Raw genomic sequence first — 55,418 nt, 5'->3', positions numbered from 1 at the left:
CCGGGTCCCACGGCTCGACGTTCGGCGGCAACCCGCTGGCGACCGCTGTCGCGAACGCCGTCCTCGCGGAGATCGAGCGCAGCGACCTCGTCGGCAACGCCGCCGCGCGCGGCGTGCAGCTGCGTGAGGCCATCGCGAAGATCGACTCGCACCTCGTAGGCGGAGTACGCGGGCGCGGCCTGCTCATCGGCATCGCCCTGTCCGCTCCCGTGGCCGGCGACCTCGTCGCCGCCGCCCAGCGCCGCGGGCTGATCGTCAACGCAGCCAATCCCGAGACCATCCGCATCGCACCGGCCCTGACCATCGGCGACGCGGAGATCGAAGAGTTCCTCACGCTGTTCACCGCCGCCCTCGCCGACGTGCAGGGCGACCGGACGGCGACCGAAAGAGAAAGCACAGAGAGCATGCCCGCAATGAGCGACCAGGGGGACTCGAAGTGACCCGCCACCTCCTCCGCGACGACGACCTCAGCCCTGCCGAGCAGGCCGAGATCCTCGACCTCGCCGTCGAACTGAAGAAGGACCGCTGGGCCGACAAGTCCCTCGCCGGCCCCCAGACCGTCGCGGTGATCTTCGACAAGTCGTCGACCCGCACCCGCGTCTCCTTCGCCGTCGGCATCGCCGACCTCGGTGGTTCGCCGCTGATCATCTCCACGGCCAACAGCCAGCTCGGCGGCAAGGAGACGCCCTCCGACACCGCCCGTGTGCTGGAGCGCCAGGTCGCCGCGATCGTGTGGCGCACCTACGCGCAGTCCGGACTCGAGGAGATGGCGAAGGGGACCCGCGTCCCCGTCATCAACGCGCTGTCGGACGATTTCCACCCCTGCCAGCTGCTCGCCGACCTGCTCACCATTCGCGAGCACAAGGGTGACCTGAAGGGGCTGACGCTGACGTTCTTCGGAGACGCGCAGAGCAACATGGCGCACTCCTACGCCCTGGCCGGTGTCACGGCCGGAATGCACGTGCGCATGGCGTCGCCGGAGTCGTACGCCCCGCGTGCCGACGTCGTCGAGGCCGCTGAGCGGCGCGCCGCCGAGACGGGCGGCTCCATCACGCTGTACACCGACCCGGCCGAGGCCGCGGCGGGTGCGGACGTGATCGTCACCGACACCTGGGTGTCGATGGGCAAGGAGGAGGAGAAGATCGCGCGCATCCGCGATCTCGGCGGCTACAAGGTCACCGCGGAGACGATGCAGCTCGCCGACCCCGGCGCGATCTTCATCCACTGCCTTCCCGCCGACCGCGGCTACGAGGTCGACCCCGAGGTCATCGACGGCCCGCAGAGCGTGGTCTGGGACGAGGCGGAGAACCGCCTGCACGCGCAGAAGGCGCTGCTGGTCTGGCTGCTGCGGCAGAACTGACGCGATGGGCGGCCGCCTGAGCGAGAACGTCACGAGACTCGACGGTCCCCAGCGGATCGCCGGTGTCGACCTCGCGCGAGGGCTGGCCGTCATCGGCATGTTCTCCGCCCACCTCCTGGTGACGGGCGACGGCTTCGCTTGGACGGACGCATCGACGTGGACGGCGGTCGTCGACGGACGATCCTCCATCCTGTTCGCGGCCCTCGCCGGCGTCTCGATCGGGCTCGTCACGGGTGGGCGCAGGCCCCTCTCGGGAGAGGCGATGACGATCGCCCGGTGGCGCATCGCGCTGCGGGCTGCGATCCTGCTCGTGCTCGGCATCCTGCTGATCGTCACCGGCGTCCCCGTCTACGTCATCCTGCCCGCGTACGCCGTGCTGTTCCTGCTCGCCCTGCCGTTCACCGTGCTCCCCGCCAGGACGGTGCTGATCACGGCGGGCGCACTCGCCGTGGTGATGCCGTTCGTGCAGCCGATGCTGAACGACCTTCCCATCTGGCGCTCGCCGTACGCGGCAGAGCTCGACGCCATCATCGGCTGGCACTACCCGTTCGCGGTGTGGATCGCGTTCGTCCTCGCAGGACTGGGTCTCGCTCGCGCAGGGATCACGCACGCCGCCACACAGATCAGGATGCTGGGGATCGGCGCTGCGCTCGCGGCGCTGGGGTACGGCGTCGCCCAGCTCCCCGCCCCTGCACTCGACAGGTACTGGTGGTCGGTGTGGACGGCGCAACCGCACTCGTCCGGTCTCTGGGAGGTGATCGGATCCGGCGGATTCGTCATCGCCGTGCTCGCCGCCTGCCTCCTGCTGTGCCGCCTGCGTGTACTGAAGGCGATCACGCTGCCGCTTCGTGCCACCGGAGCGATGCCGTTGACGGCCTACACCACGCAGATCGTCGTCTGGGCGATCATCGCGGGGATCGCCCTCGGGGACACGGGTGATCTCGGCGGGTTCCGGGCGATGGATCCGTTCTGGCCGCTGACGCTCGGCGTGATCGTCGCGTGCACGGCCTGGGCGCTTCTCGTCGGCCGCGGGCCGCTGGAATGGGCCCTTGACCGCATAGTAAAGCGCGTCGTGACCGCACAGCCGCCGAGATAGTCTGGTGGGATGAGCGAGGCGAAGCACGACGGCACGAATGAAGGCGCCCTCTGGGGGGCACGATTCGCATCGGGGCCGTCCCCTGAGCTCGCGGACCTCAGCCGCTCGACGCACTTCGACTGGATCCTCGCGCCCTATGACATCGCGGGTTCGCACGCCCACGCGAAGGCGCTCGCCGCCGCCGGATACCTGGAGGCGGACGAAGAGCAGCGCATGCACGAAGGACTCGACGCCGTCGCGAAGAAGGTCGCCGACGGTGTCATCCGCCCCGCGCCGAGCGACGAGGACGTGCACGGGGCTCTCGAGCAGGCGCTCATCGCCGAGCTCGGCCCTGAGCTCGGCGGCCGCCTGCGCGCCGGTCGCAGTCGGAACGACCAGATCGCCACGCTGGTGCGGATGTACCTCATCGATCACGCCAAGGTGATCGCCCGCGACATCCTCCGCGTCATCGACGCGCTCGTCGCGCAGTCCGAGGCGCATCCGGACGCGATCCTGCCCGGGCGCACGCACCTGCAGCATGCCCAGCCCGTCCTGCTCGCCCACCACCTCCAGGCGCACGCCTGGCCGCTGGTGCGCGAGCTGGAACGTCTCGTCGACTGGCGGGTGCGTGCCGGAGTGTCACCGTACGGCGGGGGAGCGCTCGCCGGATCCACCCTCGGCCTCGACCCCGCGCTCGTCGCGCGTGAACTCGGCCTGGATCGGCCGGCGGAGAACTCCCTGGACGGCACGGCCGCCCGCGACGTGGTGGCCGAGTTCGCCTTCATCACCGCGATGATCGGGGTCGACCTCTCGCGCCTGTCGGAGGAGATCATCCTCTGGAACACCCGGGAGTTCGGTTTCGTGACGCTGCACGACAGCTTCTCGACCGGTTCGAGCATCATGCCGCAGAAGAAGAACCCGGACATCGCCGAGCTCGCTCGCGGCAAGTCGGGTCGACTGATCGGCAACCTCACGGGGCTGATGGCGACATTGAAGGGTCTTCCGCTGGCCTACAACCGCGACCTCCAGGAGGACAAGGAGCCGGTGTTCGACTCGGTCAACACCCTCGAGGTGGTTCTTCCGGCGTTCGCCGGCATGGTCGCCACGCTGCGGTTCGACACGGCGCGCATGGCGGAGCTCGCGCCGCAGGGCTTCTCGCTCGCGACGGACGTGGCCGAGTGGCTCGTCAAGCGCCGCGTGCCGTTCCGCGACGCGCACGAGATCTCCGGTGCGCTGGTGCGCGCGTGCGAGGAACGGGCGATCGGGCTCGAGGACGCCGACGACGAACTGCTCGCTGAGGTCTCGCCGCACCTGACGCCCGATGTGCGCGAAGTGTTGAGCATCGAGGGGTCCGTCGCGTCGCGTGAGGGCACCGGCGGCACCGCCCCGGTGCGTGTCGCGGAGCAGCGTGCCGAACTCATCGCGCGGGCGCAGGGCGCCGCGCACGCGCTCGGTCTCTGAGGCTCGACCCTCGTCTCAGTGCAGCGCCGTGTCCGCGGCGGAGCGCTCCCATCGCAGGAACTCCACCTGGAGACCCGCGCGCGTCGGCGCGGCGAGGAACGGCCCGGCTGATGCGGTCGCCGACCCGTCGAACGGGGCGACGCGGACGAGGCGCCAGTCTTCCTCGCCCGCACGCGCGCGCACGATGAGGGCGTCCGGCCAGCGGCTCACCCGCATGGTGATGGGAAGCTCGCGCCAGTGGTCGACATGCCCGACGGACCAGTCCGAGAAGCGGTCGGTCACGACGGCACCGAGACCGAGGTGGTCGTCCGCGAACTCCACGCCGGTCTTCACCCATCGCTCGTCATCGATCTGCACGAAGATGCCGGCCTGATCGAACTGTCCGTCCCACGGGGCGCGGAAGGTGACCTCCATCGCCTCGCCGACGGACAGCGGCGCGAGCAGCGCGTGGGCGGAGTCGTGCACGAAGCCGTACGCCGTGCGCAGCCACGCGTCGCTGCCTTCCTTGGCCGTGACGGTGAGTGTGCCGTCCCGGTGCGAGGCCGTCTCCGGTGCATGCGTCCAGGTGCCGTCTTTCCAAGCGATCATGCGCCCACGATATCGGTCGCCCACATAAGTGAATAACTGATATTCACGAGATATCAGTGTTACGCTTATCTCATGCCTGTCGCCGTCATCGCCGACATCGTCGGCTCTCGAAAACTCGCGGACCGTACTGCGGCCCAGCGGATCCTCGATGACCGCATCGCCGCGGTCGATGATCTCGAGCCTGCGCTCGCTCGTCTCACTCCGACGGTAGGGGATGAGCAGCAGGGAGTCTACGAGGGCCTCGAAGGTGCCCTGACGGCTCTGCTCCTGCTGCAACTCGCGCTGCCCGACGACGTGGCGTGCCGGTTCGGCATCGGCGTGGGGGAGATTCGTCGTATCTCGGCTCCGGGCGGCGACATCCCGGAGGGGCCAGGATGGTGGGCGGCACGAGAGGCGATCGACCACGTGCATGCCATGCAGGTGCGCGCCGCGCCCTCGGCGCGCACCTGGATCGTCGCTGCCCCGGGGCATGATGACAGCATGCGCACCACCGTCGACGCCGCGAACGCCTATCTGCTCGTGCGCGACCAGCTCGTGGGGTCCATGAGCGAACGCGACCGACGTCTCACCTACGGCCGCTACCTGGGGCGCACGCAACGTCAGCTCGCCGAAGAGGAGCAGGTCAGCCAGTCCGCGGTGTCTCAGGCGCTCAGCGGTGCGGGCGCCGCCGCGGTACTGCAGAGTCTGGTCGCGCTCCGAGGTGCGGCCGCACCGGCGAGAAAGGGCCGCGAATGATCCTCGCGGGGCTCGTGCTGCTGGCGGTCGGTGCGAGCGACCTGGTGCGTCAGTTCGTCCCGCGGCGCTGGATCGGATTCCTCATCGCGGCGATCACGCTCGTCGTCATCGGCACGATCGGCGACGCGCTCGTGTGGGCGTTCGTGGCCATCGTGGCCGGTGTCCTGTGGGTGTGGGCGATGCCGGAATCACGGCGCTCGGCGGCGGGCTTCTGGCCCGCTGTCGCACTCGCCGTGGTCTGCATCGCCGCGGTGCTGTGGCTCGGAGAGCGTACCGGCGCCGGACTGCTCACCCCGGTGTGGCGGGTCGACTCGCCGATCGGTCCCGTCTCTTTCGACCTCGTGGTGCTCACCTTCGGCGCGGCCGTCTTCCTGCTCGAGTCGGGCAACCGCATCGTCCGATCCGCGCTGAGCGCCGAGAGCGCGTGGCGCCCCGTCGAGCGGGCGTCCGTGCACACGGCATCCGACGGCGAGGACGGCACGCAGCCGGCCGCTCGTCCCTCCGACGGCTTCCAGGGCGGACGCCTGATCGGTCCACTCGAACGGATCCTCGTCCTCGTCCTCACACTCGTCGGCGCCTACGCCCTGCTCGCGGCGATGCTCGCCGCCAAGGGCATCGTGCGGTTCCCCGAGATCTCGCGAGACGGCGAGACCGGCGCCCGTGCGGAGTACTTCCTCGTGGGGAGCCTGGTCAGCTGGGTGGTCGCGTTGGGTGCGGCGTTCCTCGTGTGGTGGTGCGCGCTGAGCTGAGCCGGTCATTTCCCGCTCGTCGGGGAATGAGGTCGGCGCGCTGATAACCTGGAGCGCGTGTCAACTCCGCCTCTGACGACTGCTCCGCAGGCGATCGATCCCTCGTTCGAGAACGTGTGGGATGAGATCGTCTGGCGCGGCCTCGTCCACGTGTCCACCGATCAGGAGGCGCTGCGCGCCCTTCTCGCCGGGGACCCGATCACGTACTACTGCGGGTTCGACCCGACGGCGCCGAGCCTGCATCTCGGGAACCTCGTCCAGCTCCTCCTGCTTCGGCGCCTGCAGCTCGCGGGGCACAAGCCGCTCGGACTGGTCGGAGGCTCCACGGGGCTGATCGGAGACCCGCGCCCGACGGCTGAGCGCACGCTCAACACCCGCGAGACGGTCGAGGAGTGGGTCGGCCGACTGCGCGCACAGGTCGAGCGCTTCCTCAGTTTCGAGGGCGACAACGCCGCGCGCATGGTGAACAACCTCGACTGGACCGCGCCGATGAGCGCGATCGACTTCCTCCGCGAGATCGGCAAGCACTACCGCGTCGGCACGATGCTGAAGAAGGACGCGGTCGCCGCGCGCCTCAACTCGGACGCCGGCATCAGCTACACCGAGTTCAGCTACCAGATCCTGCAGGGTATGGACTTCCTCGAGCTGTACCGGCAGTACGACTGCGTCCTGCAGACCGGCGGGTCGGACCAGTGGGGCAACCTCACCAGCGGCACCGACCTGATCCGTCGCGTGGAGGGCACGTCCGCGCACGCCATCGGAACGCCGCTGATCACGAACAGCGACGGGACGAAGTTCGGCAAGAGCGAGGGCAACGCCATCTGGCTCGATGCCGAGATGTGCAGCCCCTACCGGATGTACCAGTTCTGGCTGAGCACCGCGGATGCCGACGTCATCGAGCGGATGAAGATCTTCACGTTCCTCACCCGCGCCGAGATCGAGGAGTACGAGAAGCTCGTCGAGACGGAACCGTTCCGGCGCGCTGCGCAGAAGCGACTCGCCCTCGAGGTCGTCGCGACGGTGCACGGGGTGGATGCGACGGCTGCGGTCATCGCGGCATCCGAGGCGCTGTTCGGGCAAGGCGACCTGCGCGCACTCGACGCCGACACGCTGCGCTCGGCGCTCGAGGAGTTGCCGAACGCGACCGTCGCCTCCGGTACCGCCGTGGTCGATGCGCTCGTGGCGGCCGGGCTCGTGGCGAGTCTGTCCGAGGCGCGACGTGCCATCTCGCAGGGTGGTGTCTCGCTGGACGGGGTCCGCGTGGAAGACGATTCGGCCGTGGTCGAGGCGACTCTTCCCGGTGGGGTCTCCGTGCTCCGCCGGGGCAAGAAGACCCTCGCCGGGATCTTCATCGGCTGATCGAGGGGATCTCGGATCCGCTCTGACAAGACGAGACCGCAGGAGGCCTGATGCCGTTCACGCCGAGCCATGCTGTCGTCGCTCTGCCGTTCCTGCGCACCCCGCTGGTCCCCGCCGCGATCGCGATCGGAGCGATGACCCCGGACCTTCCGCTGTTCATCCGGGGCTTCGGCGTCGACTACTCGTTCACGCACACGTACGCGAACGTCGTCTTCACCGCCGTCATCGCGCTCGGGCTGTTCCTGTTGTGGCGCGTCGTCCTCCGCCCGGCAGCCGCGGAACTGTCACCCGCGTGGCTCGCGAGCAGGCTCCCGATCGGCTGGAACACGCCGGCGGGGGAGGCGCTGAACGAGGCGTTGGGGATCGGGCAGCGCTGGACGCGACCGCTGTGGCTGGCCGTGTCGCTGCTGCTCGGCGTGACATCGCACATCGTCTGGGACGCCTTCACCCACGAAGGCCGAGCGGGGGTGGGGTTCCTACCCGTGCTCGCCGAGCAGTGGGGGCCGTTGCCGGTGTACCGATGGCTGCAGCACGGCTCCAGCATCCTCGGGCTTGTCATCCTCGCGGTCTGGGCGCTTGCCTGGCTTCGTCGGACACCGGCGCGAACGTCGATCGTCGAGCGAACGACCCGGCCGTGGGTGCGCGTGACATGGTGGGTGTCGCTTCCGGTGATCCTCATCGTCGCCTGGGTCGCCGGATACGTGTTGCTCGGCCCGTTCGACGCGGGATTCACGGCGCAGCACCTCGCCTATCGGGCGTTGCCACTGGCGTGTGGGGTGTGGGGGATGCTCACGCTCGCGCTGTGCGTGTCGCTGCCCATCCTGGGGCGTCGGCACCCCAGGGGTGCGGCGCCGCGAGGCTGAACCCCGGAAGCACCGATCGGGCCGTGGTGACGACGCGCCCGTCGACGAGGAAGTCCTCCCCATACGCGCGTAGGTCGATCTCCCGCTCCGCCGGCGGCTCGGCTCGCCGGGGCATACCGAGGAGTTCCGCTGCGATGCGTCGCAGAGACGTGCGCACGTGCCAGCTTCCGCCCTCCGTCCTTCGCCGAGCGATGGCGGCGCAGATGCCGGCGGCGAGCAGATAACCGGCGCTGTGGTCGAGCGCCTGAGCGGGCAGGACCCCTGGACGGACACCGTCGGGTGACTCCACCATCGCGATGCCGGATGCCGCCTGTACGAGGCTGTCGAAACCGGCGCGGTCAGGGTGCTCGTCGCCCCATGCACTCAGTTGTGCGACGACGAGTCCGGGATGGCTGTCGGTGAGTATGTCGGGGGAGAGGCCGAGACGAGCGAGCGACGCCGGGCGATACCCGAGGACGACGACGTCGGCGTCCCTGAGCAGCGCCGCGAACTCGGGCGAGCGCGCATCCAGCACGGTCGTGCGCTTGCCGTGGCCGGTGTCGAGGTGCTGCCATTCCGGCTCCGGCAGGTGCGGCGGGTCGACGCGGAGCACATCGGCGCCCAGCAGTGCGAGGGTGCGCGTGCACACGGGCCCGGCGACCATTCGTGTGAGGTCGAGCACGCGGATGCCGCGCAGCGGAGCTGCGGCCTCGAAAACACCGTCGGTCCGGGGCAGCGCGGCACCGCCGGAGGGGCGGAGCTCGATGAGCGGGTGAGTGCGAAGCCGCGCGTCCTGCCCCGGCTCCTCCGTGCCGACCGTCACGGCCAGACCGCCGGCGGCGGTGATCCGATGCGCCGCCTCACGCGCGGTCAGCGCTTCGATCGCGACGCCGACGTCCGCTGCGATCGCCGCCGGTGGCAGCCGAAGCCCGTGCAGCAGGGCGCGCGCATGATGCGCATAGTTGCCGTGGGTCCGGACCCAGCCGTCGGCGGCGCGCCAGAACCCGGAGTACGGGGACCACACGTCGGGCGCTTCCCCGTCGATCCGGAGGCGGTCGCTCCGATAGGCACAGGCGATGCGATCGGGGTCGAGAGGGGCGGACCGTGCGATACCGGACGCGAGCACGACCGCCGCGACGCTCGCCCATGCGAGTTCCTCCGTCGCCAGCCGCGAGGGGAGGGGCACTGCATGCACAGGCCGCGGCGGCGGAACGACGGGGGTCAGCCCCAGCTCCCGCGACACCCGATCCAACAGTCCGGTCATGCCGGAATCGTACGCGACACGCCCGGGATCAGAGCTGGATTTGCCGAGATCCGGAAACGCCGCGTAAGTTATTACTTGTTCGCCCCACAGGGTTGAGAAAGGGCCAAGGCTCAGCTCCCCTCAAGTGGCGGACCACTTCCCACAAACAGAAGCTCACTTCGGTGAGATGCTGCGTGTGGGTTGCTCTGTGGTTCCGCAGATCGCACCGAGTTCGCTCGGATCGCCGATTTGACAAACGGACGCCACGGGGTAAGATAGAGAAGTTGCCCTGCGGGCCTGGTTGTGAGACTGGGTCGTGGGTGCGTCCGATCCTTGAGAACTCAACAGCGTGCACTTGTCAAATGCCAAATAACCTCGATTCAGCTTCGGCTGGATGAGATTCCTTTGGATCAAAAGTCCAACGTCCCTTTTGGGGGTGTTGGCGACGGATAAGTCAGTAATGACATCCATTTTGGTCAGTTCAAACTCGCTGTCCCGACCTTATTCCGGTTGGTTCAGTTTTTTTCTTTTACGGAGAGTTTGATCCTGGCTCAGGATGAACGCTGGCGGCGTGCTTAACACATGCAAGTCGAACGGTGAACACGGAGCTTGCTCTGTGGGATCAGTGGCGAACGGGTGAGTAACACGTGAGCAACCTGCCCCTGACTCTGGGATAAGCGCTGGAAACGGCGTCTAATACTGGATACGAACAAGAATCGCATGGTTACTTGTTGGAAAGATTTTTCGGTTGGGGATGGGCTCGCGGCCTATCAGCTTGTTGGTGAGGTAATGGCTCACCAAGGCGTCGACGGGTAGCCGGCCTGAGAGGGTGACCGGCCACACTGGGACTGAGACACGGCCCAGACTCCTACGGGAGGCAGCAGTGGGGAATATTGCACAATGGGCGAAAGCCTGATGCAGCAACGCCGCGTGAGGGATGACGGCCTTCGGGTTGTAAACCTCTTTTAGCAGGGAAGAAGCGAAAGTGACGGTACCTGCAGAAAAAGCGCCGGCTAACTACGTGCCAGCAGCCGCGGTAATACGTAGGGCGCAAGCGTTATCCGGAATTATTGGGCGTAAAGAGCTCGTAGGCGGTTTGTCGCGTCTGCTGTGAAATCCCGAGGCTCAACCTCGGGCCTGCAGTGGGTACGGGCAGACTAGAGTGCGGTAGGGGAGATTGGAATTCCTGGTGTAGCGGTGGAATGCGCAGATATCAGGAGGAACACCGATGGCGAAGGCAGATCTCTGGGCCGTAACTGACGCTGAGGAGCGAAAGGGTGGGGAGCAAACAGGCTTAGATACCCTGGTAGTCCACCCCGTAAACGTTGGGAACTAGTTGTGGGGTCCATTCCACGGATTCCGTGACGCAGCTAACGCATTAAGTTCCCCGCCTGGGGAGTACGGCCGCAAGGCTAAAACTCAAAGGAATTGACGGGGACCCGCACAAGCGGCGGAGCATGCGGATTAATTCGATGCAACGCGAAGAACCTTACCAAGGCTTGACATATACGAGAACGGGCCAGAAATGGTCAACTCTTTGGACACTCGTAAACAGGTGGTGCATGGTTGTCGTCAGCTCGTGTCGTGAGATGTTGGGTTAAGTCCCGCAACGAGCGCAACCCTCGTTCTATGTTGCCAGCACGTAATGGTGGGAACTCATGGGATACTGCCGGGGTCAACTCGGAGGAAGGTGGGGATGACGTCAAATCATCATGCCCCTTATGTCTTGGGCTTCACGCATGCTACAATGGCCGGTACAATGGGCAGCAATACCGTGAGGTGGAGCGAATCCCAAAAAGCCGGTCCCAGTTCGGATTGAGGTCTGCAACTCGACCTCATGAAGTCGGAGTCGCTAGTAATCGCAGATCAGCAACGCTGCGGTGAATACGTTCCCGGGTCTTGTACACACCGCCCGTCAAGTCATGAAAGTCGGTAACACCTGAAGCCGGTGGCCTAACCCCTTGTGGGAGGGAGCTGTCGAAGGTGGGATCGGTAATTAGGACTAAGTCGTAACAAGGTAGCCGTACCGGAAGGTGCGGCTGGATCACCTCCTTTCTAAGGAGCATCTGGCAGCTTCGGCTGTCCAGGCCCCAGATCAGAGCGAATGTCTCTGCTGGGAGCTCATGGGTGGAACATTTGACATGGTGTCAGCGCAGCTGACTTCTGCTAGTACGCCGGCCTTCGGGTTGGTGGGAACGTGGGGTTGGTGAGCGAGTCACCTGCACGCTGTTGGGTCCTGAGGGACCGGATGCGCTTTGACCTCTTTGGGGGTTGGAAGCATTTGGTTACTCTGGGCCTTTTGTTGTCTGTCCTTTTGGGCAGGCGCGGAAGGTACCGCCCGTACTTTGAGAACTACACAGTGGACGCGAGCATCTTCAACATGACCTTTCGGGGTTGTGTTGTGTAGATGATCTTAAAGATCATTAGTCAATTTCAATTTTGACGATTCGAACTCATGTTGTTTCAAGTCTTTAAGAGCAAACGGTGGATGCCTTGGCATCTGGAGCCGAAGAAGGACGTAGCAATCTGCGATAAGCCTCGGGGAGTGGATAAGCACACTGTGATCCGAGGGTGTCCGAATGGGGAAACCCCGCTGGGCGGCGTGCCGACCTAGTGACTCCCGCCTGAATATATAGGGCGGGTAGAGGGAACGTGGGGAAGTGAAACATCTCAGTACCCACAGGAAGAGAAAGCAACCGCGATTCCGTTAGTAGTGGCGAGCGAAACCGGATCAGGCTAAACCGAGTGTGTGTGATATCCGGCAGGAGTTGCATATTCGGGGTTGTGGGACTTTTCAGTCAGTTCTGCCGAGCTGGCGGCGTTACAAGCTGGTATAGACGAACGGTCTTGAAAGGCCGGTCATAGAGGGTGCCAACCCCGTAGTCGAAATGCCATCCTTGGCGCGAAGAGTATCCCAAGTAGCACGGGGCCCGAGAAATCCCGTGTGAATCTGTCAGGACCACCTGATAAGCCTAAATACTCCCAGATGACCGATAGCGGACAAGTACCGTGAGGGAAAGGTGAAAAGTACCCCGGGAGGGGAGTGAAATAGTACCTGAAACCGTTTGCTTACAAACCGTTGGAGCCTCCTTAGTAGGGGTGACAGCGTGCCTTTTGAAGAATGAGCCTGCGAGTTAGCGATATGTGGCGAGGTTAACCCGTGTGGGGTAGCCGTAGCGAAAGCGAGTCTGAATAGGGCGATTCAGTCGCATGTCCTAGACCCGAAGCGAAGTGATCTATCCATGGCCAGGTTGAAGCGCGTGTAAGAGCGCGTGGAGGACCGAACCCACTTAGGTTGAAAACTGAGGGGATGAGCTGTGGATAGGGGTGAAAGGCCAATCAAACTTCGTGATAGCTGGTTCTCTCCGAAATGCATTTAGGTGCAGCGTTGCGTGTTTCTTGCCGGAGGTAGAGCTACTGGATGGCCGATGGGCCCTACAAGGTTACTGACGTCAGCCAAACTCCGAATGCCGGTAAGTGAGAGCGCAGCAGTGAGACTGTGGGGGATAAGCTTCATAGTCGAGAGGGAAACAACCCAGACCACCATCTAAGGTCCCTAAGCGCGTGCTAAGTGGAAAAGGATGTGGAGTTGCTTAGACAACCAGGAGGTTGGCTTAGAAGCAGCCACCCTTGAAAGAGTGCGTAATAGCTCACTGGTCAAGTGATTCCGCGCCGACAATGTAACGGGGCTCAAGCACGCCACCGAAGTTGTGGCATTGACATTATTGGTAGGCCTTCGTGGTCCAGCCGTGTTGATGGGTAGGAGAGCGTCGTGTGGCCAGCGAAGCGGCGGTGTGAACCAGCCGTGGAGGCTACACGAGTGAGAATGCAGGCATGAGTAGCGAAAGACGTGTGAGAAACATGTCCTCCGAAAGACCAAGGGTTCCAGGGTCAAGCTAATCTTCCCTGGGTAAGTCGGGACCTAAGGCGAGGCCGACAGGCGTAGTCGATGGACAACGGGTTGATATTCCCGTACCGGCGAAGAACCGCCCAAGCTAATCCAGTGGTGCTAAGTATCTGAATCCCACGTGACCGGATCCTTCGGGTGATGGCGTGTGGGCCTAGCGTACGACCCCATGCTGGTGCGGTTAGCGTATTAACAGGTGTGACGCAGGAAGGTAGTCCAAGCCAGGCGATGGTTGTCCTGGTGCAAGTGCGTAGGCCGAGTCGTAGGCAAATCCGCGACTCACATAGGCTGAGACACGATGCGGATAAAAAGTGGATGATCCTATGCTGCCAAGAAAAGCATCGACGCGAGGTTCTAGCCGCCCGTACCCCAAACCGACTCAGGTGGTCAGGTAGAGAATACCAAGGAGATCGAGAGAATCGTGGTTAAGGAACTCGGCAAAATGCCCCCGTAACTTCGGGAGAAGGGGGGCCACCCGCTTATTAGGATTTACTCCGAAAGGGTGTGGTGGCCGCAGAGACTAGTGGGTAGCGACTGTTTATTAAAAACACAGGTCCGTGCCAAGTCGCAAGACGATGTATACGGACTGACGCCTGCCCGGTGCTGGAAGGTTAAGAGGACCGGTTAGCCGCAAGGCGAAGCTGAGAATTTAAGCCCCAGTAAACGGCGGTGGTAACTATAACCATCCTAAGGTAGCGAAATTCCTTGTCGGGTAAGTTCCGACCTGCACGAATGGCGTAACGACTTCCCAACTGTCTCAACCGCGAACTCGGCGAAATTGCATTACGAGTAAAGATGCTCGTTACGCGCAGCAGGACGGAAAGACCCCGTGACCTTTACTACAGCTTGGTATTGGTGTTCGGTGTGGCTTGTGTAGGATAGGTGGGAGACTGTGAAGCGGATACGCCAGTATTCGTGGAGTCAATGTTGAAATACCACTCTGGTCACTCTGGATATCTAACTTCGAACCGTGATCCGGTTCAGGGACAGTGCCTGGTGGGTAGTTTAACTGGGGCGGTTGCCTCCCAAAAAGTAACGGAGGCGCCCAAAGGTTCCCTCAACCTGGTTGGCAATCAGGTGGCGAGTGTAAGTGCACAAGGGAGCTTGACTGTGAGACTGACAGGTCGAGCAGGGACGAAAGTCGGGACTAGTGATCCGGCAGTGGCTTGTGGAAGCGCTGTCGCTCAACGGATAAAAGGTACCTCGGGGATAACAGGCTGATCTTGCCCAAGAGTCCATATCGACGGCATGGTTTGGCACCTCGATGTCGGCTCGTCGCATCCTGGGGCTGGAGTAGGTCCCAAGGGTTGGGCTGTTCGCCCATTAAAGCGGTACGCGAGCTGGGTTTAGAACGTCGTGAGACAGTTCGGTCCCTATCCGCTGCGCGCGTAGGAAGTTTGAGAGGATCTGACCCTAGTACGAGAGGACCGGGTTGGACGAACCTCTGGTGTGTCAGTTGTTCCGCCAGGAGCACCGCTGATTAGCTACGTTCGGGATGGATAACCGCTGAAAGCATCTAAGCGGGAAGCCGGCCTCAAGATGAGACTTCCATGCCCCTTGTGGGTGAGAGGCTCCCAGTAGACGACTGGGTTGATAGGCCAGATGTGGAAGCACGGCAACGTGTGGAGCTGACTGGTACTAATAAGCCGACGACTTGATAACACTTTTCATCAGTTCGAAACTACTGATGCTCCGCGTCCACTGAGTGGTTCTCGATGTACGGTCGAGAACCGCATAACAACAATTCTTGTTATGTGTTTGATTGAAACATCAATAGTGTTTCGGCGGCCATAGCGTGAGGGAAACGCCCGGTCACATTCCGAACCCGGAAGCTAAGCCTCACAGCGCCGATGGTACTGCAGGGGGGACCCTGTGGGAGAGTAGGACACCGCCGGACTCCTTTTAGTCAAAATGGCCACCCAACGCAGGGTGGCCATTTTGCGTTAACCGGGAAGTTGAGAGAATCGGAATCATGTCGAACGAGGATGAGCGTCGACCACGACGCGATGACGACTCCAACGAGCGCCGACGCGAGGACAGCCCTCGGCGCCCCCGTTCCGAAGGCTCGACTTCCGCAGGACGATCGCACGCACCACGTCGCGATGGCGACCGCCGTGAAGGTGGCTACCAGCGCCGCGATGGTGCTGCTCCGCGACGCGATGGCGAACGCCGTGATGGCGGCTATCAGAAGCGCGAAGGCGGATACCAGCCCCGTGAGGGTGGTTACCAGCGTCGTGATGGTGCTGCGCCGCGTCGCGATGGCGACCGCCGCGAGGGTGGCTACCAGCCCCGCGAGGGTGGTTACCAGCGTCGTGATGGTGCTGCTCCGCGTCGTGATGGTGCGGCTCCGCGTCGTGACGGCGACCGGCGCGAGGGCGGTTACCAGAAGCGTGAAGGTGGCTACCAGCCGCGTGAGGGTGGTTACCAACGTCGTGATGGTGCTGCTCCGCGTCGTGATGGCGACCGCCGTGAAGGTGGTTACCAGCGTCGCGATGGTGCTGCTCCGCGTCGTGATGGCGACCGCCGCGAAGGTGGCTACCAGAAGCGCGAAGGTGGCTACCAGAAGCGCGAAGGTGGCTACCAGTCCCGTGAGGGTGGATACCAGCGCCGCGATGGCGACGGACCCCGTCGCGATGACCGACGCTCGGATGCTCGTCACTCCGGTGGCGGTCGCGGATTCCCTCAGCGGGGTGGAGCGGGACGAGAGCGTCCCGACCGCCAGGCCGATGATCGGCCCCGCCACGATGACCCGATCGTGCCCGAGGAGATCACAGCCAAGGACTTGCACGCCTCGGCGCGCAACGAGCTCAAGACCCTCAGCAAGGAGAACGCCGACCAGGTCGCACGTCACCTCGCGATGGCCGCGCAGCTGATCGATGAAGACCCGGAACTCGCGCACAAGCATGCCCTCGCGGCATCCCGTCGCGCCGGCCGGATCGCGATCGTGCGTGAGACTCTCGGGATCACCGCGTACGCTCTCGGCGACTTCGCACTCGCACTGCGGGAGCTGCGCACGTACCGACGCATCTCCGGCAAGGACGACCAGATCGCGCTGATGGTGGACAGCGAGCGCGGCGTCGGACGCCCCGACCGGGCTCTCGAGACGGGCCGTGCGGTCGACCGTGATGCGCTGCCCACTCCCGTTCGGGTCGCTCTCGCGATCGCGATGTCCGGCGCGCGCCTCGACCAGAGCGAAGCGGAGCTGGCACTCGGCGAACTGCAGATTCCCGAACTGGACCCCGATCGCGCCTTCGAGTGGAGTCCTGCTCTCTTCAGCGCACACGCTGCGGTCCTGGAGGATCTCGGCCGCGATGAGGAGGCTGCCTTCTGGAGCGCTCGCGCCGAGGTCGCAGCAGAGGCACTCGGCATGAACGAGGACGACGAGGACGAGATCTTCGTCGAAGACGGGCTGATCGAGGGCGAGTTCGATGAGACTCCCGCCGAAGCCGAAGCCGAAGCCGAAGCCGAAGCCGAAGCCGAAGCCGAAGCCGAAGCCGAAGCCGAAGCCGTGACCACGGATGAGCCCGATGCTCCGGCATCCGCTCCCGATGACAGTGAAGCAGAGGCGCCGAAGGAGGATTCCTGAGTGGGTCTGTTCTCGAAGAAGCTCCCGACCCCGCTGGATGGCGTCGACGTCGTCCTCGCTGACCTCGACGGAGTCGTCTACGCAGGCCCGGGTGCGCTGCCGCATGCGGTGGAGAGCCTGAACGCTGTCGCGGAGACGCGGCGCGTCGGCTACATCACCAACAACGCCTCACGCACCGACGCATCCGTCGCCGAACATCTCACCGAGCTGGGACTCAGTGTCGCGGCGAACGACGTCGTCACGAGCCCGCAGGCGGCCATGCGTCTGCTCGCGTCCATCGTGCCCGCGCCCGCGACCCTGTTGATCGTCGGGGGAGAGGGGCTCGTCGTCGAAGCGGAGAAGGCCGGCTACCGCGTCACCCGCAGCGCCGATGACGCGCCGGATGCCGTCGTGCAGGGGTTCGCCCCCGACGTCGCCTGGACCGACCTCGCCGAAGCGGCCTTCGCCCTCAAGGTTCCCGAGGAGGAGGGGGGCATCCCCTGGATCGCGACGAACAGCGACTGGACGATTCCGCGTGAACGCGGTGTCGCGCCGGGGAACGGCACGCTGGTCTCTGCCGTGCACACCGCCGTGGGACGCCTCGCCACGGTCGCCGGCAAGCCGGAGGTCCCGATCTTCGAGGAGGCCATCGCGCGCTTCGAGGCGACGAAGACGCTGTTCATCGGCGACCGGCTCGACACCGACATCATGGGCGCCGCCCGAGTCGGCATCGACTCCGTGCTCGTGCTCACCGGCATCGACCGCCCGAAGCACGTGCTCGCGGCGCCGGAGGGATCCCGCCCGACCTACATCCTCAGCGACCTGCGGGAACTGCATGAGCCGTACCCGCAGACCTCGCGCCGCGGTGGCGTGGTGACTGTCAACGGGGCATCGGTGCGTGTCGTCGGCGGAGACGTCGAGATCCTCTCCGAGGGTGAAAGTCAGATCGACCTCGTCCGTGCCGGGGCGACGGCGATCTGGGAGTCCGGCACGCCGATCTTCGTGCTGAATGTGCCCGAGAAGCTGTACGCCGACCCGTTCCACCGCCCCTGAGTGCGTCCTGCGGAGCGACAGCGCGCGGCCACGTAGAGTGGAAACGTGAGTGACGACAACGCGCAACCGACCGATGGTCTGTGGAGCCGTCTGCGTCTGATCGAAGGCCAACCGCTGGCCGCCAGGGCAGATGCCTACACCGCGGTCCACGACGAGCTCTTCCGGCGCCTCGAGAGCGGCGCGAAGCTCGACAGCCACGAGAAGTCCGCGTCAGGAGACCGGTGACGCGGCTCGACGCGGCACTCGCCTCCCGCGGACTCGCGCGTTCGCGCACCCACGCGGCGACTCTCATCGCCGCCGGTCTGGTGAGCGTCGACGGACGGCAGATCGTCAAGGCCTCGACGGCCGTGTCGGATGACGCGGAGATCGTCGTCGCCGAGACCGATCACTACGTCAGCCGCGGCGCGCACAAGCTCGTCGCCGCACTCGACGCGTTCGACGTCCGGGTCGACGGCCGCCTCGCGTTGGACATGGGCGCGTCGACCGGTGGATTCACCCAGGTGCTCCGCGAACGCGGTGCACGGAAGGTGCTGGCCGTCGATGTCGGACACGACCAGCTGTCGCCGACGATCGCCGCCGACCCCGGCGTCATCCCCGTCGAGGGATTCAACGTGCGGTACATGACCCGCGAGAGCCTCGCCGACGCCACACGGGAGTCCGACGCGCCGGAGGTCATCGTCGGCGACCTCTCGTTCATCTCGCTCGAACTGGTCCTTCCTGCCGTCGCCGCTGTCGCCGCACCTGGCTCCGACATCGTCGTGCTCGTCAAACCGCAGTTCGAAGTGGGCCGCACGGCCGTTCGCGGTGGACTGGTGACCGACCCCGCCACCCGCGCCGATGCCGTCGGCCGCGTCGTCTGGCACGGATGGGATGCGGGACTGGGAATGCTGGGGATCATCGCGTCACCGATCCTCGGCACGCATGGGAACGCGGAGTTCCTCGTCCACATGGCGCCCGGACGGGGGAGCAATCCGACAGAATTCTTGCATGACATCGAAAGGCTTTCATTATCTAGAAAATGACAAGCCTCCCGCGTGATCTTGCGGTGAGACGTGTCCAGGCATTGGACACAGACTGGACACGAGAATCAGATGTTGTTCTCGTAGTAGTGGTCGACGACCCGAAGCTTGCTGGCGCAGTCGTCTACCTTCGCCTGTACCGTAGGGGAGACAGCCTCGCCTCTCGCGGCGGCTCCGGCGAGTTCCACAAGGAGCTGGACCAGCCCTCGCGCGTTGTAGCCCGCGATCAGATTCTGGCCGTTGATGCCCGAATAATCAGCAAAGTTCCCGAGCGCGTTCAGGACAGTCAGCATCCCCTCTCGTACGTTGCGATCTGAAATGCTCTCGACTGTCCGCCGGGCCTCGGCTTCAAGACGGGTTCTCCATCGGTGCGCCACGACGAGCGGGGTGACGTCGTCCGCAAGGCCCGAGATTTCCTTGAGCATGCTGGAGAACGTGGTCAACGCGACTAACCCCGCCTCCTTGCCTCTCTGACGGTCCTCGCGTTCTACTTGTTTTTCCTGTTGTTCGATAGCTATCTTCTGCTCATGCTCCCGTGATCTGGCATCAGCCTCGATCTTCTCGCGCTCAATCTTCGCGTCACTCCTGCCCTTCAACCAGACGCTCCCAGCGGACACGAGACCACCGATGAGAAACGCGAAGGCGGTGGTGAGTATTGACCAGTCCATAGAGTCATCATGGCGGAAGGCTCAGACGGTAGGCCGCGGAGACCACGGTGGAGGGGGGGCGACCCGCTCGGACCACGTTCCCGGAACAGCCGCGACGCGCCGGTCTTGGGGTCCGTTTGAAAGCGCCAGGTCCTTTGCGTTCAAGGAGTGTGGCGAACCGCCGCACGCACAGAAGTCGCCTACCACCGTCGACCTTTGTCATCATGGGCTGATGGGCACCGAGGAACGGTTCGAATGGCTTGCCAAGCAGATGAGCGAGCGTGTCCGCATGGCGCAGGAGAGGTCAGACGCGCTCGTTGGTGACATCAGTCGGTGGCGTAAGCCAGAGCCACTACACGCGACCCTTCACACCAAAGTGGCTCCGGAGTGCGGCTGGTATATCGAAGTGGATTCCGTAGATCCTCCACCAGCGTTGGATCGTTGGGGGGTCCAGCTCGGTGAGATCGCTCACCATCTACGGAGCATCCTCAACACGACGCTCACACGGATCGTTGCGGCGGAAGGTGACACTCCCGGTAAACGTCTTCAGTACCCGGTGACATACACCGCGGCGAAATGGAGGGAAGCACTCAAAGGCCGCATGCTTGCTGGTGTCCCGGAGCGCGTGGTACGAGCAATCTACGCCAATCAGCCGTTTGTATGGGCAAATGCCTCAGGCACGAAGCCCGCGGACCACGTGCTGGCGGTACTCGCGTGGCTCAACAATGAGGACAAGCACCGCATCGAAATTGGCGGGTCGTTCGCGGGGAGGTGGGTGGCATACGAGGGTCGGATCATCACGCCGGACGGAACATCCTTGTCTGTGCGACCGAAGCTTACCCACGACTGGTCGCTGAAACCAGGGAGCCGCATCGTGGACGCCGATACCTCACCCCATGTTGTGGCTGATGTCGGACGAACCACGGTCGATTTACAGATTGACGTTCTCGTGCGGGACGAAACAGGGAACGTGACGATCCTGGAACAGCTCGTCGAGGAAATCTGGGGAGGATTTCAGGAAGCGCAACTCAGCATGATGTTCGCTTGGGCGAACGAGGAGGTCGATTACGACGACTTCGCTGGTGCGTCTAATTTCAAGGCGGGTAGCGCCTTTGGCCGAGCCGCGGTGGACGCAGTTAATGGCAAAGGAACGTGGGACAACGACGGTACACGGCGCACTAAGGCGAGTGCCTTGTCAGAGCTTGACGCGGAGACGACGGGAGATGAGGAACCATCAGATTCTTCGCCGACTCTGATCCTCTCGCCCGCGGAAAGTCACGCTTCAAACCTAGATTCAGAACGCGTCGACTGGGAACGACTGCGCGGTCTGCGGGACGCACACGATCCCCCCCGAACTTGGCGCGGGAACACCGCTGGTCGCCGTGGCTTCCTTGTTTCAGACTCACCGGATCCGAGCCCATAGGGCGTAGCTCGTAAACTCGAGCCGTTAACTTCGTACCCGGGGCGCGTGCTGATCCGGACTGGGGTCATAACCGCGGTGCGATCTGTTAGCGAACGGGCGTGGAGTAGCCGAGCCTATCCGGTCGTCATAGAGCAGACGGCTGACCGCATATCAGGCAGTACAGGGGCGGGGGAGCCTGCTCGGGAACCTTGATCGGTTCCCACCCATGGCATGGAGACGCGACAATCATCATGTCGTCGGCCTCGGTCAGTGGGTCAGGTCGGTGGCTCTCAACTGACCAACGGCTCCACACTCTTGACACTCCCAGCGCTCGCCGCGGAGCGTCGCACGGGTGCCCATGGGTACTAGGCAACCCTCTCAGTTGGGCGCGGAGCCGTCGAGATCGTCATCCGTGGATTCGGGGGTGTTGGGATCGACCAGCGGCAAGATCATACGGGAGTGATGATCTTCCGCGCGGCTTCATCGAATGTGTTGTAGGCGTTGGGATGCCCGACCCAATAAAACGCATGATCTTTCCGCGCGACCTTGCCATACGCGGCGGTTATCCCACCGACCGTCCGCCTCACAGCCCAGAGGGCGTCGAATTCTAGGCGGGTGCACTCAACTTCCGCATCGACCCACGCAACGGTGAAGTTCGCGCAGACCACCGCCGCTTCCATGTCCACCACCTCGTTGTTGTGGTTCCTGTACTCAACCATGAACACAGGGTACTAAGAAGCCCATTCGGGTGTCCGAGGTCGGTCGTACAGTGTTAATCGGAGGTTCCCTTCATCGCAGATCAGTCCGCCGATGAAAGGACGCACGGATGATCGGGTTCCTTCACGAAATCGAGTCGGAAATAGCCTGCGTGAACAACGAGGAGCATCGCGCAGTGGCCGGAGTCGGGTGCCATGAATGCGGCACACGCACGTGGGAATCGCAGGGAGATGGGAGCCGGGACGCGGTGCGGTCGCGAACAACCGCCATGTAGTTCATCTTTCTTCAGGCGGGTACTGGTTCCCTTCCCAGTACCCGCCTTTCGTTGCTCCGACGAGTCCGCAAATCACATCTATGGTGTGGGATATGCAAATCGAACAGTTGACAGCAGAATCCATCCGTCAGGCTGAACTCCGACACTCAACGGGCTTGGAGTTTCAGGCCGGAGTCGAAGAGTGGCACACGCGCGAGGTGCGTGCTTCCTTCCGTGGAAACCCCATCCGCGTGCAGTACACCGAGACTGAGGGTAATCCTGACTACCGTCTCAACGTCTCGATCTACGACGCGGAAACAGGGGAGCACATCGCAACCGGCAACGGCGACCGTGACTGGGAGGGAGCGCTGAGCATCGTCCACTGGCAGAACCTCAACATGCGGTGGCCCGAATAGTCTTCACCCGTGCAATGCAGAACCACCGGCGTTTGACCGGAGGTTCTCCGTGGCCGATCAGCCGTGTGCTTCAGGATGCTCGCGGTACTTCAGCACCCTCTTGCGGCGACCAAGCGGCCTTCAACTGAGCCGAACTGCTCCACACTCTTGACACTCCCAGCGCTCGCCGCGTCGTGTCTCTCGGTCTTCCATGGGCAATAGGCATCGCTCACAATTAGGCGCGGCCCCGTCGATGTCGTCGCCTTCAGAGAAGGGGGTCGAGCTATCGAGTGGCGGCAGGATCACATGGGAGAGGCTACCCCTAGGCTGTGCGCATGCGTCGAAATATTCAGGTACTGCTCGGCGGAGTACTGCTGCTCGTCATCGCCTCGGGTGCCCTCGCTGTCGTGTGGGGACTGGTTTCTTGGTTCCTGTCGCTACCTGCAAGCAGTCAGACACCGATCGCCGCGCTCGTCGGAGTTGTATCCGTCCCGCTAATCACTTACTTCACCAGTCGGTCACTCGAACGGCGCCGTTCGCGGGAGAACGCGATCCGCGAGAAAAAGACCGAGATATATGACGATCTCATTCGAGGCCTCATGCAGATGCTGAACCTCAGCAAGTCGGAAGACCCGATGACCGAGACTGAGATGGTCAAGCTTTTTTCGGAAGCGGTACCCAACCTCATCGCTTACGGCTCCCGCCGCGTAATCCTGGCCTGGAACAACTTCCGCAAGGTCGCCGCACACTCTGCTGGCGATGCAAATGCCACCGGCCATGCGTTCGAGGACCTGCTGAAAGCAATGCGCAACGACCTTGGGCATCCCACCGCGACGACTGGGCGGGGCGAGCTTCTTCGGATGTTCATCACCGACTACGACGAATCCGCGCTCGCGAAGAAGGGTCGCTAGGCGCTCGCCTTTGCCTTCGTAATCCGGTACACCGTGGCGATGCTCACCCCGAGCGTGCGGGCGATGTCAGGCACAGGTTCTCCCGCGTCCCGGAGGGACTGCGCCTGTCGAACTTGCTTTCTGTCGGTCGCCTTCGGACGGCCACCTGTGCGCCCCTGAGCTTTCGCGGCGGCGAGCCCTGCTCTAGTGCGCTCTTGGATGAAGCTCCGCTCCATCTCTGCAAAGATCGCGAGCATCTGGAGCATTGCGCGCCCGGTCGGCGTGCTGGAGTTGAGTCCATCGCTGATCGACTCGATGAACACGCCACGCTCGGTGAGATCGGCGATCAGAGAGGCTACGTGAGCCGTGGAGCGCCCCAAGCGATCGAGCTTATAGACGACGACGGTATCCCCGGCTTCGGCGTCTGAGAGAAGCGCTGAGAGCGCAGGGCGCTCGGTCGTCGACCCGGAGATTCCGTGATCGACGTAGCGATTCCTCTTCAGCACCTTCGCGCCGTCGAGCGCGTCGTGCTGGAGGGATTCGTCTTGCTTGCCGGTCGAGACGCGAATGTAGCCAAGCCGGCTTCCCGTCGAGGTTGCCATAGCTTCATTGTGTCACTACAGCGTACCTTTTCGCAACTCAATAAGGTTTGAGTTCTGCGGAGAGGAATGAGCCCGAGCTTGCGTGGATTCTCGGCTCTGGCTCGCGCTCGTCACGGCTCTCATCTGAGCATCGTTTTTGAGACGGTGATCCCCCTCCACATGGACAGATGGAGGGGGATCATGTGCCCGCGCCTCAGGAACGGCGGGCGTTCCTCCCGCGCCTGACCGGGAGGAGTCTAGAGAATCAGGATCGGCGTGCCCATTCGTTCTGCTCCGCGATGAGCTTGTCTATGCGCTCTGCCTCGCTCCCGTGAAGCTTCTGCACTAGCGCGGCTTCCATTTCAGGAGTCCACTCACTCGGCCGATACTGCACATCAGCCTGTAGAGCTTCGTTCGTGCGTGCGTTCCGCATGCTCTCGGCGATGATCGCGTGGAGCCTGTCGTCGTCATTACTCATCGTCGTGGTCCTCCCACCGAATCCAATTCACGAGTACCTGAAGAACCACCTGAAAACACGCTCTTTGGTCGCGTGTGGCCCAGAACCTCTCATTGATCATGCCGAACGCCTCCCTCAGATCGCGCTCGGCCCGACGCAGGTCGGCGCGCTGTCGTGGCGTAGCCATCAGTAGGTCCTCAACGTGCGTTGGCTATTGCGGTTCTGTTCGGGGAAGTCCGCCTTGATCTTGCGGAACGCGACGGCGCGCTCGTCAGGATCAGAAATCCGCTGGGCCTCTTCAGTAGCTCGCATCCATTGCCTATGACGTGCACCATGGATGTCGTCTCGTCCGATGCCCATGCCTTCGGGTGCGGGACCGCTTGCGAACATCTGGTGGCCCCATCGCTCGACCTGCTGGTCGACCGTCATATCGAGCCATGAGACGCCGAACTTGTTCCTCGTTTCCTCGTACTGCTCTTCCGTGACAGTGAACTCGTGGCCTCGGAGGCCGACGAAGCCGTCGACGCCGAGGGAGACGGTCAAACCGCTTACGAGTACGTGGAACGTCCTGGGAAAGTTGTTCGTCGGGTTCATGATTCTGCGTCCGTCTCCGTGACCTGCGTCACTGGTTTCTTTTTCTGAGCCTGAAGGCTCTGTCGTAGTTCGTGCAGTTCTTCGTGCTCCGCGAGCGCACTGAGCACTTCGGAGGGGAACCTCCGATAGAGGGTCTGAACGGTGCGAACCAACGGCCCCAGCGCCTGGTTCAGGCGCGTCGTCGACGTGTCATCGACCCCGAGCTTGGCAAGGCGGTCGAGCACGCTTAGCTCTGCCGCGATGGCTCGGGCCCTCACCTGCGGTGAGCTGGATGCGTCAGCCAGCTTCCGGGTAACCCTGGCGGAGTCTGCGAGATCGGCCAGACGACCCATGATCTCCGTGGGGTCAGTGCCGTCGTCGGTGATGATCTGGTTCAGCACCTGCATGCGGCTGGAACGCCATCTACTTATGGCGCTTTCCGACACCGAGTATCTTCGTGCGATCTCAGCGCCCGGCATTCCCGACGCGATGAGTTCGACGATGCGCTCCCGGTCGGGATGCCTGTCGATACTGCTCTGCGCGGCCATGATTACTTCCCTGTGTCGACGTGAGTTGGGAGGGCGACCGGACCTCGATCAAAACGCTCGGCCACCCTCCCAGTAGGAGTCCACCGGACGAGGAGCCCCCATTCCCATCCGGCTTCAGGGATTACTATCGCGCGCAACGATGCGGCAGAAGTGACAGTCCCCGGGACCATCACCCCCGACGCTTCGCCCACTCATCCACGCGACGGTGGGACTCCACGACGCTGTCCTCTGGTCTAGCCAGAGGCTCGTCGTCCTTGAAGAGCTCGATCAGCTCAGCAACCGTCTCATCCGACCAGTTGATCGCTGGTTCGCTTTCTTCTGCCGCGCCGTCGCGAGCCGAAGGTGGAGCGACGACAGGCGCGGGCGAGGGGTTACCCGAGCGATTCTTTACATTCATTTCATTACTGTCATTCCTATTGTCTTCTGGGCTAGCGGTTGCTGGCTCGGTACCTGCATTTGCTGGCTCTGGAGTAGCACTTGCTGGTGCGGGGATAGGACTTGCCTGTTGAGGCCAGTCGTGGGCGTCACGCTTCTCGAGGATCTCCTTCACGAGGTCGTTGCGACGGAAGCGGAACACCTCGTACGGCTGTCCGCCATTCCGCCCCTGATGCTTGTCAGTGACCTCGAGCACGCCCTGCCGCTTCAGGTACTCGAGCATCTTCGTGATGGTGGTGTGGTGAGCACCGGTGAGGTGGTGGAGGAGCTTCTTGCTCGGGTTCACCCGCGTGCCTGTCGCGTAGTCACCGAACTGGGCGAGTGTCAGTCCGATTGCGACCCAAGAGGTGCGGCGGATCCCGCCTTGGATAAGGAAGGCGGGGTAGTGGAGGATGAACCATCTGAAGTCGGCGTGGTTCAGCTGGTTAGCGTCGACATCAGGTTGGGGTCTGCGGGGCTTGGTAGTCATGGGTTTCTCGTCTCTTACTCGTAGATCGCGCCAGGCCGGCGCCTGGCAATGGACGGTCGTGTTCAGGCCGGATCGGTATGGGTACGAAGGGGCGTGCGCTTAGTGCTCGGGGGTGGTGTTGCCACCTCCTTCCCGCTTCCGGTCGCGATCCGCGCGCGCCGCTGATGTCGCCGCATGCTTGCAGTCATCGCACCTACAGCCGCGGGCGTACCGCGACCGCGTGCCATGCTCACTGCTCTTGGCGCGGCCTGCGGGGTTCTCTTTCAGGCGGCGACGAAACGTCTTCCGAGCCTCGCCGCATGGGTCACACCGGCACCGGTAGTTGACGTACCCGTTATTCGTGCCGTGCCTCGGGTCGTCCGGGGCCAGTGGTTCTGGCTTCCACTTCCGCAGGCGCTTACTGCGGGTGACTGGCTTCGGCGCGGGCGTGTTACTCGTCGACGACTTGTTCACCGTAGGAAATGCGCCGCCCGGCCTCGCAGGGGCGTCCTTGAGTACCTCCGCGACCGATTCACGGCTCGCGTGCACGACCCGCTGGATCTCGCCGAGGCCAGCCCCCTGCGCATGCAGACGGAGGACGTCCGTTCGGAGCTGATCAGGATCGTCGCGATTCTCTTGCCTCGTCTTCATCGCACTCGCGTCTTCGGCGAGTGCGATGGCGTAAGCAGTGTCTTCCAGGAAGGCCCGGTGGGCCTCTTCGAGCAGGTCCGCGTAGCGGGAGGCATCAAATGTCATACCTACTCTTACGGCTCTGACACGACGATGTTCAGCCGCCGACGAAAAAAGTTCTGCGAGTTCAATGACGGCGCAGTGGAACCCGAATCGGGGCGGAGGGCGTGTCCCTGACAGGTCCCGGACCGAAGCTGGACGGCTCGTGGATAGCCCTCGAGAATGGTCTGTGCTGGGCAGTCGTTCGCGTTGCTTTATGCACGCAGAAGCCCCACCCTCGACTACCGATTACGAATGGTAGGAGGATGGGGCAAGGTAGCCCAGAGGAGAGGAGCCTAGGGGGATTTCCTACGCCTTCTCGCATAAATGGGCTACGAGGTCACCCCGCGACCACGACCTCGAATACGTCGAGTTCGTGGTTCCACTCGATGCTGTGGTCGATTGCGTGCTTTTCGTCGACGAAGTGCACTCTGATAATCTCGCCGGACGCATCCCGCGTGATCGACTCGACGTCGGCAAGGCGGAGCTTAACTCCCCGCGGCGCCGTGATTTCCTCGACGAGGTCCCACACTTCGATGATTGTCTCGACGCTGTCCAGCTGGAGCAAGAGGTCGCGTACGGCCCCCGCCTTCTTCATGCGCTCCAGTGACTCAGCGGTTGTCCGGGCCTCATACGAAATCGTCTCGTACTTGGCAATAGCGGTGTCGATCCATGTCATTTGTTCTTCTCTTTTCTCTAGACCATTTGCCGAGCGTTCTGCGGTGGTTACTGCGGGGTAGCGACGGCTCAGATAGCGAGTTGCTTCACGATTTGCTTCTGCCGGTCGAAGCTTGGCCTCTGGTACACAAGCGCGCTACGAATGTCTGTGTGACCACCGCGCTCCATCAGCTCAGCCAAAGTTGCGTGGGCGGCGAACTCTGTCAGGTGGACAGCGCGGATATCGTGCGTGTGAACGTGCTCGAGGCCGAACTCTTTACGGAGTTCCAGCCACCTGTCGTGCCAGGCGTTGTAAGAAAGGCGCTGTGAGGCGCTGTTGAGCCAGACCGGGCCTCGACCGCCGCCGCGTTGCTTCCAGGCTGTCAGCGCGCTCACAGCGGCTTCTGAGATTGGTTGCAGGATGTCCGCTTCCGGGTGTCTCTTCCGACCGGGCTTCAATCCGTACTTCGTCAGGTGCCGGTGCACGTGAAGCGTGCCTTGCTCGAGGTCGACATCCTCCCAGTCGAGTGCGAGTACCTCTCCGATCCTTAAGCCGGATGACAGGAGCACTTGGAGGAGCGTGGCCACCTGTGGGTCCGCTGTCGCCAGCTTGAGCATCTGTACGTTGAAGGCATCGACGGACGCTCTCTGCGTCGAAACGTTGCGAGATGCCCCTTTGATAGGGACCCACTTCAGGATCTCCCCGTCTTCGCTCGCCTGTTTCATGATGTTCGACAAGAGCATGTAGCTCGACCGCCGCGGGATCTTCTTGTCCTCCATGCTCGTCCACCAACGACGGACCATGTTGGGCGTGATATCGGTGAGCTTCTTCTCGCCGAACGTTGGCTGGAGGTGATTCCGGTAGTCCCGGATGTAGTTGTCCCACGTTCCCGGGGCCAGGTCGTGCTTCCGCGCCATCAGGTGTGCTTCTGCGTACCGCCAGAACTTGATACTCCCTCTCTTCTCGTCCTGATGGATGATGGCGTGAGCCTGAGCCGCTACGGCCTCCTGCTTGGTGTCGAAGACGCCCAGCGATACCCGCTTACCGTCCCTGTAGATGCGCGCTCTCCAGCGACCACTGGCAAGCTTCTGTGGTTTTTCCATGTCTAACCTCCTGCTTTCTCATACGCTTGAGATCGACGGATGACGAAGGTCTGTCGGAGAAAGTTGGAGGAGATTGGACTCGCCCCTGGACACGGCCGCCTCCCGTCCCCGTGTTTTCCGCGTAATCTCAAGGAAGTTGGAGGTTCGGGTGAACCTCCCGACAGAATGGACGGGACGCATCGACGAGCTGGCAGGAGGACGATGAACGAGCGCAACATCCTGGTCGTCGCCCACGCCGGCCGGGACGACACGGTCGCCGCAGCCCGTCGCGTCATCCAGCTGCTCCGCAGCGCCGGCGCACGCCCCGTCCTGTCCGCCGACGACCGCGACGAACTGTCCGCCGTCGACGGCGACTTCTCCGATGTCGTCACGCTCGGTGCGGACGTCGCGGTGGACGACCTCGAACTCGCCATCGTCCTCGGCGGTGATGGGACGATCCTCCGCGCGGCGGAGCTCGTCCGCAGCATCCACAGCGCCCCTGTCCTCGGCATCAACATGGGGCACGTCGGCTTCCTGGCCGAGATCGAACGCGATGCGATGGACGACGCCGTCGAACGCGTCATCGCCAGGGACTACGTCGTCGAGGAGCGTCTCGCCCTCGCCGTCCGTGTGAAGGATTCCGCCGGAGACGTCGTCTACGAGACGTGGGCGCTCAACGAGGCCACCGTCGAGAAGGCCAGCCGCGAACGCATGATCGAGGTCGTCGTCGAGATCGACGGCCGTCCGCTGTCGAGCTACGGCTGCGACGGCATGGTGATCTCCACGCCGACCGGGTCGACGGCATACAACTTCTCCGCCGGGGGACCGGTGATCTGGCCGGCCGTCGAGGCGATCTCCGTCATCCCGCTCTCCGCGCACGCGCTCTTCGCGCGCCCCCTCGTCGTCAGCCCTGATGCCGCCGTCGCGATCGAGATGCTCGAGCGCACCTCGGGCACCGGCATCCTCTGGTGCGACGGACGACGCTCGCACGAACTGCCGCCCGGTGCCCGCGTGGTCGTGCGTCGGTCGTCCCGTCCTGTCCGGCTCGCCCGACTGCACCCGTCGGCGTTCACCGATCGCCTCGTGCGCAAGTTCCAACTGCCCGTGGCCGGCTGGCGAGGAGCGGCATCGTGATCGAGGAGATGCGGATGCAGGGCCTTGGGGTCATCGATGACGCCGTGCTGCCCCTCGGGCCCGGATTCACCGCGATCACGGGCGAGACCGGCGCGGGCAAGACCATGGTCGTCACCGGCCTCGGACTGCTGCTCGGCCAACGAGCGGACTCTGGTGCGGTGCGCGCAGGGGCGACGCAGGCCTCCGTCGCCGGCGTCTGGGTCGTCCCTGACTCCGGGCCGGTGGCTGACATCGTCACCGATGCCGGCGGAGAGCTGGAGCCGTTCGGCGACGCGCAGGGCGAGCTCTACGTGTCGAGGACGCTGAGTGCGGAGGGCCGCAGCAGGGCGAGCGTCGGCGGACGCGCAGCGCCGGCCGCCGTGCTCTCGGCCCTTGCGGACGAGCTCGTCGTCGTGCACGGTCAGTCGGAGCAGCTCCGGCTGCGCTCCGCCGCGGCGCAGCGCGATGCCCTCGACCGGTTCGGCGGGCATCCGGTGACGGAGGCGAGAGAGCGGTACGCGGCCGCGTATGCGCACTGGCGCGAGCTGGACGCCGAGATCGCAGACATCTCCGAGAACCGGGACCGCCGCGCTGCCGAGGCCGACAGTCTCCGTGAGGCGCTCGCGCTGATCGAGGCGACCGCGCCGGAAGAAGGGGAGGACGTCGTCCTCGCCGAGCGCGCCGAGCGGCTGGCCAATGCGGAGGAGCTGCGGCTCGCGGCATCCCTCGCACGCAACGCGATCTCGAGTGAAGAGGGCGAGACGGACGCCTCCGCGCTCGTCGCCGAAGCACGCCGTCAGCTCGAGCGCGCCACCGACCCTGCGCTGTCCGGCATCGCCGACGGCGTTGCGGACGTCGGCTACCGCCTGTCGGATCTCGCTCTGCAGCTCTCGGCGTATCTCGCCGATCTCGATGAGAGCGGTCCCCACGAACTCGCGGCGGTGGAGGAGCGACGGGCGGCTCTCACCGCCCTGATCCGTGCGCACGGATCCCTGGACGACGCCCTCGAGGTCTGGCGCACCGGATCCACTCGTCTCGCGGAACTCGACGACGATGACGACCGGATCGAGCGCCTGCAGGCCGAGCGCGACACGGCGCGGGCCGCACTCGACGACGCGGCGACGGCGTTGACGGCCGCGCGCACAGAGGCCGCAGAGCGGTTGGGGCGCGCAGTCACGGAGGAGCTGCACGCGCTGGCGATGCCGGACGCACGGTTGGAGGTCGCCGTCCGCGAGGGCGTGGAGAGCACGCACGGCCGCGATGACGTCGCCATCCTGCTCGCCCCGCATCCCGGCGCGGAACCGCGCTCCGTGGCCAAGAGCGCCTCGGGCGGCGAGCTCTCGCGCGTCATGCTGGCGATCGAGGTCGTCATCGCCGGCACCGACCCGGTCCCGACCTTCGTCTTCGACGAGGTGGACGCCGGCATCGGCGGTGCCGCCGCGATCGAGGTCGGGCGGCGACTCGCCCGACTCGCCGAGACGTCGCAGGTCATCGCCGTCACACATCTGGCGCAGGTCGCCGCTTTCGCCACCAACCATCTCTCCGTCGTGAAATCCCACGACGGCAGCGTCACCGCCTCCAGCGTCCGGCGTCTGGAGGGTGCCGACCGCGAAGCGGAGATGGCACGCCTCCTCTCCGGACTCACCGATTCGGATGCCGCACTCACCCATGCCCGAGAGCTACTCAGCCTCGGGGTCCCCGCCAACTGTTAGGATTGAAGCCCGTGATGAACTCTTCTTCTGCGGGGCCCGAAAACGACACGACCAAGCACATCTTCGTGACAGGTGGTGTCGTTTCTTCGTTGGGCAAGGGCCTGACGGCCGCAAGCCTCGGCAACCTGCTCACGGCGCGTGGTCTGCGCGTGGTCATGCAGAAGCTCGACCCCTATCTGAACGTCGACCCGGGGACGATGAACCCGTTCCAGCACGGCGAGGTGTTCGTCACGGACGACGGTGCCGAGACCGACCTCGACATCGGTCACTACGAGCGATTCCTCGACATCAACCTGTCGCAGGCGGCCAACGTCACCACCGGTCAGATCTACTCGCAGGTCATCGCCAAGGAGCGCCGGGGCGAGTACCTCGGCGACACCGTGCAGGTCATCCCGCACATCACCGACGAGATCAAGCGCCGCATGCGTCTCCAGGCGACGGAAGAGCCCCGGCCCGACGTCATCATCACCGAGGTCGGCGGCACGGTGGGTGACATCGAGTCGCAGCCGTTCCTCGAGTCCGCTCGTCAGCTGCGCCACGAGCTCGGTCGCGACAACGTGTTCTTCGTGCACGTCTCGCTCGTTCCGTTCATGGGGGCGTCGGGGGAGCAAAAGACCAAGCCCACCCAGCACTCGGTCGCAGCCCTCCGCCAGGTCGGCATCCAGCCCGACGCCCTCGTGCTCCGCAGTGACCGCCCGGTCAGCGAGTCGAACCGCAACAAGATCGCGCTGATGTGCGACGTCGACGCCGAGGGCGTCATCAACACCGTCGACCTGCCGAGCATCTACGACATCCCGTCCACGCTGAACGATCAGGGCCTGGACTCCTACATCGTCCGCCGCCTCGGGCTCGACGCCAAGGCGGCCCCCGAGGTCGACTGGTCGCGGTGGCAGAAGGTGCTCCAGGCGGTGCACAACCCGAAGCACGAGGTGACCATCGGCCTGGTCGGCAAGTACATCGACCTCCCAGACGCCTACCTCTCCGTCACCGAGGCGCTTCGTGCCGGTGGCTTCGCCCACGAGGCCCACGTGCAGATCCGCTGGATCCCCTCGGACTCCTGCGAGACCCCGGAGGGCGCCGCCAAGGCGCTTGCGGATCTGGACGGCATCTGCGTGCCCGGCGGCTTCGGCATCCGTGGCATCGAGGGCAAGCTCGGCGCGCTGCGCTTCGCTCGCGAGCAGGGCATCCCCACGCTCGGCCTGTGCCTCGGACTGCAGTGCATGGTCATCGAATACGGGCGCCACGTCGCCGGCATCGAGGGTGCGTCTTCCAGCGAGTTCGACCCCGACACCGCTGAGCCGGTCATCGCGACCATGGCCGAGCAGGTCGAGATCATCGACGGCGGCGACCTTGGTGGCACCATGCGTCTCGGTCTCTACGAGGCGAGCCTCGCTGAGGGCTCCCTCGCCGCGGAGGTCTACGGCTCGACCACGATCTCCGAGCGTCACCGTCACCGCTACGAGGTCAACAACGCCTACCGCGGCCGTCTGGCGGACGCCGGTCTGGTGTTCTCCGGACTGAACCCGGAGCTCGACCTCGTCGAGTTCGTCGAGCTTCCGCGCGACGTGCACCCGTACTACATCGCCACCCAGGCGCACCCCGAGCTGCGTTCGCGTCCGACCGACCCGCACCCGCTGTTCCGCGGTCTCATCGGTGCGGCCATCGAGCGGCACCGCGCGAGCGAGCTCTTCGACGTCTCCGCCGATGACTGAGGGGCTGCTGCGCGACGAGGAGCTGAATCCGGAGATCGTCTCGAGTGAGGTTCCGTTCCGCGGGGCGGTGTGGGACATCCGGTCCGACCGGTTCCGGTACGGCGATGCCGAGATCACCCGGCACTACGTCGACCACACCGGTGCGGTGGCGATCGTCGCCCTGGACGACCGGGATCGTGTGCTGCTCATCCAGCAGTACCGTCACCCCATCCGCCACCGGGACTGGGAGCTTCCGGCGGGCCTCCTCGACATCGAGGGGGAGGACCCCCTCGTGGCGGCACAGCGTGAGCTGGCGGAGGAGACCGACCTCGTCGCAGAGCACTGGCAGCCGTTGCTCTCGACGTACACCACCCCCGGCGGCAGCGACGAGATCGTGCACTTCTACCTCGCGACGGGTCTGAGCGACGCTCCTGACGCGCACGCACGCGTGGACGAGGAGGCGGACATCCGCGTCGAATGGGTGCCGCTGGCGGATGCCGTGACCGCCGTGCTCGACGGCCGGATGCGCAACGCGCTGCTGGCGAACGGAGTCATGGCGGCGACCCTGAGGCGTTCACAGGACTGACCATGCGCCTGGATCGTGCCGTCGACGCGTATCTTCGTCACATCACGATCGAGCGCGGCCTCTCGGAGCACACCGTCGGCGCCTACCGTCGCGACCTCGCGGTGTACCTCGACTGGCTCTCCGCGGCCGGCATCGAGGACACCGCAGCGGTCAGCGGTGCCGTGATCGCCCGGTTCGTCGGCGAGCGCGCGTCCCAGGACCCGCCGCCGGCGGCCACGAGCCTGGCGCGGCTGCAGTCCTCCGTACGGGGTCTGCACCGCTTCCTGGTGCGGGAGGGCATCGAGCCGGAGGACCCCTCCGGCCGCCTGCGCCCGCCCAAGACGCCGCAGCGGTTGCCGAAGGCGCTGACCATCGACCAGGTCGAGCGCCTGCTCGCGGCACCGTCCGGTGAGGATCCGCTCGGCATCCGCGACCGTGCGCTGCTGGAATTCCTCTACGCGACCGGAGCGCGCGTGTCCGAGGCGGTCGGTCTCGACGTCGACGACCTCGCGCACGGGGACGTGCTGCGTCTGCGCGGCAAGGGCTCCAAGGAGCGCATCGTGCCGGTCGGTTCGTTCGCGCGCGACGCGGTCGATGCATACCTCACGCGCGTCCGGCCGGGGCTCGCCGCCAAGGGCAGGGCATCGGCGCGACTGTTCCTCGGGGCGCGGGGTGCGCCGCTGTCGCGCCAGAGCGCGTGGCTGATCATCCGCGCGGCAGCCGAGGCCGCGCAGATCACCGCGGAGGTCTCGCCGCACACCCTTCGACACTCGTTCGCGACGCACCTGCTGCAGGGAGGGGCGGACGTCCGGGTCGTACAGGAACTCCTCGGGCACGCCTCGGTCGCGACCACCCAGATCTACACGCACGTCTCCGTCGACACGTTGCGCGACATCTACGCCACGTCCCACCCGCGGGCGCGCTGAGAGAACGACTCCGGCGGGGTCGATTCCCCCGGATCGCCGGGCCGGAACAGGAACATGACCAGGGGCCCGGCTACAATCGAGCAAGCATGAATGAGGCGGGAGATTCGGTGGCTCAGAACGTGGCGAAGACCAAGGGCAAGACGTCGAAAGCCGACGACACCCCCATGGGCCCCACGGGTCGTCCGTACCACGGCTTCCCGATCCCCGCCCCACTGGACTCGCACGGTCCTGCGCGCATCATCGCGCTGTGCAACCAGAAGGGCGGCGTCGGCAAGACGACGACCTCCATCAACCTCGCCGCATCCTTGGCCGAGTACGGGCGCAAGGTGCTCGCGGTCGACTTCGACCCGCAGGGTGCGCTGTCGGCGGGCCTGGGAATCCAGACGCATGACGTCGCGACCATCTACGACCTGCTGCTGGACACCAAGCGCGACGCGCACGAGGTGATCGTGAAGTCGTCGGTCGAAGGTCTCGACGTCATCCCGGCGAACATCGACCTCTCCGCGGCCGAGGTGCACCTGGTCAACGAGGTGGCCCGCGAGACGATCCTCGCCCGCGTCCTGCGTCAGGTCGCGGGGGAGTACGACGTCATCCTCATCGACTGCCAGCCGTCGCTCGGACTGCTGACCGTGAACGCGCTCACCGCGAGCCACGGCGTGTTGATCCCCCTGGAGTGCGAGTTCTTCGCGCTGCGGGGTGTCGCCCTGCTCATCGAGACGATCGAGAAGGTCCGCGACCGGCTCAACCCGGCCATCCAGCTCGACGGTCTGCTCGCGACGATGTACGACGCGCGGACGCTGCACTCGCGCGAGGTGCTGGAGCGCGTCGTCGAGGCCTTCGGGGACGACGTGCTCGAGACCGTGATCGGCCGCACCGTGAAGTTCCCCGACGCATCGGTGTCGGGGGTTCCCATCACCGAGTTCGCACCGGAGCATGCCGCCGCACAGGCGTACCTGCGGCTGGCCCGGGAGCTGGTCGCCCGTGGCGCTGTCGCCTGAGCCCGCCGCGGACGTCACGACCGACACTGCCGCTGCTGAGGCGGCGGAATCCGGAGCCTCCGCCGCCGAGACGGGAGACCCGATCACACCCGCAGTCGACGAGTCGGCGGAGACCGGCGATGGTTTCCGCGTCTCGTTGACGAACTTCGACGGTCCGTTCGATCTGCTGCTGAACCTCATCTCCAAGCACGAGATGGACATCACCGAGGTGTCGCTCAGCGCCGTCACGAACGAGTTCATCGCCTACCTCGCGGAGCTCGACTCGAACGAGGAGTTGGATCAGGCATCCGAGTTCCTCGTCGTGGCCGCGACCCTGCTCGACATGAAGGTCGCCGGTCTCCTCCCGCAGGGGGAGCTCGTCGATGCCGAGGCCGTCGCCCTGCTCGAGGCGCGCGACCTGCTGTTCGCCCGCCTGCTGCAGTACCGCGCGTTCAAAGAGGTGTCCGCGTGGTTCGCTCGGTGCCTCCAGCGCGAAGATCGACGGCACACCAGGGCCGTCCGTCTCGACGAGAAGCATCGGCGCCAGACGCCGGAGCTGGTGTGGACGCTCAGCCCTACCGACTTCGCGGCGATCGCGCTTCTCGCGTTCGCCCCGAAGGAGATCCCGCACGTCGGCCTCGACCACCTGCACGCGCCGCTGGTCAGCATCCGCGAGCAGGCGGCGATCGTCGTGACGCTGCTGCGCAACACCGAATCGCTCACCTTCCGTGAACTCGTCGCCGGTGCGACCGAACCCGGCATCGTCGTGGCACGCTTCATCTCCGTGCTCGAGCTGTACCGCCACGCCGCCCTCTCCTTCGAGCAGCTGGAACCGCTCGGTGAACTGACGCTGCGCTGGGCCGCCGACTCCTGGTCGGACGAGACACTTGCCACCCTGGGAGCCGACTATGACCGATGAGACCACCGTGCCGGAGACGCCGCTGACCGAGAAGCTCGAGGCGATCCTGCTGATCATCGACGAGCCGTTGGGTCTCGTCGCGCTCGCCGCCGCCGTCGGGGCTCCGGTGCCGGCGGTGCGGCAGGCGATCGAGACGCTGGTCGAGGACTACGACGGCCGAGGGGCAGGGCCCCGCCGCGGCTTCGAACTCCGTGAGGTCGGCGGCGGCTGGCGGCTGTACGTCCGAGAGGACCATGACGATCTCGTCGCGGAGTTTGTGGGAGGGCAGGCTCCGGCGCGTCTGTCGCAGGCTGCGCTCGAGACCCTGGCGGTCATCGCCTACAAGCAGCCGGTGACCCGAGGGCAGGTCGCGTCCATCCGCGCCGTCAACGTGGACTCGGTCGTGCGCACTCTTCTCGCACGCGGGCTCATCACCGAACTTTTCGCGGACTCCGAGACCGGAGCCATCAACTACGGCACCACCGACGCACTGCTGCAGAACCTCGGCATCAACTCGCTCGACGAGCTGCCGCCGATCTCGCCGCTGCTCGATGACGGTGCCGACGGATTCGACGAAGGAACCATCCGATGAACCAGGAACCGACCCCCGCCCCGGAAGGCGTCCGCCTCCAGAAGGTGCTCGCCGCTGCCGGAGTCGCCTCCCGCCGAGTGGTCGAGCAGTACATCGTCGAGGGGCGCATCAGCGTCAACGGCTCGGTCGTCACCGAGCTCGGGCGCCGCATCGACCCCGAGAACGACCAGGTGCAGGTCGACGGCACCGCGATCCAGCTCGACGTCTCCAAGCGGTACGTGATGCTCAACAAGCCCACCGGCGTGGTGAGCACCATGCGCGACGAGAACGGCCGTCCGGATCTCCGGCGCTTCACCGCGGACTGGGACGAACGGCTCTACAACGTCGGGCGTCTGGATGCCGACACCAGTGGTCTGCTGATCCTCACGAACGACGGCGAACTCGCCCATGTGCTCGCGCACCCCTCCTTCGGCGTCACGAAGGTCTACATCGCCAAGGTCGAAGGCGCCGTCACCGCGCAGACCATCGCTCAGCTCACCAAGGGCATCGAGCTCGAGGACGGCTTCATCCAGGCCGACAAGGCGCGGCTGCTGGACTCCTCGCGAGGGGCGAGCCTGGTGGAGCTCACGCTGCACTCCGGACGCAACCGGATCGTGCGTCGGATGCTCGCCGCGGTGGGGCATCCGGTCACCGAACTGGTCCGTCGGCAGTTCGGTCCGCTCCACCTGGGAACCCTCCCGGCGGGAAAGACCCGCGAACTGACTAAAATCGAACGTGGTGCGTTGTTGACTCTCGCGCGCCATGACGCCCCTGCGGACCTCACGCCGGGAGATGCCCAGGAGAACGAGTGAGCGACACCGCCAGAACCAACGGCAACGGCAATGCGCCGCGGCTGTCGGGGACCGTGCGCATCGTCGGCGCCGGTCTGCTCGGCGCGAGCATCGGGCATGCCCTCACGGCCAAGGGCATCGACGTCGTGCTCGCCGACACCTCGCCGTCACAGCTGCGTCTCGCGATCGACTACGGCGCGGGGCGGGCCGCACGCGACGATGACGCTCCTTCACTCATCGTCGTGTCCGTTCCGCCGGACGTCACCGCCGACGTCATCGCCGCAGAGCTCGACCGTTTCCCGGCCGCCGTCGTGACGGACGTCGCGAGCGTGAAGCTCGAACCGTTCCGGACCCTCACCGAACGCGGCGTCGACCTCACCCGCTACATCGGCTCGCACCCGCTGGCAGGGCGCGAGCGCGGGGGAGCGATCTCCGCGCGCGCCGACCTGTTCATTGGGCGGCCATGGGTGGTGTGCCGCGACGAGGAGACCCGCCCCGCGGATCTCGCACTCGTCGAAGACCTCGCACTCGACGTCGGCGCGATGCCGATCGAGATGACGCCGGAAGAACACGACCGTTCGGTGGCGATCACCTCCCACGTGCCGCAGGTGGTCGCGAGCCTTCTCGCCGCACGTCTCGCGTCGGCCGACGAGGACGCGCTGCGTCTGGCCGGTCAGGGCGTCCGCGACACGACGCGCATCGCGGCATCCGCCCCTGAGCTGTGGGTGCAGATCCTCGGCGCGAACGCCGCCCCCGTCGTCGAGGTCCTCGACGCGCTGGCAGCCGACCTCGCGACCGTCTCGAACGCACTGCGGGCGCCGGATGCCCCTGGTGCACGTCGCGTCGTCGCGGAGACCATCCGGCAGGGCAACGACGGTGTCGAGCGCCTGCCGGGCAAGCACGGTCAGAACCGCAGGTTCGAGCAGCTCGTCGTCATGGTCGACGACACGCCTGGACAGCTCGGGCGACTGTTCGGCGAGCTCGGTGAGCTCGGTGTGAACGTGGAGGACCTGCGCCTGGAGCATTCGCCCGGCGCACAGTTCGGCCTGGCGGAGATCAGTGTGGCACCGGCCGCACTCCTCGGCGCCGTCGAAGGGCTGCAGGAGCGCGGATGGCGGATAGCAGGAGCGACCAATGAGTGAATTCATCGCGATCGACGGCCCTGCAGGGTCCGGCAAGTCCAGCGTCTCGGCGGCGATCGCCCGCCGGCGCGGTTACGGCCTCCTCGACACGGGCGCCGCGTACCGCGCACTCGCGTGGCACGTGCTCGAGCGCGGTGGCCACACGGACGACACGGATGCCGTGCTCGCCGCGGCGGCGGACTTCGACCTGCGCCTCGGACTCGACCCCGATGACCGTTCGGTCGCGATCGGCGACACTGACATCACTGCGGCGATCCGCGAGCCCCGTGTGTCATCGGCGGTGAGCGGCGTCGCCCGCATCCCGGCCATCCGCGAGCAGGTGAACATCTTCTTCCGTTCGCTCGTGGCTCGCGCCCCGCAGCCCGCTGTCGTCGTCGAGGGCCGCGACATCACCACCGTGGTGGCGCCGGATGCGCCCGTCCGGATCCTCCTCACCGCCGCACCCGAGGTGAGAGCGGCACGCCGTGCCGGTGAGCTCTCAGGCGAGAACGCCGCCGAGGTGGCCGCAGCGCTGCACAAGCGCGACGCCTCGGACAGTGCGGTCGTCGACTTCCTGAACGCCGCAGAGGGTGTCGAGGTCGTCGACAGCACCCATCTCGATTTTTCCCAGACCATCGACGCCGTGCTCGCGGTGATCGACCGAAAGCAAGGAGCGGAACATGGCCGCTGAAGAAGAGTACGAAGGTGGCCCTGACCACCTCGCCGAGAAGATGGACGAGCTCGATGAGCAGCTCGCCGAACAGCGTGCAGAGGCACTGCGCGCCGGACTCGCCGACTACGACCTCGACGAGGACGACGCCGCGCTGCTCGCCGGCATCACGCAGGGGGAGGGCGGGATCGAGTTCCTGCCCGCGCTTCCGGTGGTCGCGATCGTGGGTCGCCCGAACGTCGGCAAGTCCGCGCTTGTGAACCGCATCCTCGGTCGTCGCGAAGCGGTCGTCGAGGACACCCCCGGTGTCACGCGCGACCGCGTCACGTACAAGGCCGAGTGGAACGACCGGCGCTTCTCGCTCGTCGACACCGGCGGCTGGGAGCCCGACGCCAAGGGCATCGACCGCTCGGTCGCCGCCCAGGCCGAGGTCGCGATCGACCTGTCCGACGTCGTGCTGTTCGTCGTCGATGCGATGGTCGGTGCCACCTCGACCGACGAGCACGTCGTCCGGCTCCTCCGCAAGAGCGGCAAGCCCGTCTTCCTCGTCGCGAACAAGATCGACGACACCCGCCAGGAGCCCGAGGCCGCCGCGCTGTGGAACCTCGGACTCGGCGAGCCCTATCCGACCTCCGCCGTGCACGGACGCGGCGTCGCCGACCTGCTCGACGCGGTGCTCGAGAAGCTGCCCAGCGTCTCGGCCGTCGCGAAGTACGAGGTCGGCGGTCCGCGGCGCGTGGCCATCCTCGGCCGCCCGAACGTCGGCAAGTCGTCGCTGCTGAACAAGGCCGCGGGTGAGGACCGCGTCGTCGTCAACGATCTCGCCGGCACGACCCGTGACCCGGTGGACGAGGTCGTGGAGCTCGGCGGAAAGCTGTGGCGTCTTGTCGACACAGCCGGCATCCGTCGTCGTGTGCACCTCCAGCAGGGCGCTGACTTCTACGCATCGCTGCGCACCTCCGCCGCCCTGGAGAAGGCCGAGGTTGCCGTCGTCGTGCTCGACGTCTCCGAGACGATCAGCGAGCAGGACATCCGCATCATCGATCTCGTCCTCGAGTCCGGTCGCGCCCTCGTGCTCGCGTTCAACAAGTGGGATCGTCTCAACGACGACGACCTGGTGAACGCCGACCGCCGTCGCTACCTCGAGCGGGAGATCGAGCAGGATCTCGCGCACGTCACCTGGGCGCCGCGTGTGAACATCTCCGCCAGGACCGGTCGCCACTTCGACAAGCTCGTTCCGGCGCTCGAGACGGCGCTGGAGAACTGGGACCGCCGCATCCCGACCGGGAAGTTCAACGCCTTCCTGTCGGAGCTCGTCGCCGAGCACCCGCACCCGCTGCGCGGAGGCAAGCAGCCGCGCATCCTGTTCGGCACGCAGGCATCGACACGTCCGCCGACGTTCGTGCTGTTCACCACCGGGTTCCTCGACCCCGGGTACCGCCGATTCATCCAGCGGCGCCTGCGCGAGCTGTACGAGTTCGACGGCACGCCCATCGTCATCAACATGCGCGTGCGGGAGAAGCGCCAGCGCTGATCTCGATTCGGCAGGGTGGACAGAAAGGTAACCAGTAGGTTACCTTTCTGTCCATGGACGTGTTCGGAGCGATCGCTGACCCGATCCGACGGGAGCTGCTCCGGCGGCTCTCGAATGGTCCGGCGCGCGTCGTCGACCTCGCCGCAGAGCATGACGTCTCCCGTCCGGCGATCAGCAAGCACCTGCGCATCCTCGACGAGGCGGGCCTCGTGCACGCGGAGGTCCGCGGGCGTGAACGGCACTACGTGATCGACGTCGAGCCGTTGGATGCCGTGCACCATCTGCTGCACGCTCTCGCAGCCCGCCGACCGCCGATCTCCGCGCAGCACCTCGACGCCCTCGACACCGAGGCGCATCGTGCTGCCCGGGATCGCAGACGTGGCACGCCCACACCGAAGTCTCCGGATCTCGAGGAGGACAGCGCATGACCATCACAGGACGATTCGATGAGGAGCGACACACCGTGCGGCTCGTCCGCGAGTTCACGACCTCCATCGACGATGTGTGGGCGAGCATCGTCGATTCCGAGCGGCTGAGCCGCTGGTTCGGCACCTGGAGCGGAGACCCGGCGTCGGGATCGATCTCCGTGACGATGAACGCCGAACCGGAGACGATGTCGGCTGCGTCATGGACGATCCGTCGCTGCGAGCCACCGCATGTCCTCTCCGTCAGCATCACCGATGACGACGGCAGTTGGCACCTGACGGCCGAGCTCACCGCGCGTGACGGTCGAACGGTCCTGGCGCTGACCCAGCACGAGGTCGCCGCCGAGATGCTTCCCGACACCGGCCCCGGCTGGGAGTGGTATCTCGACAGGCTCGTCGCGGTCGTCGACGGGGGAAGCGTGCCGTCGCTCGCCGAGTTCGAGGCGGTATACGCGCCGATGAGTCGCGAATACGCGGCACTGGCGCGCTCCGCGGACTGACGGTTGCCTCCCGGCCTGGTCGGTGGTGCAATGGACGTGGATGCCGCAAACCTGACGGCATCCACACTGCTGCCCACAAGGCCTGCCGAAAGAGGATGCAATGTCGCACACCCTGCCCCTTCCCGAGTTCTCCCACGAACGGGTGGAGGTGATCACCGGGCGACGAAGTGGACTGTTCATCGCGGTCGCCCTGCACTCCTCCATTCTCGGTTCCGCCCTCGGCGGCGCCCGACTGTGGACTTACCCGCACTGGAGCGACGCGCTGGGTGACGCGCTGCGCCTCTCGGCGGCGATGACGTTGAAGAACGCCACCGCCGGATTGGACGCCGGCGGAGGGAAATCCGTCATCGGCCTTGAAGAGGGCACGGTGCTCGACGCCGACCGGCGCCGCGCCGCGTTCCTGGACCTCGGCGACGCCGTGGAGTCGTTCGACGGGCTCTACCGCACGGCGGAGGACGTCGGATCGACCATGAACGACATGGCGGTCGTGGGCGAACGCACCGCACACGTCGTCGGGCTTCCCGACGCGTCCGGAGGGTCAGGTGAGCCGGCGGGCCCGACGAGCCTCGGTGTCTACGAGTCGTTGCGCGCGGTGCTCGAGCGCACCACCGGCAGCCCCGACGTCGCCGGGCGTCGGGTGACCATTTCCGGTCTCGGGCAGGTCGGTGGCCGGCTCGCCGTACGACTCGCTGCAGAGGGCGCCCAGCTCACCGTCACGGACGTGAACCCCGAGCGCCGGCACCTCGCCACCGAGCTCGGCGCGGTCTGGGCGGCGCCCGGTACCGAGCACCTGCTGCCGTCGGACGTCTTCGTCCCCGCGGGCATCGGCGGGCTCCTCACGGACGAGGTCATCGACGCGCTGGACACGCGGGCCGTGTGCGGTCCGGCGAACAACCCGCTGGCCGATCGGGAGGGCGCGGAGCGTCTGGCGCGCCGCGGCATCCTGTACGCACCGGACTTCGTCGTCAACGCCGGTGGCGTCATCTATCTTGACCACGAGGCCAAGCAGCTGGGGTCCCGCCAGGAGATCATGGGGCGCGTCGCTCAGATCGGCGATACCGTCCGACGCATCCTCGACGATGCCGAGGAACGCGGGATCACGCCGCTCGCGGCCGCCGAAGAGCTCGCCGCCGCGCGCCTCAGCGCCGGAGCACCGGCACTCGCGGGCTAGACGCCGTAGACGGCGCGGACACGATCGCGCAGCTGGTGGCTGCACGCGGTGACGGCTTCCTCCCATGTCGTGTTCGCGCCGTCCTGCGCGTGGTCCGATACTGCCTTCCAGATGCGGATCGGCACGTCGAACTGCGCGGCGACCCACGCGTAGGCATAGGACTCCATGTCGACGAGGCGCCCGCCGAGTGAACGGATCAGCTGGACGGCGTCGGCGTCGTCGATGAAGCTGTCACCGGTGGCGATGGAGATGTCGCCGTCGCCGAGTGCGATCCGCTGCGGCATCGACACGTGCTCGCCCCGGACGCCGTCCTCGTTGATGACATCGTGCTGGAACGCCCAGTGCACCTCGTGCACGCCTGACCCGACGGTCTCGTCGAGGGCTCCTGCCGTCCCGACGACGAGGATCTCGTCGTAGACGTCTGCGTCAAGGGCGCGTGTCAACGCGTATGTCGCCTTGAGCTTTCCCGGTCCCGTGACGAGGCGGCGGAAGCCGGAGAGCTCCTCGGGGAAGGCGATGAGTTCGGATTCGAGGGCGGCGACGAGAAGCTTCACCCGTTCATTCTCCCAGAGCCGTATGACGATCCGGGTCGCGCGGTGGGACCCGTGCGCGGATGCTGTGAAATGCTGGAGATGTGACCATCCTGCCCCCGGAACCCGGCGAACCTCGACGCCCGTCAGGTCCGCGCGACCCCGGTGACGCATGGGTCGTCGCCGACACGGGGGAGCGGTACTGGGGCCGGTTCGGCGCGGCCGGGCTCCTCGCCGTGGATGCCGCACGTGGGGTGCTCCTGCAGCACCGGGTGAGCTGGAGCCACTTCGGCGGCACCTGGGGCCTGCCCGGCGGCGCTCTCCACGAGGGTGAGAGCCCGGTCGACGGCGCTCTTCGAGAAGCCACTGAAGAGGCTGGTATCCCCGCCGGCGCGGTCGAGGTGCGCTTCACGAGCGTGCTGGATCTGAGGATCTGGTCCTATACGACCGTGGTGGCTGACGTGGTCGTGCCGTTCGAGCCGGTGATCAGCGACCCCGAGAGCGTGGCGCTGGAATGGGTCCCGTTCGATGAGATCGAGGCTCGTCCGCTGCATCCTGGCTTCGCGGATGCGTGGCCGGGGCTGCGTGCACGGATCGGCTGAGGTCAGTCGCGACCGCGCAGCCGGTCGATGTCACGGCGTTCGCGCTTGGTCGGGCGTCCTGCGCCACGATCTCGCACGGCGAGAGCGGCCATCGGTTCTCTCGGCGGCGTGCGTTCCTCGTATGCGGTGGCGGCGATCGGCGCACCCACACGCTTGGTGAGCGTCTGCCGTACGACGAGGATGCGATCGAAGCCACTGATGCGGACCCGCACTTCGTCCTCGGGCCGGACGGTCTGCGCAGCCTTCGCCTTGTCGCCGTTCACGCGCACATGCCCCGCGCGGCATGCCGTCGTCGCGGCCGAGCGGGTCTTATAGACGCGGATCGCCCAGAGCCAGCTGTCCACGCGCACGGGGGCGGTCATCGTCTTCTCGTTCATCCGCGCGCTCGCCTTCGCAGCACGAGGAGGGCGCCGCCGACGAGGAGTCCCTGGCCGAGCGTGTAGGTGAGCATGACGAGCGGGCTGGTCCAGCCCGGCGCCGCGTCGGGAAGGAAGAGTCGGAACGCCAGGATGGTGTCACTGACGAGGAAGAACACCCCGCCGGTGGTGACGACGGGTCCGCAGCGCGCGGCGAGAGCCGCTGTCGCTCCGAGGATGAGACCGTACGCTCCGACCGCGGGAAGCAGGCCACCGGTGTGCGGACCGAGTACGGCGATCATGGCGATCCACCAGACGGCGAAGACCGCGGTCCATCGGGGCAGCCGACCGGAGCCGAGCACCCGGGTGAACAGGACGATGTACGCCACGTGCGCCAGCCCGAAGAAGAGCAGCATCAGCGGCAGCTCGGGCCCGGCAGGGAAGAAGGCCCCGGCGCCGTCCCCGAGCCACGAGAACAGGAGAGCGATGAGGAGGAGAGCGATCGCCAGGGCCGGGCGCGCACGGAGCGAGACGAGGACCGGGAGCGCGAGCAGCGGCATCAGCCAGAGCTTGGTCGGCCCCGCGGCGTCGCTCTCGACGGCTCGGGCGATGACGTGGATGATCGACATCACGATGTACGGGAGGAACGCCCAGGGGAGGAGCGTCCGACGCGGGGATCGGCGCGGCATCCCCCCATGCTAGGGCGGAGCCGCACGACCGCCGGAAACCCGACACGCCGGGGGTCGTCGGCAATTTCACCCGCCCGCATCACCCGCCCGTTCATCCGGCGGTCGGCGACGACAGGCGGACAAGTGTCGTCTACCCGCTTCTTCGTTGAAATTGCTTGCGACGCGGGGTGCCGCTCGAGCCGCTGACCTTTCACCCGGGCATCAGGGCGACGAGTCTCCGAGCCCGGCCGAACCTTCGCCAGCCGCCACTGCGGGGGATCATATGCCACAGATGTTTTGACCGGCATCCGGAGGCGCGTCATCATGAACCTGACTGTCGCCCGCAACGCGCGCTCCACGCGACAGATCCCTTACGAAAGGATGTGCGCAGATGTGCACCAGAGTTGTCTGGCCTGACGCCAACGGGTCGGTCCTTGTCGGCCGCAACATGGACTTCCACATGGATCTCCTGTCCAACCTCTGGAAGTACCCTCGCGGAATCGAGCGCACCGACGGCGTCGACGGCAAGCTCACCTGGAAGTCGAAGTACGGCAGCATCGTCGCGACCGCCTTCGACCTGATCGCCACCGACGGCATGAACGAGAAGGGCTTCGCCGGGCACATCCTGTGGCTCGCCGAGTCCGACTACGGCAAGCCTTCGGACGACGCCACCACTCTGAGCCAGGCCGTCTGGCTGCAGTATTACCTGGACAACTTCGCCACCGTGGCTGAGGCCGTCGAGTGGACGAACTCCACCCAGGTCGCCATCCGCCAGCTCTTCGACCCCACCGGGCACCTCGTCCCGACGCTGCACCTCGCGCTCGACGACGCCACCGGCGACTCGGCGATCATCGAGTACGTGGGCGGCGAGCTGAAGGTCTACCACGACCGCTCGTACAAGGTCATGACGAACTCTCCGACCTTCGACAAGCAGCTCGAACTCGTCAAGGAGATCGAGGGCCTGGGTGGCGACAAGCCGCTTCCGGGTTCGACCCTCGCGAGCGACCGCTTCGCACGTGCCTCGTACTACGTCGAGCACCAGGTGCAGCCGAAGACTCAGCTCGACGGCATCGCGGCGATGTTCAGCATCATCCGCAACGCCGCGCAGCCGTTCCGCACCCCGGAGCCGGGCAAGCCCGACGCGTCGCAGACGATCTGGCAGGTCGTGCTCGACCTCACCAACCGTCGCTACGTCTTCGAGTCCACGACCCGTCCGAGCATCGTGTGGGTCGACCTCGACGACATGAGCTTCAACGAGGGCGCGAAGGTGCTGCGTCTCGACCTCGTCAGCCGCCTGGCTCTCGAGGGTGGCCTCGCGGGCAACGTCAGCCACCACTTCTCCGACGTGGGCGAGCTCGCCACGGGCGCGCTGGACACCGGCCTGAAGGCGCTGGAGTTCGTCGCGAACAAGCAGGAGGACTTCGCTGCGATCAAGGCTGCCGTCCAGGACATGGTCGGCAAGAAGAAGTAACCGGTCGTTCTCGAGTCCCGTGCCCTGTTCCGAGTGAACGGGGCACGGGACTCGGTCGTCGTGGGGGAGGCGCGATGCCGCAGGATGCCGGCCGACCGAGCGTCGGACTCTCCTGGCGTGACGTGCTCTTCGCCGGCCTGCTCGTCGCCGTCGCCGCAGCGGTGCTCGGCGCGAGTCAGTTGCTCATCGGACCGAACACGGCGCTGTCCGGGTACCTGACGATCCTCTTCCTGCTGTCCGTGGTGCGCGCGGCGAGCTGGCGCACGCGGATCCTGTCCGTCGCGTGGTCGCTGAGCGTGGCGTTGCTGGGGTTCGTGATCGGCGGGGCGGGGCTGTGGGTCACGCTCGTCGCGCTCGTCGTCGTCTGCCTGCTGCAGGCGTTCGTGGGCCTGGGGGAGGCGGCGCTGCTCACGCGCTCTCCCGTGAACCTCCTCGCCTTCGCGTCGCTCAATCAGTCGGGGGCTGAGGTCTGGCACGTCCTGCTCGGTTCTGTGATCGGAGCCGGCGTCATCCTCACGTTCTCTGCGATCGCGAAGTCACGGTCGGACAAGTCGCGCACGTCGATGACGATGCGACAGCGGGTGTCGTACGCCGTGGCGACATCGGCCGGCGCGCTGCTGATCGTCGTCGTTGCGCGGCTGACCGACTTCCCGTACGTCGGTTGGGTGCTGCTCTCGTTCTGCATCGTCGTCTCGGTCGGTGCGGACCAGCGCGTGACCAGGGGATACCTGCGCATCGTCGGATCAGTGGTGGGAGCCCTCATCGCCGTGCTGCTGTCGATGCTGCCATCACCGATCCCCACCGTCGCCGCCGTGGTGTGCGTGGTGCTCTGCGTCGCCTACGTGAATGCCGGGAACTACGCGCTGTTCGTCCTCTTCCTCACGCCGGCCGTGCTGCTGACGACGTCGTCGGAGCACTCATCGCTCATGCTCGGCATCCTGCGTCTGGAGGCGGTGCTCTTCGCCACCGCGGTCGCGATCGTCTGCAGCCTCGCTGTCGACGCCGTGGTCGCGCGCAGCGTTCGGCGCTGAGAGCGTGCGGTCTCGTCTCACGCGATCGTCAGGCTGACGAGCGGGCGCTCCGGTTTCGGGCCGTCGATCTTCTCGAACCCGGCCGACAGGAACGTCGACAGCGCGCCATGGAACAGGTCGTTCACGCGCACGTTCGTTCGGGCGGTGTCGATCGGATATCCCTCGATCGCGCGGGCCCCGGACTCCCGGGCGAACGTGACCGCGGCGTCGAGGAGCTTCGCGTTCAGCCCGAGTCCCCGATACTCCCTGCGCACGACGAAGCAGCTGACGGCCCACACATCATCGTCATCGAGCGGTTCGCGTGTCGTGGCGACGATGTTGCGGGTACGACCGAGTCGGCGCTGCAGGGTGCGAGGTCCGACACGGATCCATCCTGCGGCGTCACCATCGACGTACGCGACGAGTCCCGGCGGGCGCGACGACGCCACTTCCTGCTGGAACATCGCCGTGCGCTGGTCCAGATCCGTGGTCTCCCATTCCTTGTTCGTCAGCACCGGCCAGACGCACTGGCAGCTGCGGCCGTCACCTCCGCCGCTCAGCGTGTGCTGGATGTCTTTCCAGATCTCTGGGCGTGCGAGAGCGGTGGTGATCTTCGGCATGTTGGGCAGGCTACGCCCCGCGGTCCGACACGGGCAAGGATGCTGGTTCGCGAAGCCCGTGCCGTCCGGCTAAGATAGTGGAGTTGCCTCCGCGCGAGCGGAGAACAACGGGCTGTGGCGCAGCTTGGTAGCGCACTTGACTGGGGGTCAAGGGGTCGCAGGTTCAAATCCTGTCAGCCCGACAAAAAAGCCCAGGTGAGAGCATGTTTCTCACCTGGGCTTCGTCGTTTTCCTGGGTGGTCACTTGCTGGTCCACTCGCTAGATCTGCTCGATCCGGGAACCGTCGAAGTGGACCAGTCCCGTTAGGCGTCGTAGCCCGCGGAGTGCACCAGAAGGTGCCCGTGAAGTTCAGTCCGGAGTTGCGATACCGCACCGTGCGCATGGTTTACGACAGTCAGGCCCGAGAGGGTGGCCCCGCTCGCAGTCGATTCGTGAGCTCACCCCGCGGTTCGGGGTCGGCGATGATGAGACGCTGCGGATCTGGTGCACTCCCTGCGGGCACCACCGAGCCTGCGGGTTGCCACGGATCAGCCGCTTAACCTCTGCGAGATCGGTCATCAGTTAGCGCGGAGTGTGTTTCGTACGCCTTCCTGCTTCCCTCGGTTGCGGGCGCGAACTGCGAGCAGTGCGCAGCCGATCACGGCGATGCCGCCGGTCACGGTCTGCCAGCCGATGTGCTCGCCCAGCAGCAGGCCCGCCCAGAGGATGTTCATCACGGGTTGAGTGAGCTGCACCTGGCTGACCTGTGCCATCGGGCCGATGGCGAGGCCGCGATACCAGGCGAAGAACCCGAGGAACATGCTCACCACCGCGAGGTACGCGAACGCGCCCCACTCCACGACGGTGCCCAGGGGAGGCTGCTGCACCACGGCGATGCTGGTCAGCAGAATCATCAGCGGCGAGGCGAGCACGAGCGCCCACGAGATCGTCTGCCACGACCCCATGCTGCGGGAGAGCAATCCGCCTTCCGCGTAGCCGACCGCGCAGACGACGACGGCGGCGAACAGCAGCAGGTCGGAGACGGGCAGCCCGCCGAAACCGCCACCCTGGATCACGGCGAATACCACCGCAGCGACCGCGCCGAACGCGGCGGCGACCCAGAACGAGCGTGCGGGTCGTTCCCCCGTGCGCAGGACGGCGATCACCGCGGTCGTTGCGGGCAGCAGCGCGATCACTACGGCCCCGTGGCTCGCGGACGCGGTCGTGAGGGCGAACGAGGTCAGCAGCGGGAACCCGACCACCGCGCCGCCAGCGACCACCGCGACCTGTATCCATTGCCTCCCGCGCGGGAGTCTCTGCCGCGTCAACCCGAGGGCGAGCGCGGCGAGCGCGGCCGCGATCAGCGCGCGGCCCGACCCGACGAACAGAGCCGACATGTGCCCGTTCTCTACCGCGACCCTGGTAAAGGGCACGGTGAAAGAGAACGCGGCCACGCCGAGCAGCCCCCACCACAGGCCGGCACGAGATATCGGTAGCAGTTTCGCAGAAGATAGAGTAGCGGTATCCTTGTTCTTCATGACCTACAGTAGCAGTGACCGCATCGTGTCCGCTCTCGGTGAGTGGATCGCGGTCGCTCCTGCGGGTGCACAGCTTCCGTCGACGCGGCAGCTCGTCGCACGGTTCGAGGCCAGCCCGGTCACGGTGCAGAAGGCACTACGCACCCTCGTCGGCCAGGGTGTAATCGAGTCGCGCCCGGGCATCGGCACGTTCGTGCGCGGGATCCGGGCGGTCCGTCCGAACGACTACGGCTGGCAGACGGCAGCGCTCGGCTCCCCGCAGCATCGCGTTCCGGCCTCGTCGGCGGCGCTGCGTACCACGCCGAACGATGTGATCGCCCTGCACTCTGGCTACCCCGACAGGGAGCTGCTGCCCGAACGTCTGGTGCGGGCCGCGTTCGCTCGCGCTGCACGGAGCGAGGCGGCGGTGAGTCGCTCGCCCGCTGCAGGCCTGCCCGAGCTGCAATCCTGGTTCGCCGCTGAACTCGGCGCGATCACTCCCACGGGCCTGACCGCCCCGGCCGTAAGGGATGTGGTGATCCTGCCGGGTAGTCAGAGTGGCCTCGGCACTCTCTTCCGCGCTCTTGTCGGGGCGGGGCGACCTCTGCTGATCGAGTCACCGAGCTATTGGGGGGCGATGCTCGCCGCCGCGCAGGTCGGCGTGCAACTCGTCCCTATCCCGTCCGGGCCGCGCGGCCCGAATCCCGACGACCTCGACCGCGCCTTCGCGCAGACCGGGGCACGCGCGTTCTACGCGCAACCGAACTTCGCCAACCCCACCGGCGGCCAGTGGTCGGCGGAACTGGGGGACGCCGTACTCGGGATCGTGCGCGAGCACGGCGCGTTCCTCATCGAGGACGACTGGGCGCACGACTTCGGCATCACCTCCGATTCCGTCCCCGTCGCCGCCCGTGACGACAGCGGCCATGTCGTCTACATCCGCTCACTCACCAAGAGCGTCTCCCCGTCCGTCCGGGTCGCGGGCGTGATCGCGCGCGGCCCTGCCCGTGATCGTATCCTCGCGGACACGCAGGCTCAGGAGATGTACGTCAGCTCCGCGCTACAAGCCGTCGCGGTCGATGTGGTCACGCAACCGGCCTGGCGCACGCACCTGCGCTCGCTCAGACAACAGCTCACGAGCCGCCGCGATCTCCTCGTCGACGCGCTCCGCGAGCACGCTCCGACGGCGCGCCTGGATGCTGTGCCGTGCGGCGGTCTGAACCTCTGGCTGCGGCTGCCCGACGACACGAACCTGCTCCAGCTCGCCCGAGAATGCGAAGCTCGCGGGGTCATCATCGCAGCAGGTGACGATTGGTTCCCCGCCGAGCCAACCGGCCGCTATCTCCGTCTGAACTACTCCGGCCCCAACCCCAGCGCGTTCTCCGAAGCTGCGCGGATCATCGGACAAGCTCTCACGAACAGACAGTGAACGGCTTCGGTGTCGATAGCGCTCCTGACCATGCCGATCGCGCCGAATGCAGCGGCTCTCATGATCGGACATGGTCTTTGTTTCTCGGTGGCGGGAGTTGACCGGCGACCATCGCGATGAGTGCTGCGGCGAAGCCGAGAAGTTGGAGTGGGGCCAGGGCTTCACCTGCGATCGCGGCGCCGAGCACCGCCGCCACGAGCGGAGAGAGCAGGCCGAGCAGGGCGGTTGCCGTCACAGGCAGACGCCGAATGCCGGCGAACCAGATGGTGTAGGTCAGCAATGCCCCGATCAGCCCCAGCCAGGCGTACCCCAGCACGGCCTTGCCGTCGATACCGGGCGGAATGCCGTCGATGAGCAGAGCCGGCAGCAGCAGGACAAGACCGGCCGCGGTGAGTTGCCACCCGGCCAGACCGACTGCTGATACCCCTTCGGGGCGCCCCCACTTCTTCGTCAGCACCACGCCGATGCCCATCGACACGGCACCGCCCAAGCCCGCGAGGATACCAAGAGGCGACATCGCAGCGTTCGGGCCGAGGACGACGAGCGCAACGCCGATCATGCCGAGCACGCCCCAGGTGACTCGCCAGAGCGAGAGCTTCTCGTGCAGGATCGCCACGGTGAGGAACGCGATAACGATGGGCTGTGCCGCACCCAGCGTGGCTGCTACTCCGCCTGGCAGCTGCTGGGCTGCGAGGAAGAGCAACGGGAAGAATGCGGCCATGTTCAAGGTGCCGAGCACGAGGCTCTTCCACCACCACGAACCGTGCGGCAACTGCCTCGCGATCAGGAGCGCGATCAGACCTGCGGGAAGCGAGCGCATCATCGCTGCGAAGAGAGGATGCCCCTCGGGCAGCAGGTGCGTTGTCACGATGTAGGTGGTGCCCCAGGCCATCGGGGTCAGCGCAGTCAGTATCGTCCAACCCACTCGGCGCGTGGATCTTGCGTGCACGCTTGGAGGCGTGCGCGGTGAGGTCGTGATGCTCATGGTTACATCGTCGGGTCCGACATGCTGATGAGTCCAGAACATTGTTGTCATATCAGTAATGAACAGGAATCATTGAAGTGTGGAGTTTCAGCAGATGCGGTATGTGGTCGCGGTGGCCGAGGAACGCAGTTTCACTCGCGCGGCGGAGCGGTGTCTCGTGGTGCAGTCCGCTCTGAGCCACCAGATCAAGGCGCTCGAACGCGAACTCGGGGTGAGGTTATTCGCGCGCACCAGCCGTAGGGTTGAGATCACCGCCGCCGGAGAGGCATTCCTGGCACGAGCACGAGAGAGTCTCGATGCGGCTGAACGGGCGGTCTCCGAGGCGGCGGAGGCGGACGGGCAGATTCGAGGCAGTCTCATCATTGGTGTGATTCCGACGGTGACCGCCATCGATATACCCGCTGCGCTCGGGCACTTCCATCGCGCCCACCCTGCGGTGCGGATCAAGCTCCGAGGCGGCGGTAGCGATGAGTTCGTCACCGCGATCAGCGAGGGCCGTATGGACGTGGCAGTGCTCGGGCTGCCCGACAGTGCACCCCCGAAAGGCGTGAACGCGCGCGTTCTTGCCAGGGAACGGCTCATCGTCGTCGTCTCCGCCGAGCATTCACTGGCTCGGCGTCGCAGACTGCGGTTGCAAGACTTGGCCGATGAAGTGTTCGTGGACTTTCCCGAAGGAACACCCGGACGGCTTCCCTCCGACCTCGCGTTCCAGGCCGCCGGCATCCATCGTGAGGTCGCCTTCGAAGCGATGAGCGCCGACCTCATCCTCGACCTGGTCAGGCAGGGCCTCGTGATCGCCCTGCTCTCACCAGCTGTCATTCCCGCCGGCAGCAACGGTCTTCGAATGATCCCGGTGACCGCTGGCCCCACCCGTATCGAGTACCTCGCGTGGAGCAGCTTCAATCCCGCCCCCGCGGCAAGAGCATTCCTCGAAAGCGTGCCGATTCCTCAATCGGGCGACGACAAGTAGGTGCACGGGCAGGGGACCGGATGTCAGTCCGTCGGGCCTCGCTTCAAGAACGCTTGACGAGTTCGACTGTTCCTTCGGGGTTCTCGGTGTGCTGGACGAATCCTTCGCTCGTGTACAGATGGATGTTCTTCGTGCTCCGCGATCCGGTGCTGAGCTCTATCCGGTCGCAGGAGCTGGCGAGAGCATCCGTCGCGTGCCGGAGGAGCCAGCGCCCGATTCCCCGCCCGTAGAGATCGGGAACGACGGCGAGTCTGCCGATGTGCCCTGTTCGCGATGCGCGTCGAGCGCGAACCATTCCGATGAGGCGACCGTGGAGCCAGAGTCCGACGCTCTCCCAGTCGGTGAGCCAGGCCTGCACGTCTTCGAGGGTCTCGGTGAACGGAGCGAGGTCCAGCGTTTCGTTGCTCAACGCCTCGTCGACCCAGCAGCATCGCTGCAGAACCAGTACATGAGGGGCGTCGTCGGGAGTCAATGGGTGGATGTAGCTACCGGGCAACGGCCCGACTTCGATACCGGGTCGTGCAGCCTCCCGCATGGGCTTGAGTGCGTGAGCTAGTCTGACCAGCTCCTCCAGCAAGCCGTTCGCCGACGCGGTCAGCTGTACGCTCGGACGCACCCCGGTCGAATCGATCGTGTCTTTCAGGCGCAGGGCGACGGTCGAGCCGAGGGGGACGAGACGAAGCGTCGTGATCACCTGCTTCGCGTGCTGCACGGATCGGGTGCCCGCCGACGTGTTGCCGTAGCTCACGAACCCCATGGGCTTCCATGCCCATTCATGGCTCAGGTAGTCGAGGGCGTTCTTGAGCGTTGCGGGCATGCCGTAGTTGTATTCAGGCGTAACCGCGATGAAGCCATCCGCCTCGTCGACGATCTTGCTCCACGCTTTGGTGTGCGGGTTTCGATAGGCGCCGAGCGCCGGATGTTCCTCCTCGTCGAAGAACGGGAGATCGAGATCGCGCAACGACACATGCTGAAGCTCGACGTCGAGTGCGTCAGCGTGGAGGGTGAGAGTGTGCAGGAGCCAGTCTGCAACCGCCGGGCCTATCGCTCCGGGTCTGGTGCTGCACGTGAGGATCACGACTCTAGGAGATTTCGTTGACATGTAAACGAGCATAGATCGTAGAATGATTACATGTCAACGAAAAGGGTGGGGTCGGCGGCGCCTTGGTTGAGCGAGGATGAGGAAGTCGCCTGGCGCGCGTTCCGTCGCATGATGATCGCCGTGCAGGCCGGTGTGGTGCACGACCTTGCAACATCGGGCCTCTCGGAGCCCGACTACGAAGTGCTCAGCACCCTTGTTGAAGCGCCGGAGATGATGAGCACACTGCATGCCCAGGCGCAGAAGATGGGGTGGTCGCGGAGCAGGCTGTCGCGTCACGCCGGCAGGATGGAAGCGCGAGAGCTGATTCGCCGTGACCCCGACCCGGCAGATGGCCGCGGCTGTCTGCTCGTGCTCGCCCCCCTCGGGCTCGACGCCCTTCGCGAAGCGACTGCCGTGCACCTGGAATCCGTGCGCCGTCGCTTCGCCGATCGGCTCGACGCGCGCGACCTCCTCGACATCGTGCGAATCTCTGGAAAGCTCGCCCACGCCCCAGAACCGGGTCTACGAGACGGAGGCCGTGAGTAGTCTGTCGAGAACCCTGTGGGACTGCCGGCGAGCCAGATCGGTGTCATCGTGTTGGGCCGTCCAGAGGGCTGCCTCGTTCATCGCGCCGGAGAGCTGCGCGGTCGATGCATCGAGGATCTCTTCTGCAACTCCTGCCTCACGTAGTGCCTCTCGCAGATGCGTCGCCGAATTCTCCGCGTCGAGTCGGCGCCACTCCTGCCAGCCGGTCACCGCAGGT

55 protein-coding genes, 1 tRNA gene, 3 rRNA genes and 1 pseudogene (2 of these 60 only partly in view) are annotated in these 55,418 nt (G+C 65.7%); 40 read left to right on the top strand and 20 right to left on the bottom strand.

The window, feature by feature from the left end:
• The 4 genes in view from HD600_RS01155 to argH are tightly spaced (at most 9 nt apart) and all read left to right on the top strand, a layout consistent with a single transcriptional unit that may run on beyond the window.
• A protein-coding gene (locus HD600_RS01155) for an acetylornithine transaminase (RefSeq protein WP_184280994.1) crosses the window boundary here: on the top strand, positions 1–440 show its 3' end. 811 nt of this gene lie to the left of the window's left edge; only the last 440 of its 1,251 coding nucleotides appear in the window; its start codon lies beyond the left edge, outside the window; its stop codon occupies positions 438–440.
• Complete coding sequence (gene argF, locus HD600_RS01150; RefSeq protein WP_184280992.1) at positions 437–1,360, top strand: ornithine carbamoyltransferase; 924 nt, start codon at positions 437–439, stop codon at positions 1,358–1,360. Before HD600_RS01155 ends, argF begins: the two co-directional genes overlap by 4 nt.
• 4 nt (positions 1,361–1,364) lie before the next feature.
• Complete coding sequence (locus tag HD600_RS01145; RefSeq protein WP_184280990.1) at positions 1,365–2,456, top strand: heparan-alpha-glucosaminide N-acetyltransferase domain-containing protein; 1,092 nt, start codon at positions 1,365–1,367, stop codon at positions 2,454–2,456.
• Positions 2,457–2,465: 9 nt separating this feature from the next.
• A complete protein-coding gene (gene argH, locus HD600_RS01140) occupies positions 2,466–3,896 on the top strand; it encodes an argininosuccinate lyase (protein ID WP_184280988.1) in 1,431 nt (476 codons plus the stop codon).
• Positions 3,897–3,911: 15 nt separating this feature from the next.
• On the opposite strand, the gene HD600_RS01135 is transcribed toward argH, so the two are convergent.
• A complete protein-coding gene (locus HD600_RS01135; protein ID WP_184280986.1) occupies positions 3,912–4,484 on the bottom strand; it encodes a DUF1349 domain-containing protein in 573 nt (190 codons plus the stop codon).
• A 72-nt stretch (positions 4,485–4,556) separates the two neighbouring features.
• Between HD600_RS01135 and HD600_RS01130 the strand changes: the two genes are divergently transcribed.
• From HD600_RS01130 to HD600_RS01115, 4 genes are read left to right on the top strand one after another with little or no spacing between them, the layout of a single operon-like run.
• Positions 4,557–5,219, top strand: coding sequence for a SatD family protein (locus tag HD600_RS01130; protein WP_184280984.1), 663 nt, complete (start codon positions 4,557–4,559; stop codon positions 5,217–5,219).
• Entirely contained in the window at positions 5,216–5,968 is a 753-nt protein-coding gene (locus tag HD600_RS01125; RefSeq protein WP_184280982.1) for a hypothetical protein, read from the top strand. Before HD600_RS01130 ends, HD600_RS01125 begins: the two co-directional genes overlap by 4 nt.
• Positions 5,969–6,025: 57 nt before the next feature.
• Entirely contained in the window at positions 6,026–7,327 is a 1,302-nt protein-coding gene (gene tyrS / locus HD600_RS01120; RefSeq protein WP_184280980.1) for a tyrosine--tRNA ligase, read from the top strand.
• A gap of 50 nt (positions 7,328–7,377) precedes the next feature.
• Positions 7,378–8,190 (top strand): DUF4184 family protein, encoded by an 813-nt coding sequence (locus HD600_RS01115; RefSeq protein WP_184280978.1) that lies wholly within the window; start codon positions 7,378–7,380, stop codon positions 8,188–8,190.
• Here the strand turns inward: HD600_RS01115 and HD600_RS01110 are convergent.
• Positions 8,117–9,433 carry a CoA transferase gene (locus tag HD600_RS01110; protein ID WP_206706048.1) on the bottom strand — a complete coding sequence of 439 codons (1,317 nt, stop codon included), beginning with the start codon at positions 9,431–9,433 and terminating at the stop codon, positions 8,117–8,119. The genes HD600_RS01115 and HD600_RS01110 overlap by 74 nt on opposite strands.
• Positions 9,434–9,940: 507 nt before the next feature.
• Here HD600_RS01110 and HD600_RS01105 point away from each other — a divergent pair.
• From HD600_RS01105 to rrf, 3 genes are all read left to right on the top strand, one after another.
• A 16S ribosomal RNA gene (locus tag HD600_RS01105) occupies positions 9,941–11,467 on the top strand.
• 406 nt (positions 11,468–11,873) lie between these two features.
• Positions 11,874–14,981: ribosomal RNA gene (locus HD600_RS01100) — 23S ribosomal RNA — on the top strand.
• A 118-nt stretch (positions 14,982–15,099) separates the two neighbouring features.
• A 5S ribosomal RNA gene (rrf, locus tag HD600_RS01095) occupies positions 15,100–15,216 on the top strand.
• Together the 16S, 23S and 5S rRNA genes form the textbook arrangement of a ribosomal RNA operon.
• A gap of 9 nt (positions 15,217–15,225) precedes the next feature.
• On the opposite strand, the gene HD600_RS01090 is transcribed toward rrf, so the two are convergent.
• Positions 15,226–16,062, bottom strand: a complete 837-nt coding sequence (locus tag HD600_RS01090) for a hypothetical protein (protein WP_184280975.1) — start codon at positions 16,060–16,062, stop codon at positions 15,226–15,228.
• Positions 16,063–16,074: 12 nt separating this feature from the next.
• Here HD600_RS01090 and HD600_RS01085 point away from each other — a divergent pair, with 12 nt between their 5' ends.
• The 4 genes from HD600_RS01085 to HD600_RS01070 are packed head-to-tail and all read left to right on the top strand — an operon-like array spanning position 16,075 to position 18,959.
• Complete coding sequence (locus HD600_RS01085) at positions 16,075–16,905, top strand: hypothetical protein (protein WP_338402256.1); 831 nt, start codon at positions 16,075–16,077, stop codon at positions 16,903–16,905.
• Positions 16,906–17,937: an HAD-IIA family hydrolase gene (locus tag HD600_RS01080; protein ID WP_184280973.1), complete on the top strand. Its 1,032-nt coding sequence runs from the start codon at positions 16,906–16,908 to the stop codon at positions 17,935–17,937.
• A 45-nt stretch (positions 17,938–17,982) separates the two neighbouring features.
• Positions 17,983–18,162 carry a hypothetical protein gene (locus tag HD600_RS01075; RefSeq protein WP_184280971.1) on the top strand — a complete coding sequence of 60 codons (180 nt, stop codon included), beginning with the start codon at positions 17,983–17,985 and terminating at the stop codon, positions 18,160–18,162.
• Entirely contained in the window at positions 18,159–18,959 is an 801-nt protein-coding gene (locus tag HD600_RS01070; protein WP_184280969.1) for a TlyA family rRNA (cytidine-2'-O)-methyltransferase, read from the top strand. Before HD600_RS01075 ends, HD600_RS01070 begins: the two co-directional genes overlap by 4 nt.
• A gap of 65 nt (positions 18,960–19,024) precedes the next feature.
• Here the strand turns inward: HD600_RS01070 and HD600_RS01065 are convergent, their stop codons facing one another.
• Positions 19,025–19,624, bottom strand: coding sequence for a hypothetical protein (locus HD600_RS01065; protein ID WP_184280967.1), 600 nt, complete (start codon positions 19,622–19,624; stop codon positions 19,025–19,027).
• Between the two features lie 211 nt (positions 19,625–19,835).
• Between HD600_RS01065 and HD600_RS01060 the strand changes: the two genes are divergently transcribed.
• The gene (locus HD600_RS01060; RefSeq protein WP_184280965.1) at positions 19,836–21,026 is read left to right on the top strand and encodes a hypothetical protein; all 1,191 of its coding nucleotides are present in this window, start codon (positions 19,836–19,838) and stop codon (positions 21,024–21,026) included.
• Between the two features lie 428 nt (positions 21,027–21,454).
• Here the strand turns inward: HD600_RS01060 and HD600_RS01055 are convergent, their stop codons facing one another.
• Positions 21,455–21,724, bottom strand: a complete 270-nt coding sequence (locus HD600_RS01055; RefSeq protein ID WP_184280963.1) for a hypothetical protein — start codon at positions 21,722–21,724, stop codon at positions 21,455–21,457.
• Positions 21,725–22,088: 364 nt separating this feature from the next.
• Between HD600_RS01055 and HD600_RS01050 the strand changes: the two genes are divergently transcribed.
• Both HD600_RS01050 and HD600_RS01045 read left to right on the top strand, forming a co-directional pair.
• A complete protein-coding gene (locus HD600_RS01050) occupies positions 22,089–22,391 on the top strand; it encodes a hypothetical protein (RefSeq protein WP_184280961.1) in 303 nt (100 codons plus the stop codon).
• 314 nt (positions 22,392–22,705) lie between these two features.
• Positions 22,706–23,281 carry a hypothetical protein gene (locus tag HD600_RS01045; RefSeq protein WP_184280960.1) on the top strand — a complete coding sequence of 192 codons (576 nt, stop codon included), beginning with the start codon at positions 22,706–22,708 and terminating at the stop codon, positions 23,279–23,281.
• Here HD600_RS01045 and HD600_RS01040 read toward each other — a convergent pair.
• From HD600_RS01040 to HD600_RS01010, 7 genes are all read right to left on the bottom strand, one after another.
• On the bottom strand, positions 23,278–23,862 hold the full coding sequence (locus HD600_RS01040; protein ID WP_184280958.1) for a recombinase family protein: 585 nt from the start codon (positions 23,860–23,862) through the stop codon (positions 23,278–23,280). The two genes, HD600_RS01045 and HD600_RS01040, sit on opposite strands and share 4 nt — an antisense overlap.
• Positions 23,863–24,106: 244 nt before the next feature.
• Positions 24,107–24,319: a hypothetical protein gene (locus HD600_RS01035; RefSeq protein ID WP_184280956.1), complete on the bottom strand. Its 213-nt coding sequence runs from the start codon at positions 24,317–24,319 to the stop codon at positions 24,107–24,109.
• Positions 24,320–24,484: 165 nt separating this feature from the next.
• Positions 24,485–24,892: a hypothetical protein gene (locus HD600_RS01030; protein ID WP_184280955.1), complete on the bottom strand. Its 408-nt coding sequence runs from the start codon at positions 24,890–24,892 to the stop codon at positions 24,485–24,487.
• Positions 24,889–25,419 carry a helix-turn-helix domain-containing protein gene (locus HD600_RS01025; RefSeq protein WP_184280953.1) on the bottom strand — a complete coding sequence of 177 codons (531 nt, stop codon included), beginning with the start codon at positions 25,417–25,419 and terminating at the stop codon, positions 24,889–24,891. Before HD600_RS01025 ends, HD600_RS01030 begins: the two co-directional genes overlap by 4 nt.
• A 169-nt stretch (positions 25,420–25,588) precedes the next feature.
• Positions 25,589–26,323: a hypothetical protein gene (locus HD600_RS01020; protein ID WP_184280951.1), complete on the bottom strand. Its 735-nt coding sequence runs from the start codon at positions 26,321–26,323 to the stop codon at positions 25,589–25,591.
• Positions 26,324–27,371: 1,048 nt separating this feature from the next.
• Positions 27,372–27,710, bottom strand: a complete 339-nt coding sequence (locus HD600_RS01015) for a hypothetical protein (protein WP_184280949.1) — start codon at positions 27,708–27,710, stop codon at positions 27,372–27,374.
• Between the two features lie 68 nt (positions 27,711–27,778).
• Positions 27,779–28,792 carry a tyrosine-type recombinase/integrase gene (locus HD600_RS01010; protein ID WP_184280947.1) on the bottom strand — a complete coding sequence of 338 codons (1,014 nt, stop codon included), beginning with the start codon at positions 28,790–28,792 and terminating at the stop codon, positions 27,779–27,781.
• A gap of 201 nt (positions 28,793–28,993) precedes the next feature.
• Here HD600_RS01010 and HD600_RS01005 point away from each other — a divergent pair, with 201 nt between their 5' ends.
• The 15 genes from HD600_RS01005 (at position 28,994) to HD600_RS00935 (ending at position 43,436) form a co-directional block, all read left to right on the top strand.
• Positions 28,994–29,905, top strand: coding sequence for an NAD kinase (locus tag HD600_RS01005; RefSeq protein WP_144796986.1), 912 nt, complete (start codon positions 28,994–28,996; stop codon positions 29,903–29,905).
• Entirely contained in the window at positions 29,902–31,596 is a 1,695-nt protein-coding gene (recN, locus tag HD600_RS01000; RefSeq protein ID WP_184280945.1) for a DNA repair protein RecN, read from the top strand. Before HD600_RS01005 ends, recN begins: the two co-directional genes overlap by 4 nt.
• Before the next feature lie 14 nt (positions 31,597–31,610).
• On the top strand, positions 31,611–33,308 hold the full coding sequence (locus HD600_RS00995; RefSeq protein WP_184280943.1) for a CTP synthase: 1,698 nt from the start codon (positions 31,611–31,613) through the stop codon (positions 33,306–33,308).
• Positions 33,301–33,873, top strand: a complete 573-nt coding sequence (locus HD600_RS00990; protein WP_184280941.1) for an NUDIX domain-containing protein — start codon at positions 33,301–33,303, stop codon at positions 33,871–33,873. Before HD600_RS00995 ends, HD600_RS00990 begins: the two co-directional genes overlap by 8 nt.
• 2 nt (positions 33,874–33,875) lie before the next feature.
• The gene (gene xerD / locus HD600_RS00985; RefSeq protein WP_184280939.1) at positions 33,876–34,778 is read left to right on the top strand and encodes a site-specific tyrosine recombinase XerD; all 903 of its coding nucleotides are present in this window, start codon (positions 33,876–33,878) and stop codon (positions 34,776–34,778) included.
• 164 nt (positions 34,779–34,942) lie between these two features.
• A complete protein-coding gene (locus HD600_RS00980; protein WP_144797162.1) occupies positions 34,943–35,776 on the top strand; it encodes a ParA family protein in 834 nt (277 codons plus the stop codon).
• A complete protein-coding gene (locus HD600_RS00975; protein WP_422120167.1) occupies positions 35,760–36,674 on the top strand; it encodes a segregation and condensation protein A in 915 nt (304 codons plus the stop codon). Before HD600_RS00980 ends, HD600_RS00975 begins: the two co-directional genes overlap by 17 nt.
• A complete protein-coding gene (gene scpB / locus HD600_RS00970) occupies positions 36,664–37,245 on the top strand; it encodes an SMC-Scp complex subunit ScpB (protein WP_184280937.1) in 582 nt (193 codons plus the stop codon). The genes HD600_RS00975 and scpB overlap by 11 nt, the downstream gene beginning before the upstream one ends.
• On the top strand, positions 37,242–38,036 hold the full coding sequence (locus HD600_RS00965) for a pseudouridine synthase (RefSeq protein WP_144796968.1): 795 nt from the start codon (positions 37,242–37,244) through the stop codon (positions 38,034–38,036). Before scpB ends, HD600_RS00965 begins: the two co-directional genes overlap by 4 nt.
• Complete coding sequence (locus tag HD600_RS00960; protein ID WP_184280935.1) at positions 38,033–39,157, top strand: prephenate dehydrogenase; 1,125 nt, start codon at positions 38,033–38,035, stop codon at positions 39,155–39,157. The genes HD600_RS00965 and HD600_RS00960 overlap by 4 nt, the downstream gene beginning before the upstream one ends.
• Positions 39,150–39,827: a (d)CMP kinase gene (gene cmk, locus HD600_RS00955; RefSeq protein WP_144796963.1), complete on the top strand. Its 678-nt coding sequence runs from the start codon at positions 39,150–39,152 to the stop codon at positions 39,825–39,827. The genes HD600_RS00960 and cmk overlap by 8 nt, the downstream gene beginning before the upstream one ends.
• A complete protein-coding gene (der, locus tag HD600_RS00950; RefSeq protein WP_184280933.1) occupies positions 39,817–41,340 on the top strand; it encodes a ribosome biogenesis GTPase Der in 1,524 nt (507 codons plus the stop codon). Before cmk ends, der begins: the two co-directional genes overlap by 11 nt.
• 53 nt (positions 41,341–41,393) lie before the next feature.
• Positions 41,394–41,768, top strand: a complete 375-nt coding sequence (locus HD600_RS00945; RefSeq protein WP_184280931.1) for an ArsR/SmtB family transcription factor — start codon at positions 41,394–41,396, stop codon at positions 41,766–41,768.
• Positions 41,765–42,265: an SRPBCC family protein gene (locus tag HD600_RS00940; protein ID WP_184280929.1), complete on the top strand. Its 501-nt coding sequence runs from the start codon at positions 41,765–41,767 to the stop codon at positions 42,263–42,265. Before HD600_RS00945 ends, HD600_RS00940 begins: the two co-directional genes overlap by 4 nt.
• Before the next feature lie 100 nt (positions 42,266–42,365).
• On the top strand, positions 42,366–43,436 hold the full coding sequence (locus HD600_RS00935) for a Glu/Leu/Phe/Val dehydrogenase family protein (protein ID WP_184280927.1): 1,071 nt from the start codon (positions 42,366–42,368) through the stop codon (positions 43,434–43,436).
• Here the strand turns inward: HD600_RS00935 and HD600_RS15110 are convergent.
• Positions 43,433–43,990, bottom strand: coding sequence for a phosphorylase family protein (locus HD600_RS15110; protein WP_184280925.1), 558 nt, complete (start codon positions 43,988–43,990; stop codon positions 43,433–43,435). The genes HD600_RS00935 and HD600_RS15110 overlap by 4 nt on opposite strands.
• 80 nt (positions 43,991–44,070) lie before the next feature.
• Between HD600_RS15110 and HD600_RS00925 the strand changes: the two are divergent.
• Positions 44,071–44,556: pseudogene (locus tag HD600_RS00925) on the top strand (NUDIX domain-containing protein); the annotation flags it as partial.
• 14 nt (positions 44,557–44,570) lie between these two features.
• Here HD600_RS00925 and HD600_RS00920 read toward each other — a convergent pair.
• Both HD600_RS00920 and HD600_RS00915 read right to left on the bottom strand, forming a co-directional pair.
• Positions 44,571–44,945, bottom strand: coding sequence for an RNA-binding S4 domain-containing protein (locus HD600_RS00920; RefSeq protein ID WP_396652281.1), 375 nt, complete (start codon positions 44,943–44,945; stop codon positions 44,571–44,573).
• Entirely contained in the window at positions 44,942–45,613 is a 672-nt protein-coding gene (locus tag HD600_RS00915) for a lysoplasmalogenase family protein (RefSeq protein WP_184280921.1), read from the bottom strand. The genes HD600_RS00920 and HD600_RS00915 overlap by 4 nt, the downstream gene beginning before the upstream one ends.
• Before the next feature lie 370 nt (positions 45,614–45,983).
• On the opposite strand from HD600_RS00915, the gene HD600_RS00910 reads away from it, so the two are divergent.
• Together HD600_RS00910 and HD600_RS00905 are read left to right on the top strand one after the other, a co-directional pair.
• The gene (locus HD600_RS00910) at positions 45,984–47,063 is read left to right on the top strand and encodes a linear amide C-N hydrolase (RefSeq protein ID WP_184280919.1); all 1,080 of its coding nucleotides are present in this window, start codon (positions 45,984–45,986) and stop codon (positions 47,061–47,063) included.
• A gap of 74 nt (positions 47,064–47,137) precedes the next feature.
• Entirely contained in the window at positions 47,138–48,094 is a 957-nt protein-coding gene (locus HD600_RS00905; protein ID WP_184280917.1) for an FUSC family protein, read from the top strand.
• Between the two features lie 17 nt (positions 48,095–48,111).
• Here the strand turns inward: HD600_RS00905 and HD600_RS00900 are convergent, their stop codons facing one another.
• Positions 48,112–48,693, bottom strand: coding sequence for a GNAT family N-acetyltransferase (locus HD600_RS00900; RefSeq protein ID WP_184280915.1), 582 nt, complete (start codon positions 48,691–48,693; stop codon positions 48,112–48,114).
• 108 nt (positions 48,694–48,801) lie between these two features.
• On the opposite strand from HD600_RS00900, the gene HD600_RS00895 reads away from it, so the two are divergent.
• Positions 48,802–48,875 (top strand) — tRNA-Pro (locus tag HD600_RS00895).
• 376 nt (positions 48,876–49,251) lie between these two features.
• On the opposite strand, the gene HD600_RS00890 is transcribed toward HD600_RS00895, so the two are convergent.
• The gene (locus tag HD600_RS00890; RefSeq protein ID WP_144796862.1) at positions 49,252–50,211 is read right to left on the bottom strand and encodes a DMT family transporter; all 960 of its coding nucleotides are present in this window, start codon (positions 50,209–50,211) and stop codon (positions 49,252–49,254) included.
• Between HD600_RS00890 and HD600_RS00885 the strand changes: the two genes are divergently transcribed.
• Positions 50,210–51,619 (top strand): aminotransferase-like domain-containing protein, encoded by a 1,410-nt coding sequence (locus HD600_RS00885; protein WP_184280913.1) that lies wholly within the window; start codon positions 50,210–50,212, stop codon positions 51,617–51,619. The two genes, HD600_RS00890 and HD600_RS00885, sit on opposite strands and share 2 nt — an antisense overlap.
• 58 nt (positions 51,620–51,677) lie before the next feature.
• On the opposite strand, the gene HD600_RS00880 is transcribed toward HD600_RS00885, so the two are convergent.
• Positions 51,678–52,604 (bottom strand): EamA family transporter, encoded by a 927-nt coding sequence (locus HD600_RS00880; protein ID WP_206705758.1) that lies wholly within the window; start codon positions 52,602–52,604, stop codon positions 51,678–51,680.
• A 79-nt stretch (positions 52,605–52,683) separates the two neighbouring features.
• On the opposite strand from HD600_RS00880, the gene HD600_RS00875 reads away from it, so the two are divergent.
• The gene (locus tag HD600_RS00875; RefSeq protein ID WP_096799354.1) at positions 52,684–53,574 is read left to right on the top strand and encodes a LysR family transcriptional regulator; all 891 of its coding nucleotides are present in this window, start codon (positions 52,684–52,686) and stop codon (positions 53,572–53,574) included.
• 43 nt (positions 53,575–53,617) lie between these two features.
• On the opposite strand, the gene HD600_RS00870 is transcribed toward HD600_RS00875, so the two are convergent.
• Entirely contained in the window at positions 53,618–54,676 is a 1,059-nt protein-coding gene (locus tag HD600_RS00870; RefSeq protein ID WP_184280911.1) for a bifunctional NAD(P)H-dependent oxidoreductase/GNAT family N-acetyltransferase, read from the bottom strand.
• Between the two features lie 108 nt (positions 54,677–54,784).
• Between HD600_RS00870 and HD600_RS00865 the strand changes: the two genes are divergently transcribed.
• Positions 54,785–55,201 (top strand): MarR family winged helix-turn-helix transcriptional regulator, encoded by a 417-nt coding sequence (locus HD600_RS00865; protein ID WP_244963940.1) that lies wholly within the window; start codon positions 54,785–54,787, stop codon positions 55,199–55,201.
• On the opposite strand, the gene HD600_RS00860 is transcribed toward HD600_RS00865, so the two are convergent.
• A protein-coding gene (locus tag HD600_RS00860) for a TetR/AcrR family transcriptional regulator (protein ID WP_096799356.1) crosses the window boundary here: on the bottom strand, positions 55,178–55,418 show its final stretch. Its footprint extends 338 nt past the window's final position; 241 of the gene's 579 nt are visible here — the last part of the coding sequence; its start codon lies beyond the right edge, outside the window — the gene reads right to left on this strand; the stop codon is at positions 55,178–55,180. The genes HD600_RS00865 and HD600_RS00860 overlap by 24 nt on opposite strands.

It is taken from the genome of Microbacterium ginsengiterrae (genome assembly GCF_014205075.1).
In the GTDB taxonomy this organism is placed as follows: Bacteria; Actinomycetota; Actinomycetes; order Actinomycetales; family Microbacteriaceae; genus Microbacterium; species Microbacterium ginsengiterrae.
This window is presented reverse-complemented; position numbering and strand designations above follow the sequence as displayed.

What these genes read in the sequence shown, in the direction of transcription:
- HD600_RS00865 (WP_244963940.1), top strand. Translation starts at nt 54,785, where the DNA reads ATGATGATCGCCGTGCAGGCCGGTGTGGTGCACGACCTTGCAACATCG.
- HD600_RS01060 (WP_184280965.1), top strand. Translation starts at nt 19,836, where the DNA reads ATGGGCACCGAGGAACGGTTCGAATGGCTTGCCAAGCAGATGAGCGAG.
- HD600_RS00880 (WP_206705758.1), bottom strand. Translation starts at nt 52,604, where the DNA reads ATGAGCATCACGACCTCACCGCGCACGCCTCCAAGCGTGCACGCAAGA.
- HD600_RS00995 (WP_184280943.1), top strand. Translation starts at nt 31,611, where the DNA reads ATGAACTCTTCTTCTGCGGGGCCCGAAAACGACACGACCAAGCACATC.
- der (WP_184280933.1), top strand. Translation starts at nt 39,817, where the DNA reads ATGGCCGCTGAAGAAGAGTACGAAGGTGGCCCTGACCACCTCGCCGAG.
- HD600_RS01110 (WP_206706048.1), bottom strand. Translation starts at nt 9,433, where the DNA reads ATGACCGGACTGTTGGATCGGGTGTCGCGGGAGCTGGGGCTGACCCCC.
- HD600_RS00940 (WP_184280929.1), top strand. Translation starts at nt 41,765, where the DNA reads ATGACCATCACAGGACGATTCGATGAGGAGCGACACACCGTGCGGCTC.
- HD600_RS00915 (WP_184280921.1), bottom strand. Translation starts at nt 45,613, where the DNA reads ATGCCGCGCCGATCCCCGCGTCGGACGCTCCTCCCCTGGGCGTTCCTC.
- HD600_RS01055 (WP_184280963.1), bottom strand. Translation starts at nt 21,724, where the DNA reads ATGGTTGAGTACAGGAACCACAACAACGAGGTGGTGGACATGGAAGCG.
- HD600_RS00920 (WP_396652281.1), bottom strand. Translation starts at nt 44,945, where the DNA reads ATGAACGAGAAGACGATGACCGCCCCCGTGCGCGTGGACAGCTGGCTC.
- HD600_RS00910 (WP_184280919.1), top strand. Translation starts at nt 45,984, where the DNA reads ATGTGCACCAGAGTTGTCTGGCCTGACGCCAACGGGTCGGTCCTTGTC.
- HD600_RS01115 (WP_184280978.1), top strand. Translation starts at nt 7,378, where the DNA reads ATGCCGTTCACGCCGAGCCATGCTGTCGTCGCTCTGCCGTTCCTGCGC.
- HD600_RS01005 (WP_144796986.1), top strand. Translation starts at nt 28,994, where the DNA reads ATGAACGAGCGCAACATCCTGGTCGTCGCCCACGCCGGCCGGGACGAC.
- scpB (WP_184280937.1), top strand. Translation starts at nt 36,664, where the DNA reads ATGACCGATGAGACCACCGTGCCGGAGACGCCGCTGACCGAGAAGCTC.
- cmk (WP_144796963.1), top strand. Translation starts at nt 39,150, where the DNA reads ATGAGTGAATTCATCGCGATCGACGGCCCTGCAGGGTCCGGCAAGTCC.
- HD600_RS01065 (WP_184280967.1), bottom strand. Translation starts at nt 19,624, where the DNA reads ATGGACTGGTCAATACTCACCACCGCCTTCGCGTTTCTCATCGGTGGT.
- HD600_RS00890 (WP_144796862.1), bottom strand. Translation starts at nt 50,211, where the DNA reads ATGAAGAACAAGGATACCGCTACTCTATCTTCTGCGAAACTGCTACCG.
- HD600_RS00965 (WP_144796968.1), top strand. Translation starts at nt 37,242, where the DNA reads ATGAACCAGGAACCGACCCCCGCCCCGGAAGGCGTCCGCCTCCAGAAG.
- HD600_RS00935 (WP_184280927.1), top strand. Translation starts at nt 42,366, where the DNA reads ATGTCGCACACCCTGCCCCTTCCCGAGTTCTCCCACGAACGGGTGGAG.
- HD600_RS01125 (WP_184280982.1), top strand. Translation starts at nt 5,216, where the DNA reads ATGATCCTCGCGGGGCTCGTGCTGCTGGCGGTCGGTGCGAGCGACCTG.
- HD600_RS00900 (WP_184280915.1), bottom strand. Translation starts at nt 48,693, where the DNA reads ATGCCGAAGATCACCACCGCTCTCGCACGCCCAGAGATCTGGAAAGAC.
- HD600_RS00905 (WP_184280917.1), top strand. Translation starts at nt 47,138, where the DNA reads ATGCCGCAGGATGCCGGCCGACCGAGCGTCGGACTCTCCTGGCGTGAC.
- HD600_RS01020 (WP_184280951.1), bottom strand. Translation starts at nt 26,323, where the DNA reads ATGACTACCAAGCCCCGCAGACCCCAACCTGATGTCGACGCTAACCAG.
- HD600_RS01010 (WP_184280947.1), bottom strand. Translation starts at nt 28,792, where the DNA reads ATGGAAAAACCACAGAAGCTTGCCAGTGGTCGCTGGAGAGCGCGCATC.
- HD600_RS00870 (WP_184280911.1), bottom strand. Translation starts at nt 54,676, where the DNA reads ATGTCAACGAAATCTCCTAGAGTCGTGATCCTCACGTGCAGCACCAGA.
- HD600_RS00990 (WP_184280941.1), top strand. Translation starts at nt 33,301, where the DNA reads ATGACTGAGGGGCTGCTGCGCGACGAGGAGCTGAATCCGGAGATCGTC.
- HD600_RS01145 (WP_184280990.1), top strand. Translation starts at nt 1,365, where the DNA reads ATGGGCGGCCGCCTGAGCGAGAACGTCACGAGACTCGACGGTCCCCAG.
- HD600_RS01130 (WP_184280984.1), top strand. Translation starts at nt 4,557, where the DNA reads ATGCCTGTCGCCGTCATCGCCGACATCGTCGGCTCTCGAAAACTCGCG.
- HD600_RS01025 (WP_184280953.1), bottom strand. Translation starts at nt 25,419, where the DNA reads ATGGCCGCGCAGAGCAGTATCGACAGGCATCCCGACCGGGAGCGCATC.
- HD600_RS00945 (WP_184280931.1), top strand. Translation starts at nt 41,394, where the DNA reads ATGGACGTGTTCGGAGCGATCGCTGACCCGATCCGACGGGAGCTGCTC.
- argH (WP_184280988.1), top strand. Translation starts at nt 2,466, where the DNA reads ATGAGCGAGGCGAAGCACGACGGCACGAATGAAGGCGCCCTCTGGGGG.
- HD600_RS01040 (WP_184280958.1), bottom strand. Translation starts at nt 23,862, where the DNA reads ATGGCAACCTCGACGGGAAGCCGGCTTGGCTACATTCGCGTCTCGACC.
- HD600_RS01045 (WP_184280960.1), top strand. Translation starts at nt 22,706, where the DNA reads ATGCGTCGAAATATTCAGGTACTGCTCGGCGGAGTACTGCTGCTCGTC.
- HD600_RS01035 (WP_184280956.1), bottom strand. Translation starts at nt 24,319, where the DNA reads ATGAGTAATGACGACGACAGGCTCCACGCGATCATCGCCGAGAGCATG.
- HD600_RS01015 (WP_184280949.1), bottom strand. Translation starts at nt 27,710, where the DNA reads ATGACATGGATCGACACCGCTATTGCCAAGTACGAGACGATTTCGTAT.
- HD600_RS01135 (WP_184280986.1), bottom strand. Translation starts at nt 4,484, where the DNA reads ATGATCGCTTGGAAAGACGGCACCTGGACGCATGCACCGGAGACGGCC.
- xerD (WP_184280939.1), top strand. Translation starts at nt 33,876, where the DNA reads ATGCGCCTGGATCGTGCCGTCGACGCGTATCTTCGTCACATCACGATC.
- HD600_RS00885 (WP_184280913.1), top strand. Translation starts at nt 50,210, where the DNA reads ATGACCTACAGTAGCAGTGACCGCATCGTGTCCGCTCTCGGTGAGTGG.
- HD600_RS01050 (WP_184280961.1), top strand. Translation starts at nt 22,089, where the DNA reads ATGCAAATCGAACAGTTGACAGCAGAATCCATCCGTCAGGCTGAACTC.
- HD600_RS01030 (WP_184280955.1), bottom strand. Translation starts at nt 24,892, where the DNA reads ATGAACCCGACGAACAACTTTCCCAGGACGTTCCACGTACTCGTAAGC.
- HD600_RS00980 (WP_144797162.1), top strand. Translation starts at nt 34,943, where the DNA reads ATGGGCCCCACGGGTCGTCCGTACCACGGCTTCCCGATCCCCGCCCCA.